The 57,671-nt window shown below is 46.6% G+C and carries 50 protein-coding genes (1 of these 50 cut by a window edge); 28 read left to right on the top strand and 22 right to left on the bottom strand.

Features of this window, described 5'->3' with window-relative positions:
- The first annotated feature begins 79 nt into the window (after positions 1-79).
- From ACYVGO_RS11310 to ACYVGO_RS11285, 6 genes are all read left to right on the top strand, one after another.
- The gene (locus tag ACYVGO_RS11310; protein WP_460969781.1) at positions 80-1,243 is read left to right on the top strand and encodes an acyltransferase family protein; all 1,164 of its coding nucleotides are present in this window, start codon (positions 80-82) and stop codon (positions 1,241-1,243) included.
- Between the two features lie 3 nt (positions 1,244-1,246).
- Entirely contained in the window at positions 1,247-2,947 is a 1,701-nt protein-coding gene (ade, locus tag ACYVGO_RS11305) for an adenine deaminase (RefSeq protein WP_460969354.1), read from the top strand.
- A 95-nt stretch (positions 2,948-3,042) separates the two neighbouring features.
- Positions 3,043-3,642, top strand: coding sequence for an RNA polymerase sigma factor (locus ACYVGO_RS11300; protein ID WP_142771472.1), 600 nt, complete (start codon positions 3,043-3,045; stop codon positions 3,640-3,642).
- 125 nt (positions 3,643-3,767) lie between these two features.
- Positions 3,768-5,039 carry a replication-associated recombination protein A gene (locus ACYVGO_RS11295; protein WP_460969353.1) on the top strand — a complete coding sequence of 424 codons (1,272 nt, stop codon included), beginning with the start codon at positions 3,768-3,770 and terminating at the stop codon, positions 5,037-5,039.
- A 22-nt stretch (positions 5,040-5,061) separates the two neighbouring features.
- Positions 5,062-5,397 carry a DUF6883 domain-containing protein gene (locus ACYVGO_RS11290; protein WP_460969352.1) on the top strand — a complete coding sequence of 112 codons (336 nt, stop codon included), beginning with the start codon at positions 5,062-5,064 and terminating at the stop codon, positions 5,395-5,397.
- Positions 5,398-5,408: 11 nt separating this feature from the next.
- Positions 5,409-5,621, top strand: a complete 213-nt coding sequence (locus ACYVGO_RS11285) for a DUF4926 domain-containing protein (RefSeq protein ID WP_460969351.1) — start codon at positions 5,409-5,411, stop codon at positions 5,619-5,621.
- Positions 5,622-5,917: 296 nt separating this feature from the next.
- Here ACYVGO_RS11285 and ACYVGO_RS11280 read toward each other — a convergent pair whose 3' ends face one another.
- From ACYVGO_RS11280 to aat, 6 genes are all read right to left on the bottom strand, one after another.
- Positions 5,918-6,307 carry a hypothetical protein gene (locus tag ACYVGO_RS11280; protein WP_460969350.1) on the bottom strand — a complete coding sequence of 130 codons (390 nt, stop codon included), beginning with the start codon at positions 6,305-6,307 and terminating at the stop codon, positions 5,918-5,920.
- 336 nt (positions 6,308-6,643) lie between these two features.
- Positions 6,644-7,894, bottom strand: coding sequence for a glutamate-5-semialdehyde dehydrogenase (locus ACYVGO_RS11275; protein ID WP_460969349.1), 1,251 nt, complete (start codon positions 7,892-7,894; stop codon positions 6,644-6,646).
- Entirely contained in the window at positions 7,891-8,277 is a 387-nt protein-coding gene (locus ACYVGO_RS11270; RefSeq protein ID WP_460969348.1) for a toxin-antitoxin system TumE family protein, read from the bottom strand. Before ACYVGO_RS11270 ends, ACYVGO_RS11275 begins: the two co-directional genes overlap by 4 nt.
- Positions 8,274-8,543 (bottom strand): hypothetical protein, encoded by a 270-nt coding sequence (locus tag ACYVGO_RS11265; protein ID WP_142771476.1) that lies wholly within the window; start codon positions 8,541-8,543, stop codon positions 8,274-8,276. The genes ACYVGO_RS11270 and ACYVGO_RS11265 overlap by 4 nt, the downstream gene beginning before the upstream one ends.
- Positions 8,544-8,585: 42 nt before the next feature.
- A complete protein-coding gene (gene proB, locus ACYVGO_RS11260) occupies positions 8,586-9,620 on the bottom strand; it encodes a glutamate 5-kinase (RefSeq protein WP_460969347.1) in 1,035 nt (344 codons plus the stop codon).
- A gap of 119 nt (positions 9,621-9,739) precedes the next feature.
- Positions 9,740-10,348, bottom strand: coding sequence for a leucyl/phenylalanyl-tRNA--protein transferase (gene aat, locus ACYVGO_RS11255; RefSeq protein ID WP_460969346.1), 609 nt, complete (start codon positions 10,346-10,348; stop codon positions 9,740-9,742).
- A gap of 135 nt (positions 10,349-10,483) precedes the next feature.
- Here aat and ACYVGO_RS11250 point away from each other — a divergent pair, with 135 nt between their 5' ends.
- The 11 genes from ACYVGO_RS11250 (at position 10,484) to ACYVGO_RS11200 (ending at position 25,683) form a co-directional block, all read left to right on the top strand.
- The gene (locus ACYVGO_RS11250) at positions 10,484-11,392 is read left to right on the top strand and encodes a dihydrodipicolinate synthase family protein (protein WP_460969344.1); all 909 of its coding nucleotides are present in this window, start codon (positions 10,484-10,486) and stop codon (positions 11,390-11,392) included.
- 90 nt (positions 11,393-11,482) lie between these two features.
- Entirely contained in the window at positions 11,483-12,487 is a 1,005-nt protein-coding gene (locus ACYVGO_RS11245) for a 4-hydroxyproline epimerase (RefSeq protein WP_142771480.1), read from the top strand.
- Between the two features lie 116 nt (positions 12,488-12,603).
- Positions 12,604-13,851 (top strand): NAD(P)/FAD-dependent oxidoreductase, encoded by a 1,248-nt coding sequence (locus ACYVGO_RS11240; RefSeq protein ID WP_460969343.1) that lies wholly within the window; start codon positions 12,604-12,606, stop codon positions 13,849-13,851.
- Positions 13,852-13,917: 66 nt separating this feature from the next.
- A complete protein-coding gene (locus ACYVGO_RS11235; RefSeq protein ID WP_460969342.1) occupies positions 13,918-15,474 on the top strand; it encodes an aldehyde dehydrogenase (NADP(+)) in 1,557 nt (518 codons plus the stop codon).
- Between the two features lie 89 nt (positions 15,475-15,563).
- Positions 15,564-16,412 carry a glycoside hydrolase family 16 protein gene (locus tag ACYVGO_RS11230; protein ID WP_460969341.1) on the top strand — a complete coding sequence of 283 codons (849 nt, stop codon included), beginning with the start codon at positions 15,564-15,566 and terminating at the stop codon, positions 16,410-16,412.
- Between the two features lie 30 nt (positions 16,413-16,442).
- The gene (locus ACYVGO_RS11225; RefSeq protein WP_460969340.1) at positions 16,443-18,146 is read left to right on the top strand and encodes a GH39 family glycosyl hydrolase; all 1,704 of its coding nucleotides are present in this window, start codon (positions 16,443-16,445) and stop codon (positions 18,144-18,146) included.
- Positions 18,147-18,245: 99 nt separating this feature from the next.
- Positions 18,246-20,279 carry a transglutaminase domain-containing protein gene (locus ACYVGO_RS11220; protein WP_460969339.1) on the top strand — a complete coding sequence of 678 codons (2,034 nt, stop codon included), beginning with the start codon at positions 18,246-18,248 and terminating at the stop codon, positions 20,277-20,279.
- A gap of 2 nt (positions 20,280-20,281) precedes the next feature.
- A complete protein-coding gene (locus ACYVGO_RS11215) occupies positions 20,282-22,192 on the top strand; it encodes a DUF3857 domain-containing protein (protein ID WP_460969338.1) in 1,911 nt (636 codons plus the stop codon).
- Positions 22,193-22,246: 54 nt separating this feature from the next.
- A complete protein-coding gene (locus ACYVGO_RS11210) occupies positions 22,247-22,864 on the top strand; it encodes an LEA/WHy family protein (protein ID WP_142771487.1) in 618 nt (205 codons plus the stop codon).
- A 125-nt stretch (positions 22,865-22,989) separates the two neighbouring features.
- The gene (locus ACYVGO_RS11205) at positions 22,990-24,015 is read left to right on the top strand and encodes a DUF6807 domain-containing protein (protein ID WP_460969337.1); all 1,026 of its coding nucleotides are present in this window, start codon (positions 22,990-22,992) and stop codon (positions 24,013-24,015) included.
- Positions 24,016-24,114: 99 nt separating this feature from the next.
- Positions 24,115-25,683, top strand: coding sequence for a hypothetical protein (locus ACYVGO_RS11200; protein ID WP_460969336.1), 1,569 nt, complete (start codon positions 24,115-24,117; stop codon positions 25,681-25,683).
- A gap of 210 nt (positions 25,684-25,893) precedes the next feature.
- On the opposite strand, the gene ACYVGO_RS11195 is transcribed toward ACYVGO_RS11200, so the two are convergent.
- Complete coding sequence (locus ACYVGO_RS11195) at positions 25,894-26,289, bottom strand: hypothetical protein (RefSeq protein ID WP_142771490.1); 396 nt, start codon at positions 26,287-26,289, stop codon at positions 25,894-25,896.
- Between the two features lie 290 nt (positions 26,290-26,579).
- On the opposite strand from ACYVGO_RS11195, the gene ACYVGO_RS11190 reads away from it, so the two are divergent.
- Positions 26,580-27,272: a type 1 glutamine amidotransferase domain-containing protein gene (locus ACYVGO_RS11190; protein WP_460969335.1), complete on the top strand. Its 693-nt coding sequence runs from the start codon at positions 26,580-26,582 to the stop codon at positions 27,270-27,272.
- Positions 27,273-27,334: 62 nt separating this feature from the next.
- Here the strand turns inward: ACYVGO_RS11190 and rfbC are convergent, their stop codons facing one another.
- On the bottom strand, positions 27,335-27,880 hold the full coding sequence (rfbC, locus tag ACYVGO_RS11185) for a dTDP-4-dehydrorhamnose 3,5-epimerase (protein WP_460969334.1): 546 nt from the start codon (positions 27,878-27,880) through the stop codon (positions 27,335-27,337).
- A 110-nt stretch (positions 27,881-27,990) separates the two neighbouring features.
- On the opposite strand from rfbC, the gene pyrF reads away from it, so the two are divergent.
- The gene (gene pyrF, locus ACYVGO_RS11180; RefSeq protein WP_460969333.1) at positions 27,991-28,821 is read left to right on the top strand and encodes an orotidine-5'-phosphate decarboxylase; all 831 of its coding nucleotides are present in this window, start codon (positions 27,991-27,993) and stop codon (positions 28,819-28,821) included.
- A 104-nt stretch (positions 28,822-28,925) separates the two neighbouring features.
- On the top strand, positions 28,926-30,218 hold the full coding sequence (locus ACYVGO_RS11175; RefSeq protein ID WP_460969331.1) for a DUF2851 family protein: 1,293 nt from the start codon (positions 28,926-28,928) through the stop codon (positions 30,216-30,218).
- A 94-nt stretch (positions 30,219-30,312) separates the two neighbouring features.
- Here the strand turns inward: ACYVGO_RS11175 and ACYVGO_RS11170 are convergent, their stop codons facing one another.
- The 6 genes from ACYVGO_RS11170 to ACYVGO_RS11145 form a co-directional block, all read right to left on the bottom strand.
- A complete protein-coding gene (locus tag ACYVGO_RS11170; RefSeq protein ID WP_460969330.1) occupies positions 30,313-31,638 on the bottom strand; it encodes a Gfo/Idh/MocA family protein in 1,326 nt (441 codons plus the stop codon).
- Between the two features lie 69 nt (positions 31,639-31,707).
- A complete protein-coding gene (locus tag ACYVGO_RS11165) occupies positions 31,708-32,451 on the bottom strand; it encodes a 3-keto-disaccharide hydrolase (protein ID WP_142771496.1) in 744 nt (247 codons plus the stop codon).
- A 53-nt stretch (positions 32,452-32,504) separates the two neighbouring features.
- Positions 32,505-33,431 (bottom strand): sugar phosphate isomerase/epimerase family protein, encoded by a 927-nt coding sequence (locus tag ACYVGO_RS11160; protein ID WP_460969328.1) that lies wholly within the window; start codon positions 33,429-33,431, stop codon positions 32,505-32,507.
- Between the two features lie 175 nt (positions 33,432-33,606).
- The gene (locus tag ACYVGO_RS11155; protein WP_460969327.1) at positions 33,607-35,304 is read right to left on the bottom strand and encodes a RagB/SusD family nutrient uptake outer membrane protein; all 1,698 of its coding nucleotides are present in this window, start codon (positions 35,302-35,304) and stop codon (positions 33,607-33,609) included.
- Between the two features lie 50 nt (positions 35,305-35,354).
- Positions 35,355-38,465, bottom strand: a complete 3,111-nt coding sequence (locus ACYVGO_RS11150) for a SusC/RagA family TonB-linked outer membrane protein (RefSeq protein WP_460969326.1) — start codon at positions 38,463-38,465, stop codon at positions 35,355-35,357.
- 25 nt (positions 38,466-38,490) lie between these two features.
- On the bottom strand, positions 38,491-39,279 hold the full coding sequence (locus ACYVGO_RS11145; protein ID WP_142771500.1) for a FecR family protein: 789 nt from the start codon (positions 39,277-39,279) through the stop codon (positions 38,491-38,493).
- Positions 39,280-39,889: 610 nt separating this feature from the next.
- On the opposite strand from ACYVGO_RS11145, the gene ACYVGO_RS11140 reads away from it, so the two are divergent.
- Positions 39,890-40,684 carry a hypothetical protein gene (locus ACYVGO_RS11140; RefSeq protein WP_460969325.1) on the top strand — a complete coding sequence of 265 codons (795 nt, stop codon included), beginning with the start codon at positions 39,890-39,892 and terminating at the stop codon, positions 40,682-40,684.
- A gap of 86 nt (positions 40,685-40,770) precedes the next feature.
- On the opposite strand, the gene ACYVGO_RS11135 is transcribed toward ACYVGO_RS11140, so the two are convergent.
- Positions 40,771-41,199 carry an OsmC family protein gene (locus ACYVGO_RS11135; protein ID WP_460969324.1) on the bottom strand — a complete coding sequence of 143 codons (429 nt, stop codon included), beginning with the start codon at positions 41,197-41,199 and terminating at the stop codon, positions 40,771-40,773.
- A gap of 218 nt (positions 41,200-41,417) precedes the next feature.
- Here ACYVGO_RS11135 and ACYVGO_RS11130 point away from each other — a divergent pair, with 218 nt between their 5' ends.
- From ACYVGO_RS11130 to metK, 4 genes are all read left to right on the top strand, one after another.
- The gene (locus tag ACYVGO_RS11130; protein WP_460969323.1) at positions 41,418-42,203 is read left to right on the top strand and encodes a hypothetical protein; all 786 of its coding nucleotides are present in this window, start codon (positions 41,418-41,420) and stop codon (positions 42,201-42,203) included.
- Positions 42,204-42,344: 141 nt separating this feature from the next.
- Positions 42,345-43,223, top strand: a complete 879-nt coding sequence (lipA, locus tag ACYVGO_RS11125; RefSeq protein WP_460969322.1) for a lipoyl synthase — start codon at positions 42,345-42,347, stop codon at positions 43,221-43,223.
- A 159-nt stretch (positions 43,224-43,382) separates the two neighbouring features.
- Positions 43,383-44,579, top strand: a complete 1,197-nt coding sequence (locus tag ACYVGO_RS11120) for a lycopene cyclase family protein (RefSeq protein WP_460969321.1) — start codon at positions 43,383-43,385, stop codon at positions 44,577-44,579.
- A gap of 88 nt (positions 44,580-44,667) precedes the next feature.
- Positions 44,668-45,945, top strand: a complete 1,278-nt coding sequence (metK, locus tag ACYVGO_RS11115; protein ID WP_460969320.1) for a methionine adenosyltransferase — start codon at positions 44,668-44,670, stop codon at positions 45,943-45,945.
- An 88-nt stretch (positions 45,946-46,033) separates the two neighbouring features.
- Here metK and ACYVGO_RS11110 read toward each other — a convergent pair whose 3' ends face one another.
- From ACYVGO_RS11110 to ACYVGO_RS11085, 6 genes are all read right to left on the bottom strand, one after another.
- Entirely contained in the window at positions 46,034-46,411 is a 378-nt protein-coding gene (locus tag ACYVGO_RS11110; protein ID WP_142771506.1) for an HPF/RaiA family ribosome-associated protein, read from the bottom strand.
- A gap of 212 nt (positions 46,412-46,623) precedes the next feature.
- Positions 46,624-47,982, bottom strand: coding sequence for a cytochrome P450 (locus ACYVGO_RS11105; protein ID WP_460969319.1), 1,359 nt, complete (start codon positions 47,980-47,982; stop codon positions 46,624-46,626).
- A 67-nt stretch (positions 47,983-48,049) separates the two neighbouring features.
- The gene (locus tag ACYVGO_RS11100; RefSeq protein ID WP_460969780.1) at positions 48,050-48,913 is read right to left on the bottom strand and encodes an SDR family oxidoreductase; all 864 of its coding nucleotides are present in this window, start codon (positions 48,911-48,913) and stop codon (positions 48,050-48,052) included.
- 97 nt (positions 48,914-49,010) lie between these two features.
- The gene (locus ACYVGO_RS11095; protein ID WP_460969318.1) at positions 49,011-49,901 is read right to left on the bottom strand and encodes an SDR family oxidoreductase; all 891 of its coding nucleotides are present in this window, start codon (positions 49,899-49,901) and stop codon (positions 49,011-49,013) included.
- 59 nt (positions 49,902-49,960) lie between these two features.
- On the bottom strand, positions 49,961-52,231 hold the full coding sequence (locus ACYVGO_RS11090) for an ATP-binding protein (protein WP_460969317.1): 2,271 nt from the start codon (positions 52,229-52,231) through the stop codon (positions 49,961-49,963).
- A complete protein-coding gene (locus ACYVGO_RS11085; RefSeq protein ID WP_460969779.1) occupies positions 52,164-53,336 on the bottom strand; it encodes an ATP-binding protein in 1,173 nt (390 codons plus the stop codon). Before ACYVGO_RS11085 ends, ACYVGO_RS11090 begins: the two co-directional genes overlap by 68 nt.
- A gap of 155 nt (positions 53,337-53,491) precedes the next feature.
- Here ACYVGO_RS11085 and ACYVGO_RS11080 point away from each other — a divergent pair, with 155 nt between their 5' ends.
- Entirely contained in the window at positions 53,492-55,204 is a 1,713-nt protein-coding gene (locus ACYVGO_RS11080) for a GMC oxidoreductase (protein ID WP_460969316.1), read from the top strand.
- Position 55,205: 1 nt separating this feature from the next.
- Positions 55,206-55,670, top strand: coding sequence for a 3-oxoacyl-ACP synthase (locus ACYVGO_RS11075; protein ID WP_246859456.1), 465 nt, complete (start codon positions 55,206-55,208; stop codon positions 55,668-55,670).
- Between the two features lie 86 nt (positions 55,671-55,756).
- Here the strand turns inward: ACYVGO_RS11075 and ACYVGO_RS11070 are convergent, their stop codons facing one another.
- Positions 55,757-57,388, bottom strand: coding sequence for an amidohydrolase (locus tag ACYVGO_RS11070; RefSeq protein WP_460969315.1), 1,632 nt, complete (start codon positions 57,386-57,388; stop codon positions 55,757-55,759).
- 107 nt (positions 57,389-57,495) lie between these two features.
- Here ACYVGO_RS11070 and ACYVGO_RS11065 point away from each other — a divergent pair, with 107 nt between their 5' ends.
- A protein-coding gene (locus tag ACYVGO_RS11065; protein ID WP_142771514.1) for a TolC family protein crosses the window boundary here: on the top strand, positions 57,496-57,671 show its 5' portion. 1,213 nt of this gene lie beyond the right edge of the window; the window shows 176 of its 1,389 coding nt (coding positions 1-176); its start codon is at positions 57,496-57,498; its stop codon lies beyond the right edge, outside the window.

Here is a 57,671-nt window from a genome sequence, read left to right as displayed (position 1 = left end):
ACTTAATTCCTACCCGTTACCGATGCCTCCACTTTCTTCTGTAAACCAAACCGGCTTTCTGGCTGGTCGACTGATGTCTATGGACGTCTATCGAGGCTTTGTTATGACCTTGATGGCTGCCGAAATCCTGCAATTCGATCACCTTCATGAAGCCTTCCCCGATAGTAGTTTCTGGGCGTTTCTGGCCCATCATCAGAGCCACGTTGCCTGGGCGGGCTGCTCATTACACGATCTGATTCAACCGTCGTTTTCATTCCTGGTTGGGGTGGCTTTGCCCTATTCAATTGCCAGTCGGGTCAAGCAGGGGCAATCATTCCCGGTACAGGTGGGTCATGCGTTCCGGCGGTCATTGATTTTAATTTTGCTCGGCATTTTTCTACGCTCCACCCATGCTGATCAAACGCGGTTTACGTTTGAGGATACGCTCACGCAAATAGGCCTTGGTTACCCATTTCTATTTTTAATCGGTAGCGCCCCCAAGCCCCGAACTGCCTGGATAGCCTTCGGCGTAATTCTAGTTGGCTACTGGTTAGCGTTTATCCTTTATCCGGCTCCTGGGGTGTCTCCCGGCACAGTTTTTGATTTTAATGCGGTTGGTGTCCCGGCAGACTGGCCGGAGCATTATACTGGATTAATGGCCCATTTTGATAAGAATAGTAATCTGGCTTGGGCTTTTGATACCTGGTTCCTGAACCTGTTTCCGCGCGAAAGCCCATTTTTATTCAATGGGGGAGGGTATGCCACCCTTAGTTTTATTCCTACCCTTGGCACTATGTTGCTGGGTTTACAAGCTGGTCGGTGGTTACGGTCGGGGATGACAGAGCGTGAAATTCTAAAACATTTCCTGATTGCGGGGGCTATTGGCCTGGTTAGTGGCGTTCTGCTCCATGTTGCCGGTATTTGTCCCATTGTCAAACGAATCTGGACGCCCGCCTGGGTACTCTTCAGTGGTGGCTGGTGCTTTTGGTTACTGGCGCTTTTCTACGGCGTTATCGATGTGGCTGGTAAACGAAAATGGGCGTTTCCGCTGGTTGTTGTGGGAATGAACTCCATTGCTATTTACTGTCTGGTGCACCTAATCGACAAATTTATTATCACATCCTTATATACACACCTGGGTCACGGGCCTTTTCAGGTGTTTGGCACCACGTATGAGCCACTGTTAATCGGCCTTGTTACGCTGGCTATTTTTTACCTTATTCTTCGGTGGATGTACCGCCGTAACTTATTTATCCGAATCTAATGTATGATCACGGCTAATATCCTGAATCTCTTCGATCAAACGATTTTTTATGGCACGCTCACCGTCGAAAATGGGCGGATCAACGAGATTCATCGTCTTGGGCCCGAACGTCCCAACGAGCCTTATGTACTGCCCGGTTTTGTCGATGCCCACGTCCATGTGGAAAGTTCTTTGCTAACGCCCCCGCAGTTTGCCCGGTTGGCTGTTGTGCACGGAACGGTGGCCACGGTGTCGGACCCGCATGAGATCGGGAATGTGCTTGGTGTAGCCGGTGTGCACTACATGATTGATGAGGCTCGCCGGGTTCCCTTTAAATTTATGTTTGGCGCACCCTCCTGCGTTCCGGCCACAACGTTTGAGACGGCTGGCGCTACCATCAGTGTGAAAGATGTTCGGAACTTACTGGCACTGAAAGAAATAGGCTACCTGGCCGAAATGATGAATTTTCCGGGTGTGTTACATCAGGACCCCGACGTGATAGCCAAAATCGCCCTGGCCAATGCATTCAATAAGCCTGTTGATGGCCACGCTCCTGGCTTAACTGGCGACGATGCCCAGCGCTACATGGATGCTGGTATCACCACCGATCATGAATGTTTTACCTACGAAGAGGGTCTGGATAAGGCGAAACGAGGTATGAATATTCTCATTCGTGAAGGAAGTGCCGCCCGTAACTTCGAAGCTCTGATTCCACTGCTGGCTGAGTTCCCACAGCAAATTATGTTTTGTTCCGACGATAAACACCCCGATACACTCGCAGAAGGACATATTAATCAACTGGTAGTGCGGGCCCTGGAGAAAGGCCATTCTCTTTGGAATGTACTCCGGGCGGCCTGTTTAAATCCAGTCTTACATTATCGACTACCCGTTGGTTTGTTGCGCGAGGGTGACCCTGCTGATTATATCGTGATTGATAATCTGCGGGAATTTCATATCCAGCAAACCGTAATCAATGGTGAGATCGTAGCTGAAAATGGCCAATCGAACATACCCGATTTGCGGAGTGAACACGTCAATCAGTTTAGCTGCTCACCTAAAAAGCCGGAGGATTTTGTGGTGAAAATGGAGTCCGCGGGATTAATCCGGGTCATCGAAGCACTCGATGGGCAGCTCATCACCAACGAACTTCACCTGGAACCCAAACTGGAGAACAACCAAATTCTACCGGATGCGGAGCGGGATATTCTGAAAATGGTTGTCGTTAATCGGTATCAGGACGCTCCTCCAGCTATTGCTTTCATTAAAAACTTTGGGTTGAAACACGGGGCTATTGCCTCGTCGGTTGGTCATGATTCGCATAATATTACGGCGGTTGGTTGCGATGATGAAAGTATCTGCAAAGCCGTCAATCTGGTGATCGAGTCCCGGGGAGGGTTATCGGCGGTGGGGAGTGAGCATGGGGCATGGGGCATGGGGCATGGGCTTTCCTCTCCTCAATCCTCCCTGCTCTCTGCCCCTCGCCCCCTGCTACTCCCGTTGCCGGTGGCAGGCCTAATGACCGATACCGACGGGTATGATGTAGCTACACAATATACATTACTCGATCAGTTCGCAAAGCAGGAATTAGGGAGTACGCTGGCAGCGCCATTTATGACTTTATCCTTTATGGCTCTATTGGTTATTCCCAACCTGAAATTAAGTGATAAAGGATTGTTTGATGGAAAAAGGTTCACTTTTGTGTCGATGCAAACGGAAAATGCGTGACCATAAAAAAAAAATTTAAGTACTTTTTTTAATTCTATTTTTTATGGGTAAGTTTACACACCCCAAGGCTATTCCTAACCTTTACCCTCTCTATCATGGCTCGCTCCCGTACTCAAATCGGACCCGACGACGAAACACTGTGGAATCTGTTTCGTAGTGGTGATGAAAATGCGTTTGCCCGACTGTATCAAAATTATGTTCAAACCCTTTACCATTATTGCGCCCATTTTGCCACCGACCGGGCGTTGATTAAAGATTGCATTCACGATTTGTTCGTTGAACTCTGGAAACACCGCACAACCATCGGACCAACCACTTCGGTACGGTTCTATCTGATGGCTTCAATTAAACGTAAGCTGGTTCGACACCTAACCGCCGAGCAGAAATTAGTTAGTCAGGACGACATGATCAATGGTCGGCGTGTTGGCGATACGCTTCCGGGTGCTGATCCATCCCATGAAAACCTGTTAATTGCCCACGAGGAAGATTCGTTTATGAATGACTGCCTGCATCAGGCCCTCGAAAAATTACCCCGTCGTCAGCGCGAAGCTGTTCATTTACGGTATTTTCAGAACATGAGTAATGAAGAGATTTCGGCTCTCATGCACATTAACATTCAGTCTGTTTACAATTTGATTTTTGGTGCTATGAGCAACCTCAAGCGTTATGTTACGCTCGAAAATGTGTCGCTCTGACGCTGACTATTCCTAACCTATTCTCCAACCCGGTAACTAATTTACAGTTACCGGGTTTTTGTTTTAGAACCAGCAATTCCTGACGACACTTGGCAATTTTTATATCATTGGGGTAACTTCGTTGAATGAATACAGACTCAACGCCTTTACCCGAGCGGGTACGTCCCCGCACACTCAATGATGTTATTGGTCAGCGGAAGCTTATTGGTCCTACTGGTGCCCTTCGGCGGGCTGTAGAATCGGGCCGACTGCCGTCCATGATTTTATGGGGGCCACCGGGTGTTGGGAAAACGACCCTGGCTTTATTACTGGCCGAAGCCGTCAAACGACCATTTATAGCCCTGAGTGCGATCAATTCGGGAGTAAAGGAAATTCGCGATGTGCTAAGCCGCCCAAGTGGAATATTCCCGCCGGTGGTGTTTATCGACGAAATCCACCGCTTCAACAAAAGCCAGCAGGATGCTTTGCTGGGAGCCGTTGAGAAAGGGCAGATCACATTGATCGGTGCCACGACAGAAAACCCATCCTTTGAAGTAAACAGCGCCTTGCTGTCGCGCTGTCAGGTCTATATTCTGGAAGGACTCAACCGCGAGGAGTTGATCCAGGTGGTCGATCGGGCCATTGCGCAGGATATGTTTTTGCAATCAAAAAAAATTACGGTTGACTCATACGATGCGCTGCTCCGCTTATCGGGTGGCGATGGCCGTAAACTGCTGAATTTATTGGAACTGGTTGCTTCTGCCCACGTATCAGTTGACCCGCTAGTTATCACGGATGAAGGCGTGACGACCGTAGCGCAACAGAACATTGCCCGATACGATAAATCGGGTGAGCAGCATTATGATATCATCTCGGCCTTTATCAAATCGTTGCGTGGTTCCGATCCGAACGCGGCTTTATATTGGATGGCCCGGATGATTGTAGCGGGCGAAGACCCGATTTTTATTGCCCGACGCATGTTAATTATGGCCTCGGAAGATATCGGAAATGCCAACCCAACTGCAATGATTATGGCATCGGAAGCCGTGCAGGCAATTCGGGCGATCGGTATGCCCGAAGGTCGGATTATTCTTTCGCAAGTGGCTGTATACTTAGCAACCTCGCCTAAAAGTAACGCGAGTTATGTGGCTATCGATGAGGCTATTGCGCTGGCCGAACAAACAGCTCACTTACCTGTGCCTCTACATCTGCGTAACGCACCAACCAAATTGATGAAGCAGATTGGCTATGGAAAAGATTACCAATATTCACATGCGCACGAAGGCAACTTTGCCCAGCAAAACTTCCTGCCCGACGACCTGAAAGGCCACAAACTCTACGAACCTGGCCACAACGCCCGCGAAGCTGAAATTCGGAGGAGCCTACAGAAGTGGTGGGGAGACTGGTACGGGTATTAGGGCTACTTGGCTATATTTGTTAATGCTACTACCTTATGCTGAAAAGGCATACATTGATGACCAAAAACTGTTTGGGTATTGTTTGTCAGAAACGCATATAACTGGCAAGCATAAAGCTTGTGTGTTTAAAGCGGCATTAGGATTAACTGCAATTGATTATTTATTTCTGAAGGACGCAATTTCAACTGCGGTTTTATTAAATGAGGCTCAAGCGGCCGGTTCAAATCAGCAAGGAGATTTATATTCAGTTGATTTTGTTATGACTAACAAGGATAGAACAGCCAAAGTCAGAACAGCATGGATTATTCTCTTCGGTGAATCGTTTCCTCGTTTAGTGAGTTGTTATGTAAACGATTAAACTGATAAATCATGGATTTATTGAATTTATTAGATGTGGTTGTATTGGCCGCAGATTTACCTGCTGAAAAGCTTAAAAAAGGCAGTTTAGGAACAATTGTTGAAGTGTTTACGAATGGTAATTTCCTCGTTGAATTTGCCGATATAAACGGGGTTACTTACGCCATGCCCGTATTGACTGCCGCCCAATTGATAAAAGTTTACCAGGAACCGATTGAAGCTTAACTGGACTTACATCTTGGTACTCATCTACCTATTTGTGAAGCTGAAATTCGGCTGAGTTTACAGAAGGGGTGGGGAGGTCAGTACGGGTATTGAGAGTGGATTGCCAGTGCGTTGCTGAAAATGTATAATGCTTCGGAGGGTATGAACTGTTTTAAGTTTAGTACAAATTGCTCAGGTTTTGTCTTAATGTGAACATAGCGGTATTTACCCAATAAGTCTTGGGTAAATACCGCTATGTAAAAAGACTATTTATAGAGTAGTCTTGAATGATTCCATTATGTATTCTGAGTAAGATGTCAATTGACTTTATTTTTTAAGTGATTTACTCTCACTTCTAAAAAACTAATACCTGAAGTTTTGGGCGTCTCGACTAGAAAATCTTCCTGCAGTAAAAAAGATACTTTTCTTAAATTCTTTTTATTGATGATGCCTTTATCTGCTCTAAGTGTTAGGGTGTCAGATTTGAATGTGTAGTAGCCTTCACAGTTAGCATCTCCTCGCGAGTTACCCATTTCAAAGCGTTTGTCATCATATAGCCCTAACCAAATTCCTCCTGGTGAGGATTCTCTGTGTGCTTCGAATACCAAGCCTGACCTAGGTAGTGGTGGTTCAAACATTGCCAGAATTGAGAAGAACAGGATTATGATAACAGCTAGTATTAATACTATTTTAGAGACCGTTTTCATACCTATTTCCCAGTTGTATAAGTGGCTTTAATACTAGCCTGATTCTATTCAAGGTGGCAAAGGACCCCAATTTGTAAAAACGCTCTGAGAGCACTTGGGGAATCTTTAAGGTTCTCTGTAGATAAAGCAAAAACTTTTCCTTCTAACAAATCGTCCGTTTTCTCTTTAGCCTTTTTGAGGCCTAACCCAAAATGTTCTTGAAATAGTTTGGTAGAAGACACCTTAAGGAAGCCCTCTTTCCATCCATCAAATACCATTCTTGTCATGGTTCTTCGTTATTGTATTTTCTGCCTATATGCTAACCTAAAAGCATTTTGCTGATCAATAGCCATCAACCTACCACCTCACCTGTCCATCGCCCACAACAATCCACTTCTCGGTTACTAACTTCTCAAGTGCGAATGGGCCGCGAGCGTGGAGTTTCTGGGTTGAAATACCGATTTCGGCACCTAAGCCAAAGACACCGCCATCCGTAAAACGGGTAGACGCATTCGCATACACCGCAGCGGCATCGACCTCACGAAGGAATTGGTCGATAAGCGGCTGATTTTGAGAGATAATTGCCTCGGAGTGGCGCGATGAATAAGCCTGGATATGTGACAAGGCTTCGTCCAAATCAGCGACTACTTTGACGGCGCATTTGTAATCCAGAAACTCCCGGCCAAAATCTTCTGGTTGAGCATGTTGCAGGTTTATGTAGCCCGCTTTCTCGAAAATGTCGTAAGCAATTTCGTCGGCGAAAACTTCCACATTCCATTTGTTGAAGTCGGCGGTCAGCATGGGCAGAAAGCGCTCGGCGATGGTTTCGTCAACCAGCACGCAGTCGAGGGAATTACAGACCGATGGGCGCGAGACGCGGGCATTTACGACAATGGCGGCAGCTTTGTCTAGATCAGCGGTTTGCTCTATATAGGCATGGCAAACACCAGCACCCGTTTCAATCGTGGGCACAAGTGAGTTTTTGCGAACAAATTGAATCAACGACTCCGAACCACGCGGAATGATAATGTCCACGTAGCGTGTGGCGGTGAGCAATTCATTCACAACGGCCCGGTCGGGAGGGAGCAGGGTAACGGCAGCTTTGGGTACCCCGAACTCAATGAGTACACCCTGAATCAGGCTAATTAAATACCGATTTGAGAAATCGGCTTCTTTACCACCTTTAAGTACGCAAGCATTTCCCGAACGTAAACACAACGAGGCTACATCGACCGTTACGTTTGGACGAGCTTCGTAAATAACACCAACAACGCCCAGCGGTACGGTAATTTTTTTGAGTTTTAACCCCTGCTCGATGGTTCGCTCCAGAATGACTTCTCCGGCCGGATCGGGCAATACGGCCACTTCGCGCAAACTTTTGGAAAGGTCGGCTACGCGACTTTCGGTCAGTTTAAGCCGATCATATTTGGGGTCGGCGGTCGACATCCGGTCGAGATCCTTTTGATTCTCGGCTACGATATCGGCAGTGTGAACAGCCAGAACATCGGCCAGCCGATTGAGTAAATCAGTTTTTTCAGCAGGGCTAAGCCGCCGAACGGCTGCTGCAGCTTGCTGAGTGGCCTGGAGAAGTGGCGTAATAGGAGTCATATTTTTGAATTCGTTAACTGGTCATGAATGTAGACTAATACTTCTGCCAGCGAAATGTCAAAGCTATCGGTTACAACTTCCGATCCACTTCGATAATCGTGTTTGTGATGTGGAAAGGAGGCAAGTTTAGGAAAATGCGGTACGTTGTCCCAACGAACAAGCCAACTAGTGTTGCCTGTTTGCCATTGAAAAGCGTATTTACGAACAAGGTTTCCTATGTATTCATTCGTATAAAGAACCGACAGGTCGGTAAATTCTATTCGCAATTTCAATTGAAATTTATCGGCAGTATGCTCATGAACAAGGACGTCGTATTTACTGACGATTGGATTTTCATTCAGAGTAAATAGGGCATTGGTTATAAGCGATATATACCTATTCATTCAATTATTTCAATCGACCCTTTCTTTATTTCTTCGATGCCTTTAAGCACATCGGGCAACATACCAACAGCCGCCGACCAGTCGATGTTGTCATCCCACTCTTCAAATACTTCTTTTTCAGTACTTTCGATGTGTTTTTCGAACTCGTCCAGTGTCATGCCGTATTTCCGCTCCATTCGGGTAATTGTTTCCTCAAAGCGGTGTTTTCGAGCCAGATAATCGATCATGACCCACTGTTGCACTGCTTGCTTCGTTACCTGTACCATACCAGATTGCGTTTAAGAACAAAATTGGCTAAAAACATTGGTCTACAAAAGTACAATATCATTCGCATTGGCGACCTCAACATTTTGCTGATTAAGCTGTTGCGTTAACGTTTTCGACGAAATCCGCGTTCGGGCAACGGCTATGGTTTCCTGTTCTTCATCTAGAATTTCGACCAGTTCACCGGCGGCAAAATCATCCAATACGGCCCGAACACCCACAGCCAGCAAACTCCGGCGTTGTTTCAGCGCACGCACGGCACCCGCATCGATCTGCACGCGTCCTACGGCTAAACTGCCACTGGCCAGCCACCGATTTCGGGCAGAGAGGGTAATTGGGTGGGGTGTGAACTCGGTGCCTGTTTCGCCCCGCAAAGCCCGTCCGATACTGTCGGGTTCGTTTAATCCGAAAATAACGACCCGAATGCCCATGCGGGTTGCCAGCTTTGCAAAGGTTAGTTTGGAAGCCATTCCGCCCAAACCCAGCGATGATTTATCGGTTCGAACAACGCCAAATACGCGTTCATCGAACTCGACAACCTGTCGAATTATCTGCCCATTCGCATCCAATAAGCCACTGACCGATGTGCATAACATCAGGGCTTCTGCCCCAAAGCCTACGGCAATGAGGGTGGCCAATTCGTCATTATCAGAAAACTTCAGTTCACGATTGCTCACCACATCGTTTTCGTTGGCAATTGGGATCAGGTCATTTTCCCACAGTTCTTCGTAGGTCTGCTTGAGTTGCAGAAACTGGTCGCGGCTGGCAAAATGATGCCGCTCGCAAAGGCTTTGGGCAATTGAAATTCCGTAAATAGAAAAGAAGCGCGAATACTGGTTGAGCAGCAGCAAATTACCTACAGCCGCAGCCGCTTTACGTTGGGTAATATCGCCTTTATAATCACGAATCAGGGCTTTCCCGGCACCCACTGCCCCCGACGATACCAACACAATACGGTAGTGTGGATGCAGGGCGGCTACCTGTCGGGCAATATCGACCATAACAGGCTCATTGGGTTCGCCGGTAGGTTTTGTAATGGAAGCAGTACCAAACTTTAGTACTAAAACTGGCTTAGACATGCGGGCAAAGATAGGGATTTACCGTTTTAGGTATATGGTTTTTGGTTTTCGGTAAGCTGGGTAAGTTCAACTTGCAACAACCGTAAACCATATACTGAAAACTGTAAACCGGTCACTATCTACACCTTTTCGGGCATTAGACCCGTGAATCGGGCTTTTTGTTTAAGGGCTGTTTTAAGTTGCTTGAGGTAGTCTGCTTTGGGAATTTCGATGGCACCGTAGCGCCGAACGTTATCGTTAATGAACTGCGTATCGAGCAGCGAGAAATGCTGCTGGCGGAGAATCAGGATTAAATTGTGGAATGCCACTTTCGAGGAATTGCTAACCTCGCTAAACATCGATTCGCCGAAAAAAGCCGAGCCCAGCGCAACCCCGTATAAGCCGCCGACCAGCCGATTGTCTATATACGTCTCAACACTGTGGGCCAATCCCATATGATGTAATTCGGTATAGGCGTTAATAATTTCGTCGGAAATCCAGACGCTATCGTCTTCAGAACGGGGTTTCGAACAGGCACGCATGACCTCAGGAAAGGCCGTATTGATGCGGATTTCGAACTGATTGCGGTTCAGAATCGGGCGAAGAGATTTGGCAGGTTTATAACTATGAATGGGAATAATGGCGCGCGGATCGGGAGCGTACCAATAAAGCGTACCGTCGGCATCGGCCATTGGGAAAATCCCGTTTATGTACCCGTAAATCAGGTCATCAGCGGTTAGCTTATTCATGAAAACAGTAAAAGTGTCGTATGACAAAGATAGAAAAGGTGAAAATAGTACCACAATATACTAATTACCAGTGCTATTATTTTTAGTGAACTAACGAACTTTGACCGACTCAATTTAATCAACCAACTATACCCCATGAACGTTTCTGTAAACTGGGAAGGTGTTTATCCCGCGCTACTGACTCCATTTACGGCTGATGATCAACTCGATCTGCCACTTTTTGAGAAAAATCTCCAGGCTCAGCTCGATGCCGGTGTGCACGGATTTATCATTGGGGGCTCTCTTGGCGAAGCCAGTACGCTACTGAACGATGAGAAAATCGAACTTCTGAAATCAGGGCTGGCGGTTAGCGATGGAAAAGTGCCCGTTCTGATCAATATTGCTGAACAGGCTACTAAACAGGCCATTGCGCGCGCTCAGGAAGCAGAAGCCAATGGCGCTGATGGGCTCATGCTGCTGCCTCCTATGCGCTACCCTGCCGATGCCCGCGAAACGGTTACGTACTTTAAATCGGTGGCTCAGGAAACATCATTGCCAATCATGATCTATAATAATCCGTACGATTACAAGATCATGACTACCGTTGCCATGTTTCACGAACTAGCCGAATTGCCCAATATTCAGGCCGTAAAAGAATCAACGCGTGATCTGACTAATGTAACCCGTATGCGGAATGCCTTTGGCGACCGCTATAAGCTGCTGGGTGGAGTCGATACGCTGGCCCTGGAAGCATTGCTGTTGGGGTGCGATGGCTGGGTTGGCGGTCTGGTTGACGCATTTCCACAGGAAACTGTTGCGATTTATGAATTAGCTAAAGCGGGTCAGGTAGCCGAAGCGCTGGAAATCTACCGCTGGTTTATGCCCCTGCTCGAACTGGATATTCACCCGAAATTAGTTCAATACATCAAGCTGGCCGCTACAGCAACTGGCATTGGTTCTGAGTACGTACGAGCACCCCGCCTGCCGCTAATCGGTGCGGAACGGGAACAGGTTCTGGAAGTTATTCAAACGGCTTTAGCAAAGCGACCGGTTGTTAATGTATAATGAACAATGGATAATGCATAATGTGACACCCCGAGTGAGACTAGGCATTATCCGTTATTCATTGTTCATTAACCATTATTCATTAAATAAATGTCCGAGTTTCATTTTTTTTGCATTGATGCGCATACCTGTGGAAACCCGGTGCGGGTTGTTACGGGGGGAAGTATTCCGTTTTTGCAGGGCGGGACTATGAGTGAAAAACGGCAGCATTTCCTGCGTGACTACGACTGGATTCGGAAAGGACTTATGTTCGAACCGCGTGGCCACGACATGATGTCGGGGAGTATTCTGTATCCGCCCACCGATCCCGCTAATGATGCGGGTGTGCTATTTATCGAGACTTCTGGGTGTTTGCCGATGTGCGGTCATGGTACGATTGGTACGGTAACGGTCGCCATTGAGCAGAATCTGATTAGGCCCCAAACACCGGGCGTCCTCAACCTCGAAGTGCCCGCCGGATTGGTTCGGGCCGAATACCAGCAGGAGGGAAGGAAGGTAACGTCGGTGAAGATTACGAATATCAAATCGTACCTGGCAGCCGAGAAATTGACGGTCGAATGCCCTGACTTGGGAACGCTTACCGTCGATGTTGCCTATGGGGGTAATTTCTACGCCATTGTTGATCCGCAACCCAATTTCCCCGGCCTGGAGCACTATAAAGCGGAGCAGCTTATTGGCTGGGCGCGGGTGATGCGTGAGCGGATGAACGAGCAATATACCTTCGTCCATCCCGAAAACCCGACCATTAACGGCCTGAGTCATATTCTCTGGACAGGAAAGCCACTGCAAGAAACCTCTACCGCCCGAAATGCTGTTTTCTACGGCGACAAAGCCATTGACCGATCTCCTTGCGGAACGGGAACATCGGCCCGAATGGCGCAGTGGTACGCACAGGGAAGACTTAAGCCGGGTGACACGTTTGTTCATGAGAGCATCATTGGGTCTATTTTCAACGGGCGTATCGAAGCAGAAACCGAATTAGCTGGTAATCCGGCTATTGTGCCAAGTATCGAAGGTTGGGCCCGGATTCACGGCTACAATCACATCATTCTCGACGAAGACGACCCATATGTGTTTGGGTTTCAGGTCATATAAAAATGAGCGAAAGAGTGAATGAGTGAAAGACTGGGCCGCCTGAATGGTGAATGAGCGGCTTTGCTGATACCAGCTTTTCGCGCAATTCACTCTTTCGCACTTTCACTCTTTGTAAAATGTCACACGTTGGTATTGTGGGCGGGGGTATTGTTGGACTTTGTTCGGCGTATTACCTGCACAAAGCGGGGCACCGCGTAACGCTGTTCGATCAGGGACCTATTGCCGATGGCTGTTCGTTTGGTAATGCGGGTATGATTGTACCTAGCCATATTATCCCGCTGGCGCAACCGGGCATGATGGCCAAAGGCATGCGCTGGATGCTGAAATCGACCAGCCCGTTTTATGTAAAACCACGCCTAAACGCCGATTTACTGCGTTGGGGCTGGCTTTTCTATCGCCATTCGACACCCGAGCACGTTGAGCGTTCCATTCCGGTGCTGCGCGATCTTAGTCTGCTCAGTAAAACGTTGTATCAGGAGTTGGCCGCTAACGGCGATTTAACTTTTGAGTGGCAGGAGCGGGGACTACTGATGCTCTACAAAACCGCATCTGCCGAACACGAAATGGCCGAAGAAGCCGAGGTGGCTAACCACGCGGGTATCGAAGCGCAGGTATTCAATGGCCAGCAAGTGCAGGACTTGGAACCCGACACGCGGGTTGACGTTCGCGGTGGTATTTTTTATCCCGGCGATGCGCACCTGAATCCAAATGAATTGATCAAGTCGCTGGTTGCCTATCTGCGTCGGGAGGGGGTTACCATTCTGGAAAATCATACCGTTACAGGATTCGGCAAAACGGGCTCAACGATTAAATCGGTGCAGACTGCGCAGGGCGATTATCCCGTTGATGCGGTTGTTATAGCGGGTGGTGCCTGGTCGCCTGTTGTTGCAAAGCAGCTGGATTTGAGTCTATCCTTGCAGGGTGGTAAAGGCTATAGCTTTATGCTTCGGAATGTAGCCAACAACATTCGTGTACCCGCCATCATGCTCGAAGCCCGCGCTACGGCCACGCCGATGGGAGCGGATCTTCGCTTTGCGGGAACACTCGAAGTAGCCGGTACCGATATGACCGTGAACATGAATCGAGTGCGGGGTATTGTACAGTCGATAAACAACTATTATCCAGATATGCCGGTCGAGATGCCTGCCGTGGAAACGGTTTGGCGGGGATTGCGCCCCTGTTCGCCTGACGGGTTGCCCTACATTGGCCGTACCGAACGCTACGATAACGTCGTGCTGGCTACAGGGCACGGCATGATGGGACTAAGCCTGGGACCAGCTACCGGCAAACTAGTTAGTGAACTTATGGACGATTCGGTTAGAAGCATGGATGTTGCTGCTTTTAAACCGGAACGTTTCGCTTGATAAGGTGTTCCTCAAAAACGGGCTACTGTTGCCCAATCTATTTATAACAATCTCCTGCCTGTCGTTATGACAAACTCCCTTGCAAATCCTGTTGCCGATTCATTTCAGGGCATTAACCCAGCTACCGGACAGCCATTGCCGGGCCTATTTCAAGAAGCTACGGTTAGCGAAGTTGCTCAGGCCTGTGAGCGGGCAGCCGAAGCATTTTCTGAATACCGCAAAAAATCAGGTGCCGAGAAAGCTCGTTTCCTGGAACAAATTGCCAGTGAGATAGAAGCCTTAGGCGATGAATTATTGACGCGTGCGCAAGCTGAATCGGGCTTACCATTAGCTCGCCTGACAGGCGAACGTGGCCGTACGACTGGTCAACTACGTTTATTTGCCGATTATTTACGAGAAGGTTCCTGGGTAGATGCGCGCATCGACACCGCCCTGCCCGATCGCCAGCCTTTACCCCGACCTGATTTGCGGCAGATGCTGCGTCCATTGGGACCAGTAGGTGTGTTTGGTGCTAGTAACTTTCCGCTGGCTTTTTCCGTGGCGGGTGGCGATACCGCTTCTGCACTGGCTGCTGGTTGCCCAGTTGTTGTAAAAGGACATCCGGCACACCCCGGCACATCGCAATTGGTGGGGGATGCTATCAGTCGGGCTGTTACGGCTTGCGGTTTGCCTGCCGGGACATTTTCGTTGGTTCAAGGTCGAACGACGTCTGTTGGTATGGCCATTGTTGAGCATCCGGCTATCAAAGCGGTTGGATTTACAGGGTCGTGGCGAGGGGGAAAAGCGTTGTTCGATGCGGCTGCCCGTCGTCCGGAACCGATTCCGGTTTATGCCGAAATGGGTAGTACCAATCCCGTTTTCTTTTTGCCTCAACTCCTTAAGGAAAAAGGGAGTGCGCTGGCACAAAGTTTTGTCGGCTCAATTACGCTGGGTGTTGGGCAATTCTGTACAAATCCAGGTATGGCCGTGGTCCAACAATCGACTGACGCCGACACGTTTATGCAGGCAGCGGCTCAGGGCATAACGAATAGTCAGCCAGCTACCATGCTCACACAGGGTATTCAGCGAGCCTTTACAGCCGGTATTGATAAATTAACAGCTGCCGAAGGTGTAGATGTGCTTGGACAGGCTACGGCAGCCGACAGTTTTGCTAATGGCACGCCAACACTTTTGAAAACATCTGCCGAAGCGCTTCTGGCTAATCCGATCCTTGCCGAAGAAGTATTTGGCCCGAGTAGCGTATTAGTTGAAGCCAGTGGCCGTGAGCAACTACTGGCCGTTGCGCGTAGACTGGAAGGACACTTAACTGCCACGGTTTGGGGCACTGATGCTGAACTATTGGAATACGCCGATCTGCTCGAAATTCTGGAACAGAAAGTAGGTCGGTTATTAATTAATGGCTTCCCGACCGGCGTAGAAGTTAGTCATGCTATGCAACATGGCGGTCCATACCCTGCCACGACCGATTCGCGCTCAACATCTGTTGGTACCAACGCGATTCTACGTTTTGCCCGCCCCGTTTGCTATCAGAATTTCCCCGACGCGTTGTTGCCCGACGAACTGAAAGCAGCTAATCCGCTTCACATCTGGCGACTAGTGGATGGAAAACGTGTGAATGCGTAATGATATAAACACAGAGTCACAGAGAGCACAGAGTTTTACATTAACTCTGTGCTCTCTGTGACTCTGTGTTTAAAACTAATCAGGTACTTATGAGCCGATTATTGTTTCTTTTGACTTTTCTGGTAGTAGTCAGTTCTACCAGCTTTAGCCAACCTATCAGCTCATCAGTTAGGTCAGATGATGGCTGGAAGTTAGTCTGGGCCGATGAGTTTGAGGTAGCTGGTCCGCCGAATCCGAAGAACTGGAAATTTGAAACGGGTTTTGCCCGGAATCATGAACTCCAGTGGTATCAGCCTGATAATGCCCGCTGCGAAAATGGCTTGCTCATTATTGAAGCGCGTCGCGAACAAAAGGTGAATCCAATGTATCAGGCCAATAGTTCGAACTGGCAAACCAACCGGCCTACCATTGAGTATACGGCTTCCAGTTTGCATACGAATGGGTTGCATAGTTGGCAGTATGGCCGGTTTGAGATGCGGGGACGTATTGATACCAGTCCCGGTTTATGGCCCGCTTTCTGGACATTGGGCGTGAAAGGCGAATGGCCAGCCAACGGTGAAATCGATATTATGGAGTATTATCGGAACATGCTATTGGCCAATGTTGCCTGGGCAACCGGTAAACGCTATACGGCTGAATGGCGGAGCACTAAAAAGCCGATGGCCTCGTTCAACGATCCCGATTGGTCGAAGAAATTCCACGTATGGCGCATGGATTGGGACGAAACCGCGATTCGGCTTTATGTGGATGATGAGCTATTAAATGCAGTTTTATTAACCGATACCATTAATAAAGATGGAACGGGTAGTAATCCGTTTCGTCAGCCGCATTATGTACTAGTTAATCTGGCTATTGGCGGAGACAATGGGGGCGACCCATCGGCAACTTCGTTTCCCCGTCGGTTTGAAGTCGACTATGTGCGGGTTTATCAGAAGTAATAATTCCTTTATTGAGTACCTACTTTTTTTATGAAGCAGCAAAAACAACTTGTACGTTTACTGTCCACATTGCTCAGCTTTTGGGTGATCAATACTGGTCTGGCGCAGGTTAAACCGCAGCCTGTTAGGATAGAGGTTGATTTAGGCGCTGATAAAGGGCCCATCAAACCCATCTGGGCGTGGTTTGGCTACGATGAGCCGAACTATACCTATATGAAAGACGGTAAGAAATTGCTTACCGAAATCTCGCAGTTGAGCAAGGTACCCGTAAACGTGCGGGCACATAGTCTGCTGGTTACCGGCGATGGAAAAGCGGCTCTGAAATGGGGGTCGACAAATGCCTATACTGAAGATAAAAAAGGGAATCCAATCTACGACTGGACTATCGTCGATAAAATTTTTGATACGTATATAGAGCGGGGTATGAAGCCCATTGCCCAGATCGGTTTTATGCCCGAAGCGCTCTCAACGCATCCGCAACCCTACCGGCACAACTGGAAACCCGGAGATAACTACAACGATATTTACACCGGTTGGGCCTATCCGCCAAAAGACTATACAAAATGGAGCGAACTGGTTTATCAGTGGGTAAAACATTCCGTTAGTCGGTATGGCCAAAAGGAAGTGGAAAGCTGGTATTGGGAGTTATGGAATGAACCCAACATTAGCTACTGGAAAGGCACCACCGACGAATACATTAAGCTATATGATTACACCGCCGATGCGGTGAAACGGGCACTGCCGACGGCTAAAGTGGGTGGCCCCGAGGTGACGGGCCCTAACTGGGATGTATCGGCCAAATTTTTCAAAGCCTTTATGGATCACGTGGTTAGCGGCAAGAACTATGTGACAGGGAAAACAGGCACCCCCATCGATTTCATTACGTTTCATGCCAAAGGTGCGCCTAAACTGGTGAATGGAGCGGTGCAAATGAATATGGGTACCCAACTACGGGATATTGACAAAGGCTTTGAAATCGTAGCATCTTATCCGACGCTGAAACACCTGCCCATTATTATTGGAGAGTCTGATCCTGAAGGATGCGCGGCTTGTTCGGAGGATTTACACCCGCAGAATGCCTATCGCAACGGCACGATGTACTCAAGTTACACGGCGGCTTCCTTTGCCCGCAAATACGATCTGGCTCAGGCTCGGGGTGTAAATCTGGAAGGAGCCGTAACCTGGGCGTTTGAATTTGAAGACCAGGCCTGGTTCCGGGGCTTTCGCGATCTGGCAACCAATGGCGTCGATAAGCCGGTGCTGAATGTGTTCCGTATGTTCGGCATGATGCAGGGCAATCGGGTGGGGGTGAAAGGCGGCCTCGCCTATGATTACGCCCGTATTCGGGACCAGAGTGTGCGGGCCGAAGACGACATCAATGCCTTTGCCACAAAAGATGCTAAAACGGCTGCGGTGATGGTCTGGAATTACCACGATGATAATCTGCCTGCACCCGATGCTCCAGTAACCATTCAGGTGAAAGGTGTTCCTGGGCAGAAAGTCCTGCTTCAGCATTACCGCATCGATAAGCAGTTTAGTAACTCCTACGAAGCCTGGAAAAAGATGGGCTCGCCCAAAAGTCCAACGCCCGAGCAAATTGCCGAACTGGAAAAGGCAGGTCAGCTTCAATTGCTCACCTCACCCGAATGGATTAACGTGAAAGAGGGTATCGTGAATCTACCGATGGAACTTCCTCGTCAGGGCGTATCGCTGCTGAAGTTTTCCTGGGAGTAAAATCAGCTTAGTCATCTTTACCTAAAGTCACGTATTGCCTTATGTCACTAAACCGCTATATTGGCGGGCTAATTAGTGATCTAATTTTCCCCACCGTTCATGTTCGCTTCCATAGTTGGTCAGCGCGTTTTGCTGCTGACGGTTTGTATCCTGCTTGGGATTACTGTAGGATTTTCTCAGAAATCAGCTGATCCAGCACCTACTATTAAATTCGGCATAGTCAATTCCGATCATTTTGTTAATTCTCCTACCGACTCCACAGCCGAAGCGGTTGTGTTATATGATTATGGTGAGGTTTGGTTCGATAAAAGCGACAATGACATATGGTTAAATACGACCTATCATGTCCGGCTAAAAATCCGAAAAAAATCGGCTTATGACCGGGCTACCATTCAGCAGGTAACTCGCCGGGGCACAATGGGCCAGCACGAGCTTGTGTCTGACTTTGAGGGCTACACCTACAATCTTACCAATGGCGATGTGTCGATCAGCCAGTTGAAAAAGGAAGGCCATTTTACCGAAAAAGCATCGGATCAGTTTTGGGTCGAGAAATATACACTGCCCAACGTTCGGGAAGGATCAATTATCGAGTATAAATACACTGTTCGGACTCCATTTGGTGTTACGTATAATCCGCGCACCTGGCGATTTCAACAGGACATCCCCGTTCGCTGGAGCGAGTACCGGATTACAATTCCCGATTATTTCTATTATAAGATGCTGATGAGCGGCTACTTAGCCATGCTTGTCAATGATCGCAAATCGACTACAGTGGGTCTGTTTTCCGGTCAGCCAGATGTAACGGCATCCGCTTATCGATTTGCCATGAAAGACATTCCGGCTTTTCGGGATGAAGCTTACATAACTACTGACGACGACTATATGGCCAAGATTGAATTTGAACTGGCCAGTTACCAGATTCCGGGTTCGACGGGCATTGTTCGTAAGGATATTGCCGTCAGTTGGGAAACGCTGGATAAAACCTTGCTTACCGATATTGATTTTGGCGGTCAAATTAAACGGACTGGTTTCCTGCGCGAAACGGCTAAATCATTGCTCGCTTCACAGGCTGATACGTTGGGCCGGGTAAAAGCAGCATACGACTATGTTCGACAAACCATCAAATGGAACGATGATGCTGGCATCTGGTCGTCGACTGGAATTAAAAAGGTACTTGAGAATAAAAAAGGGAACGCGGCTGATATTAACCTGATGTTGATAGCCTTGCTTCGGGAGATGGATATTGACGCCAATCCGGTTATTTTAAGCACTCGCTCACATGGTCGAATCAATGAGTTATACCCCTTAATTAAAAAATTCAACTACGTCGTTGCGCAGGTTTCGGTGGGAGGTAAGGATTTATTATTAGATGCTACCGATGCATTTCTGCCTGTGGGCATGTTGCCACTCCATTGCCTGAATGGAAAAGGGCGGCTTGTTCATCCAACCAAATCTCGTTTTGTCTCGCTGAATCCATACGAACGCGACGTTGAGGTTCATATGGGAACATTTACGCTCACGGAAGACGGGGAAGTCTCTGGCAAACTCGCGCATTCTCATGGAGGTTATAGCGCCTGGAGTGCCCGTAAGCAATTTGCCACGGATGGGAAGGCCAAATACCTGGAAAGTATTCAGAAAAAGCGCCCGGCCTGGCAAATCGACAAAGTTGACTTTTCGGGAGCAGATGAAAAAAGTAATGCTTTCAATACGGATTATACGATTACCATTCCAGAGGCCTGCGGGCGGGCAGGTGACCGGTATTATTTTCACCCCATGCTAACCGAAGCCCATACCGTTAACCCATTTAAGGAAACGGATCGACTCTATCCTGTCGATTTTGGAATACCTATTGAGGAGACCTTCTCGGCTACCTACACCTTACCTAAAAACTTTAAAGTAGAGGAGCTACCCAAGCCCGTGTCAATGGTTCTGCCCGAAAATGGAGGGCGATTTATGTATCAGGTAGGCGTTGTCAGCGAAAATCAGATTCAGATTATCAGCCGCATTTCCCTCCGTAAGCCGATGTATTTTGCCGAGGAGTATGGCTCATTACGGGAACTGTTTAGCCGAATCGTGGCCAAACATGCCGAACAAATTGTACTCAAACGGGAAGTAGTGGCCGATTCGAAATAATCATGAAAAATTTGTTATTCCTGGCTCTGCTAATGAGCCATCTGGCCTGGGCACAGACCGATTATAAAGCTACATCTGTACCCGATGGATTAAAAGAAAATGCGCATGCGGTGGTTCGTCAGTATGACATGGTATTCACTGTGAAGTCGGCAGGTGAGGCCTCGCAACGCGTACATAGCGTTATAACTGTGCTGGATAAACAGGGGGATGATTTTGCGTCGATGGTGGTTGGGTACGATAAATTATCGAAAATAAACGACCTGGAAGGGGCGCTCTATGATGCAGACGGAAAGCTGATCAAAAAACTTAAGAAAGCAGATGTTGAGGACTATAGTACGTACACCGACTATAATCTTTTTGATGATCAACGGGTAAAATCGGCGAGCTTTCCCAAGCAGCCAACTTATCCATATACTGTAGAATTTCTGGTGGAGACAACGGAGCGAAATCTGATGTTTTACCCAACCTGGATGCCCCAGCGCAAGGAGCACCTGGCCCTTCAGCAAGCTACGTTTACAGTCAATATGCCAGTAGGGCTGTCATTACGCTACAAGGAAATGAATTTGCCCGTACCTGGGACAGCTATAGCTACACCCGATGGAGGGAAAACCTATGTATGGAAACTCGCCAACCGTCCAGCACTGGAATTTGAACCCCTGTCGCCACCAGCCCGTGAGCAGATACCTATGGTTTATGCTGCGCCTACTGATTTCGATGTTCAGGGGTACAAAGGAAAAGTGACAAGCTGGCGAGATATCGGGAAGTTTTATTATACGCTGAATAGTGGTCGCGATCGTATTCCTGATGAGTTACGCCAACGCATACTCGAATTAACAAAAACGGAGACTACTACCAGTGGGAAAGTACGGAAGGTCTATCAATTCTTGCAGGATCATACCCGCTATGTCAGCGTTCAGTTGGGAATTGGTGGATGGCAGACTATCGAAGCGGATAAAGTAGCCGCCAGTAAGTATGGCGATTGCAAAGCACTCACTAATTATACCCAGGCTTTACTAAAAGCTGCTGGCGTTGTAGCCCACCCACTGTTAGTAAAAGCCGGTGATGATGAGTCAGATCTATTGGCTGATTTTCCCAGTTTTCAGTTTAATCACATTATTCTGTGTGTGCCCGATAAGCGGGATACGCTCTTTCTGGAGTGTACAAGTGGGTACGGGCCGGCAGGCTATATGGGTGATTTTACGGGAAATCGTCATGCTCTCCTGATTTTACCCGAAGGCGGACACCTAATAAAGACGCCGTTCTATGAAGCCAAAGATAATCGTCAGCAACGGCGTATTATGGTTAACCTCACCGAGAAAGGAGACGCCACGGCAGAGGTTCAAACCCGTTATACTGGTCTTCAGCAGGACGATTATACTAATGCAATTCATAGCCTGAATCGTGAAGATCAACGTAGCTGGTTACTCAAACGCATTGCGATTCCGGCCTTTGAGTTGACTAAATTTTCCTTTAATGAACACCCTGGCCTTATTCCCGCTGTTACAGAAAATCTAACCCTGGCGGTTCGTCAATTAGCTACGATCAGTGGAACAAGGTTGTTTCTGCCACTCAATCTACTGTCGGCACTACCGGCGGTAAGTCCGTTAATACAGCCTCGTAAGGCCTCTCTTGAATTAGGTGTAGACTGCGATTTTGAGGACAGTGATTCGATTACTTATCAACTGCCTAAAGGCTATGCACCCGAATATAAGATTGATCCCGTAACGATAGCGTCGAAATTTGGAAACTATACAGCCCAACTGACTACAGATGGTGACCGTATCCAGTATGTTCGTCATATTGCCATGCATGGGGGCAGGTATCCGGCAACGGCCTATCCAGAGTGGATAGACTTTCGGAAAAAGATTGCTAAAGCCGACCGAGTTCAATTGGTATTCGTTAAAAGTAATTAAACCAAACCCTTTTCTGCCTGTCGAACGTTTATACAAAAAGGACTACAATCACTTATGAAAAAAGCACTTGTTTTAATAGTAGCAGCTTTGCCACTGTTGTTCAGCCAATGCAGTGTCAACAACCAGATTTCGCAGGCAAAAACACTTGGCGATTGTCGCTATACCATTGCCTCTGCTGATAGTATTTACCTGGCCGGAATTGACGTCAGGAAGTTGCGTAAGGTAGAAGATATTAATCCAGCTCAATACCCCCGGCTGGCGACTGGTTTGCTAACGCGGAATGTACCGTTGGATGCCCGGCTAAATATTGATATTACCAATCCAACCAACAAAGTGGCAGGTATCAACCAACTGGAATATAAGATTTTATTAGCCGGACAGGAATTGTTTAACGGATTCCTAAATCAGCGCATTGAAGTTCAACCCGGTGGTGGGCGGACACGCGTTCCGGTTCGGTTGAATACCAACGCTTACCAATTGCTCACGGATAGTAAAACGCGGGATGCGTTTACGCAATTGGTACAGAACCTATCAGGAGCATCGGGAACCCAACCCTCTAAGCTTACTATCAAGATTAAACCAACGCTTGATTTGCTGGGCAAGCAGGTGAATTACCCTGGTTATATCACGATTGACCAGGACGTAACGAATAAAATACTATTGGGCAATTAAGAAGCGTTGGCTTTTATCCCTATTTATTCAGTAGCATTTTGTTTACCCTGGCTTTTTTAGGTCAGGGTAATTTTTTTTGCCTATTTTACTGATCTAATGTCTAATCCGGATTAACGAACTAGCTGATGCGTCTGTTTCTGATTGCCTTCCTGTTTTCGATTTCGATACTACCAAACCTGGCTCAATCGAACAAAATTCAACTCACCCACGATGAAGCGCAGAAGCGTGTTTCAGTTACCGTCGATGGGAAACCATTCACGGCTTATATTTATCCAGGCCCAACCGTCCTGAAAAAGCCAGTTTTATATCCAATTCTATCGGCTGGAGGTAATTTTATCACACGAGGCTGGCCACTCGACCCTCGGCCCGACGAACGAATTGACCACCCGCACCATGTGGGTATGTGGTTCAACTACGGTGATGTAAATGGTCATGATTTCTGGAATAATTCGATTCAGGTTGGACCCGAGCATAAGGGGCCATTCGGTACAATCGTGCACACAGGTGTTAAGTCGATGAAGAGCGGGAATGGCAAGGCTACACTAGTCGTTACAGCCGATTGGCTCGATAAAGATAACAAAGTGATGCTTCAGGAAACAACAACTTATGAATTTGGTGCTAGTGCTGCCAATCGTACAATTGAACGAATTACAACACTTAAGGCCGCTGATAAAGAAGTCGTTTTTAAAGATAATAAGGAAGGTATGATTGCCCTGCGAGTTGCGCGTCAACTTGAACAGCCTTCAACGAAACCTGAAATCTTCACTGACGCGCAAGGGGTACAGACAAAGGTGCCGGTATTAAATAACACAGGTGTAACGGGTTTATATCATAGTAGCGAAGGCGTAGAAGGCGATGCCGTCTGGGGGACGCGTGCCCAATGGATGAAATTAACGGGTACTGTTAACGGGGAAGCCTTATCAGTCGTTTTAGTAGACCATGCCAAAAATATAGGCTACCCAACGTACTGGCATGCCCGAGGTTATGGTCTGTTTGCTGCTAATCCATTAGGACCCTCTGTAATGAGCAGTGGTAAGGCCCCGGCATTAAATTATACATTGCCAGCAAATCAGGCTGTTACGTTCCGGCATAGACTATTAATACAATCAGGTACTTTGTCGGATGCTGATTTGGTACGATTATCTAAATAGTTAATGAATATTTAAAATCGTTAACTTGTAGGAGAAGAAAATCATTTGGCATATTATTTGTGGGTCATGAAAATTAGTACATCAAATCGTACTGGTTTTATGACCCACATCTTTTCTAGTAAGTACCCGCATTGGAGTCGTGTGTTTTTTGTTGCCTTACTTTGGGCGCCAACACTGCTAACTGCTCAAATTCGAAATTCTGCTCCTCTACCACTTCCGAAGCCATCGCTTCGTGTTGGGGCCGATGGATTAATGACAATTGAGAATTCGCAGATTAAAGTAGGTATTAATACAAATGCTGGTGGTGCTATTACATACCTCACCTTCCAGAATGACCAGGGGGGAAAGGTTAATACCCGCAATATGGTCAGTAATCCACTTATTGGAGGGCGTACTGATCTCGGGCGGCAGATACAAATAGGGCTTTATGGCGGTCCATACGAATATTCACAAAATGGAAACCCTGCCTGGGTTGGTCTCGGCTGGAACCCCATTCAGGCAGGTGACGTCTACTTTAATTCAGCTCAGGTATTATTGGCTGAAAAGCAGGATAATTTACTGCATACGAAAACCATTCCTAAGCAATTTGCTTTTTATAACGAGCCAGGAGAGGCTACAATAGAGCACTGGATTCGATTAGATGGGAATGTAGTAAAGGTGCACGTAAAAGTAGTTCTGTCACGATCAGATAAAACTCAGTATGAGGCTCGCCAGCAGGAGTTTCCTTGTATGTATTTGACCGGCGATTATCACAATATGTGGCTTTATAAAGGTAGTAGCCCCTATACAAATGGATCTCTTGCACTAGAACGGATACAGCCACCTCAAACGACCATATTTGGTGATGTATTTCCAACAGAGCCCTGGATGGCATCGACGAACGATAATGGTTACGGAGTTGGGTTATATGCAAAGGGTAACTACGAATGGAAAAGAGGTTATTTTGGGGCCGATCTGGGTGGCGATGAAACTAGTACTGTGGCCTCCTATATTGCAGCTGCGAATAAAGTCGTGTTTGACCATAATTTAGTCCATGAATGGGATTATGAGCTGATCTTAGGACATTTGAGCGAAATACGATCCTATGTTTATAATAAACAGCATTCACCGCCTGGACCTAATTATTTGTTCGATACATCGCGTAAGGGCTGGTTATACTATCACGCAACAGATACGGGCTGGCCTATTTCCGGTAAATTACATGTTCATCTAGATGATGCGACAAATGCTCGAATTTTATCGCCATTTGTTTTTTGGAAAGGCCGTAGTAATCCGAAGATTTATTTGCGGGCAGCATTTAACACGCAAAGTGACAAGTTCCGAATTAAATGGCGCCGTAGTGACGATATAACGATATACGGTACTGGGGATCGAATAATGGAATTTCCAGTTATCAACGATGGGCAATTTCATACGTATACAATTGATCTAAGCTCAAACGATTACTGGCTCGAAGCCGACATTGGACAAATAGCGTTTGAGCCCGTTACTGATAAGCCCCAGCCTAATGCCTGGGCTGAATTTGCCTGGGTTGCCACTAGTCCAGATGGGCCTACTCCTGAGATAGTTGATCCATTTGTGCCACCTATTGATAATCCTTGTGTACCCGGTTGTGCTCTGGTAAGTGTAAAGAAGATTCAGTACATTAAATCGAATCGGAAGCGATAAGGAAAATTTCCAGAAGGAAACTACACTGGTCAGACCTTATTTGGCTAGTCTGACCAGGATTTTTTGCCGTAGCTTCTATGGTTGCTCTTTGGCTTACTAAAGAGCAGGAAGTAAAGGGCTAATTTTACTGAAAAGCGATAAACCAGTTGGGGGTTAAGTAACAAGTGATAACCACCTGTTACTTAACCCCAACTGGTTTATTGTACCTGATTAGTTCAAATGTACTAATGCTGAACGATACACACGTCCGTCAAGCGATTTCATCCATGAACGTAGTGTTTGACTTTCTGTAGTAGCCCGGCCAAGTTCGTTGTCAATCTGGCGAAGCAAAAAAAACAGTTGATGAATATGTTGCCATTGCTCCGCTAACCGATTGATGTTTGGAGATTCAGGTTTTTGCTGACGAGCGGTCTGTGTTAGCTGGCGCAAGCTCATTTTGAGATGATAGCGAAGAATAATCAGTCGACTTGCCATGGGCAACTCTTTTGGATTACGCTCCATATGTGATATGCTTTTAGCTAACACATTATTACGTTGCTGAAGCTGATCAGATACAAGCATCCAGGCGTACTCCGCCTGGAGAGATTCATAAGTAACGTTTTGCATGATACCTAGCACAGTACGGTTTATCAACAAATATAACGAAACATCAACATAATTAATTGGTATAAGGTCTTGTTTGTAAAATTTTTATCTGGTTAATAGGGTTTGCGCAGAATATTTTTAAAAGTTAAACGTGTACGTTAGTTGAAGCTGGAAACTTGGGACCTAAAAGGCGGAAGATTTGACAAGCAGTTCAGAGTAAGTAAGAGGCAGTAAGCTGTTTTAGTATAAACCCTTTATCTTCGTCCTGAAGTGTCGGTTATTTACCGCAAACAGCTATTGTCTACTTGCTCATGGATCCTATTTACCGCGCACTGATCGTCTGCACGAACCATATGGATTATCCTACTAAGTCCCAAAAAACAGGTTTGTGGCTTAGCGAAGCTACCCATTTTTATGATGAATTAGCTGGACGGAATCTACCCTACGATATTGCAAGCCCTGTGGGAGGCTCCATTCCCATTGATGAGAAGAGTATTGACCGACGCGATGCGATCAATGAAAAATGGTATCATAATCCAACATTCCGCTCCAAATTGGATAACTCATTGAAGTTAGATGAAATTGACGCTTCTAACTACCAAATCCTCTATTTTACTGGCGGACACGGCACTATGTGGGATTTTCCTGACAATCTGGCTGTGCAGCGTATAACCCGGCAGATTTATGAAAGTGGTGGTATGGTAGCAGCTGTTTGCCACGGTGTTGGTGCACTACTCAATGTTACCTTGTCTGATGGTTCTCTACTCATTGATAACCGGCAGGTAACTGGCTTCTCGAACATGGAGGAAAAACTCGTTCGACTCGATGAGGAAGTTCCGTTCCTACTCGAAGATGCGTTGAGGCAGAAAAATGCCCTTTACAGTAAAGGCTTGATCCCATTTCTGCCGTTCATTGAAGTCGATGAACGTTTAGTGACCGGGCAAAATCCATTGTCGGCGCGGAAAGTAGGGCGGAAGGTGCTGGAAGAAATGTATGAGAAATAGTATAATGGATAATGAATAATGGCCTGCTAGCTCATTGTCCATTATTTATTATCCATTTTCCATTATACTACAGCCTCTGGTAATACCTCCCGTAATGTCTTCAGCTCCTGATCTTTCTCTGAAACGATTGGATTCGTTACACCCCAATTAATATTTAGATCTGGATCATTCCAGATAATGCCAGATTCAGAGGTTTTATTATAAATGTTTGTGCATTTATAGCTGAAGATACTGTCTTCCAGTGCTACAAATCCGTGAGCGAAACCTTCCGGTATATAAGCCATGTTGGCTAGCTTGGCGTCAAGCAAAAAAGTTTCGTATTGCCCAAACGTTGGCGAGTCCGGTCGTAAGTCAACGGCTACATCCAATACTTGGCCCATGATAACCCGCACTAATTTTCCCTGAGCAAAGGGTGCGTTCTGCATATGCAATCCACGCAGAACACCTTTTACTGAGAACGATTGATTGTCCTGTACAAACTCCATTGGCAAGCCCAGCGATACGAAAAGCGGTTTATTATAGGACTCAAAGAAATGTCCACGCTCGTCTTCAAATACGCGTGGAATTAATTCAATTAGGCCATCAATGGCTGTTTGCCGAACTTGCATAATAGGATGGTGTTTCTTAAACGAAGGTCTCTTATGGGCAAATTTATGAAACCGACACGGTAAGTCGTACTTTTGAGCGGAATCTTTTAGTCTGTGATCCCCGTTTCAGCATGACCTATTCAGAGTTAAGCAATCTGATTTTTCAAAAACAGTCCTATTTATGCGTTGGGTTAGATACGGATCCTCGTAAACTTCCCCAACATCTATTGACCGAACCCGACCCGGTCTTTGCATTCAACAAAGCAATTATCGACGCTACTGCCAACTTCGCCGTAGCCTATAAACCTAATATTGCTTTCTATGAAGCGCAGGGGCCACGAGGTTGGGAAAGCCTACAGAAAACCCTTGACTATATTCCCGCCGATTGCTTCACCATTGCTGATGCTAAACGGGGGGACATTGGGAATACCTCTGATTTGTATGCCCGCACCTTTTTCGACCCCGCAGCAGCTGGATTATCGTTTGATTCTGTTACGGTAGCTCCTTACATGGGTCATGATTCAGTACTACCTTTTCTGGCTTACGAAGGTAAATGGGTAATTCTTCTAGCGCTGACATCCAACACCGGCAGTGCTGATTTCCAGCGACACCAAGTTGGCGAACAGGAACTGTTTGAGATTGTGATTGAAACTGCACAGACCTGGGCCGGGACGGATAAACTTATGTTTGTTGTAGGCGCAACCCAGGCTGACGAACTAAGTCGGATCAGAGAATTAGCTCCCGATAACTTTTTGCTTGTGCCCGGTGTGGGCGCACAAGGGGGGAGTCTTCAAGATGTTTCCAGACGAGGCTTAACGGCTTCGGGTGGTTTATTAGTAAACGCGTCAAGAAGTATTTTATATGCGTCTGATGGCGTTGACTTTGCTGATCGAGCACGAGATGAAGCCAGGGCTTTACAAAAGGAAATGGCCACCTATTTAGCTGCTCTGCAAAGGAACTAGACGATTGGGCGAAAGTAGGTATATTATTTTAGTAAATGTGTTTATATTCAACTCGCCTTAGGGTTGCTATTGGCATCAACTAACTGATAATTATCGACTAAACTGTGCCCGAAATTTTTCTGTATTTTATCTGGCAATACCAGTATTTTACGAATAACAATTTAATTACAACCGATGGTGAATCCGTACAGGTGCTCCACACGGGTTTTCGGAATCACGAAGCCGGGCCTGATTTTACCAACGCCCGGCTACTGATCAATGAAGTAGAGTGGGTGGGTACGGTTGAGATGCATACCCGAACATCGGATTGGCTTGTGCATCGTCATCAGCATGATCGGGCGTATGACAATGTCATTCTACATGTTGTTTGGCAGGACGATAGATTGGCCAACGGGCGGCGGGTTGATCGGGCTAATGGAACACCACTGCCTACGCTTGAACTTCAGCCACTCATCGATTCGACATTACTGGATCGTTACCAGGTATTAAGTGATTCAGTAGATGCTATTCCCTGTGCAGGGCAATTTCGTAGCGTAGCACCTTTGCGAATAACATCAATGCTTGACAAAGCTATGCTTCAACGGTTGGAACGGAAAGCAGAAGGGGTCCGGCAGCTAGTTGAGCAGGCAGGTGGCGATTGGGAGGAGACCGCCTATCGGCTACTAGCTATGAACATGGGTTTTAAAATCAATGCCGACCCTATGGCTCAACTCAGTCGGGCTGTACCCTTGAAAGCAATTTTGAAACACCGGGATGTATTGGTACAAGTTGAAGCTATGTTGTATGGTACAGCCGGATTATTAGATACGGATGAGTCTGACGACTACATTAAAACGCTTCAACGCGAATATCGATTTCTCGCATCTAAATATTCACTTACTGATAAACAGGTAGCTGCTCATACCTGGAAATGGGGGCGATTACGGCCCGCTAATTTCCCAACTCTACGATTGGCCCAGTTAGCCCGTCTGGTGACGTATCATGCCAGTTTATTTTCACTATTTGCCGGTACACGAGATAGTGAAACATTGCTCAACGCCTTACAGATAACACCTTCTAACTACTGGCAATCGCACTATCGGTTTGGAAAACAAACCGATAAAAGTGCTTCGGCGTTGGGGCTAAACTCGGCCGAGAATATTGTGATTAACACAGTTGTGCCGTTACTTGCCGCGTATGCCCACCATAGAGGCCAGCCAGCTTATATTGACCGGGCTATTGAGTTACTAGAGCAACTGCCTGCCGAAAAAAACCGCCTGACCGCTACCTGGGACACTCTAGGATTGGGTGTTCGTACAGCATTCGATTCGCAGGCGGCAATTGAACTCTATAATGAGTTTTGTTCCGTAAAAAAATGCTTGAGTTGCCAGATTGGTGCAGCGCTGTTGAAAAATTGATAAGGGAGGAAAGGGAAGAAGGGGAGTAGAGGGAGGAAGGAACGATTGATATCCTTTTCTCCCTCTACTCCCCTTCTTCCCTTTCCTCCTTTTTTTAACTCACTACCACATCCTGTTTAGTCGAATCCCAGGTTACGCGCTTACCGGTATGCAGGGCCATAGTCGCCATGATATTGGCAACAGAGTGGTTGAAACCTACTCGGGCAGGAGCATTGGGCTCTTTGCGGCTGCGAACGCATTCCATCCAGTTCAGCATGTGTAAAGAGGTCATTGGATCACCACCTGTGTTGGCAGAGGTTTCCATTTTTGCAGCTTCTCCCAGTGACATTGTTGGCAGTAGGTTCGCCTGCATATTCATGTCTTTGGCGTATTTTGCTTCCAGACCTCCCTCGGGCGAAATCTTGTTCGTGTCGAGGTTAATCATGCCGCCGTTCGAGAAGTAGTATTCTTTTACACCACCGGCTTCGTTGTTCATGCGCGAAGAGTACAATACCTGGAAGCCTTTGGTTTTGTCGTTGTCCGGGCCGTAATCGAACACAGCCGTAAAGGTGTCGGCATTAACACGACCATCTTTCCAACTGTAAACGCCCCCATTAGCAACTACACTACGTGGGTGATCTAAACCACTGAACCAGTGGACTGTATCGATCTGGTGCGACATCCACTGACCCGGAATGCCCGATGAGTAAGGGTAGAACAAGCGGAATTCAAGATATTTACGTGGGTCCCAGGCCGTTTTAGGCCGGTTCATCTGGTAGCGATCCCAGTCGGTATCTTCTTTGCGAATTTCAGACACCAACTTAGGCCGGCGCCAGCGACCGGGCTGGTTGACGTTCCAGGTCATTTCAACCATGGTAATGTCGCCAAATTTGCCTGATTTGATAAACTCATTGGCTGAGTGGTAGTTTGGGGCAGAGCGTCGCTGCGAACCAACCTGCACAATTTTCTTCGAGCTTTCAACGGCTTTAACTGCTTTCCGGGCATCGTCGAGCGATTCGGCGAATGGCTTTTCGCAATACACATCCCGGCCCGATTCAACGGCTGCGGCACAGTGGAGGGCATGCTGGAAATCGGCGGTGCTGATGATAACGGCGTCAACATCTTTGCGGTCGAGGAGTTCGTCGTTGTTGCGGGCTTTGAAAAAGGTACTATCGTTCAACCCTTTCCCCTTTAAATAAGCTTCTGCTTCGTCGCGACGACGATTCCAGAGGTCAGAAACCCCTACAAAAGCAAAATTCTGGGCTTTCGCATGTTCAGCAAAAGCGGGGGCAAGCGACTGTCGGAAGCGGTCCGAAAAGCCAATAATACCAACCCGAACCCGGTCGTTAGCTCCCAGAATTCGGGCGTAGCTACTGGCTGAGAAACTCATCCCAAGTCCAGCTAGTGCCGATTTTTTTATAAAATCACGACGATTTTCCATAGAATTTAATCTGTTTAAAAAGATACGATAAACGATGATAGAAAAACTATTCGCTATAGGGCCTAAGGCTTAAAGTGTTTTGATCTTCATATTTCGGAAGTATACCCGATTACCATGATCCTGAAGCAGGATATGGCCTTTAGGAGCTTCGCCGAAACGACCGTTGGCATTATAGTCGGGAGCTTTGTATTTACTCATGGCAACCAATTCCCGGAATTGCTCGCTGCCCCGTTCGTATTCAACTACTTTTTTGCCGTTCAGCCAGTGTTCAACGTGTTTGCCTTTCGAAATAACACGTCCTGTGTTCCACTCGCCAATTGGATTGGCTTTTTTGCCACTTGCCGGAATCAGATCATACAACGAACCAACCGTGCGGTTACCATTACGTCCTAGTTTGGCATCGGGGTGTTTATCATCATCCAGCACCTGAAATTCCAGGCCAAATGCTGACCCCTTCGGCTTCGGGCTTTGTTCAGCCACAAAATATTTCACACCACTGTTGGCTCCTTCCGTAAGTTTGAAATCGAAGACAAGATCGAAATCACTGTATTCGCCATCTGTAACAATATCACCAAAGCTTTCAGACTCAGACCCATTCGATTGTTGGATCGTTAGCATGCCATCAGTAACGTCCCAGCCTTTTTCGGGGAATTTATCTTTGTAAGCCCCACGCCAGCCTTTGGTTGTCTTGCCATCAAAGAGCAACTTCCAACCGTCCTTTTTCTCCTGGGCTGTTAATGTATTAGGCGCTTGTGAATCTTTAGCTGCGATTAAGCTTAAGACTAAAAAGCCAGATAAGATTAGTTGTTTCATAATAGTAGTACGTGAAAAAACGGAAATGGACCTCAGCTTCCAGTATTCTTTTTTCACAATGGAACGTGAAGCGTTTTAGTGATATAGTCTTTATTGATCTGAGCGCACTGAATGGGAGTCTTATCTTTTTCCGGGACACCATCTAATTCAACGATTCCCCAACCTTTAAACTTAATCTCGTCCAAGGCTTTGAATACCGCGGGGACGTCCACATTTCCCCGGCCTAACTCCACAAATTTATACGCTTTAGCATCACCTGGTTTTTCGGCCAAGGGCGACATTGTGTCTTTCAGGTGAAGGGCGTAAATAATGTCTTTATATTGCTTGACAGCCTTTTCGGGTTGGCCACCCCCTTGTTTATAGTGGGCAATGTCAAGTTCTAATTTCATGTACTTAGGATTCATGGCCTGCACAATAATCTCTACCTCTTCGGGCGTTTCGCCGAGCTGGTGCATGTGATTGTGATAGGTAGCCTGAACACCTAGGTCGGCCGTTTGCTTGCCGATTTCGTTCATAACGAATGCCAGTCGTTTCAGTTCTTCCGTTGTTGGAAGCCGATCTTTGGGTCGGGCCGAGTTGGTCAACTGAATGGCTGAGCCACCGAGGGCTTTCACAAAACTCGCGTGGGCCACGTGCATATCGATGGTACTCTGTTCTTTAGCCGGATCGATCTCTACATTGCCACTCGAAAACATAGCCAGGGTTAGGTGATTCTGATCGAGCAACGCTTTCAATTCGGAGGGCTTGGCTTTATAGGGCCCAAAGGCGTTGGCCCGGAGTTGAATACCATGATAGCCAAGCGAAGCCAGGTCCGTAATTGCCTGAGCGTCGTTCCCGCCCCAGGTAATGGCCGAGTAGGCGATTTTCAGACCAGATGGTTTACTGAATCGGGCAAATAACGGTTCCGTTGCAGCGGTAAGTGCCAAAGCTGATAAACCAGCCGTGGTGAGAAACTGTCGTCGGTTTACAGTCTCTTGCATAGTTTGGGGAGGGATAATCAGTATAGGGCGGTTCGCCTGACTACTAATGGTGAAACAGAATAATTAGAACGCTAAGTACGGAATTGATAAGCGTGAATAGACTCAGTTATACTAAAAATAAAAAGCGAAAGAGTGAAACACGATAGACGGCTTCACTCTTTCGCCCTTTTACTCATTAGAACCCTGGGTTTTGGCCGAATCCTGCATTTTCTGTCCGGTCAATTTGGGTTTGCGGAATTGGACGCAAATTGTGGGTTTCTTTTACGTTGGCAGCTCCATCCGGGTTATATAACTTAACTCGTTCAACCAGGTTTCCCCAACGTTTTAGGTCAAACCAACGCATTTGCTCACCAGCCAGTTCACGAGCGCGTTCCTGCATGATCATCTCCATGTCTAATTGAGCAGGTGTTATCTCCATGGCGGTCTCTTTGCCTGGGTAGGCAGCCCGACGGCGAACTGCGTTAATAGCAGCTACCGCTTCTGTTGTTTTACCCGATTTGAATTGGGCTTCAGCCAAAATCAGATACGTTTCGGCCAGACGGAACGCCAGATAATCGCGGCTACCGGCTTCGTAGGTAAGATCAGGGCGAGTCGGGTCCAGGAATTTTTGCAGCGTTGGAAATAAGGCTGCCGTATAAGCGCTAGGCACGAGTACCTGGTAAGGCTTGGCTGCCCGTTGTGCTACAGTCCACTCAACACCCGGAATGTAAATGGCAGTATCTCCTGCTTTTAAGGTCATCTTAGCCTTACTGTTGTCAAAAGAGGTATTTAGATTCGTGCCAGGGTTGTTAGACAGCCAAGTGTCCTTGAACGTTTTCTTGTAGCGGGAATCATTTACTCGATCTTTGAAAACAGTTTCAAGCAGATAGGTAGTTGGACGTAGCCGCTTAAATGGTCGGTCATTGGCAATGTCGCGCTTCATACCTGGCTGCACATCGTACTGCATCCCAAAATATAAATGCAGCTTATTCCCTTCACCATTATTCAAGTTTGCGGTGTTGATGTTGGTCAGTGGATCGGTGGTATACTGCACCGAAAAGATCACTTCATCGTTGATTTCACCACCGCCCTGCGCAAATACGCTGGCAAAATCGGGTAATAGCTTCAGGCTATAGTTGCTAATTACGTTCTGTGCGTAGGTTGCGGCTTTCGTGTAATCATCAGCGGCTTTTGCCGATGAAGTGGCTTTGGTAAGGTACACCCGAGCCAGCAAATGTTCGGCAGCCGATTTGGTCGCGCGCCCGTAATCACTGGCTCCCTGCGAAGATGCTTTAATGGCAGGCAGGTCGGGTAGGGCTGCTTCAAGGTCACTCGTGATGGATTTATAGATGTCGGCTTCTGTTGCCCGACTGGTTTTTTTCGTAGGAAGTATCGTTTCTGTTAGTCGTAAGTCAACCCCACCGAACTGTTGCACCAGAATAAAGTAGTAGTGCGCTCTCAGGAACTTCATCTCGGCTACTCGAAGTTTTTTTGTAGCATCCGAAACAGTAGCTGCCGGGGCACGCTCAATAACCGCATTACAGGTATTGATGCCCCTATACAGTTCTTCCCATACCTGCTGGATAATGTCAACGAAACTGTTCATCTGGGTGTCGTAAAAATGAAACCCTTTGTAGCTTCCATCCGCTCCGGCCTGGTAAATATCCGTACCATATTCGGTCATGGTCAGACCGCGCTCCGATGCATAGAAATTTCGCAGCGACGAGTAAGCGGCTTTGCTGGCATCTTCAAAGCCTTTTGGGGTATTGATGTAAGCGTTTGGAATGGCCGAGATTACGGTTTCCTTCAGTACATCCTTACACGCCTGCCCGCTGAGCAATAGAGTGGCAAGAGCCAGGATGCGGAATGATTTATATGAAAAATTTGATTTCATGTTTTTGAATCTTAAGATGTTTATAAACACATCATTTACTGGCTACGTGCTTAGAATTTGACGTTCAAACCAAAAGTCGTTACCCGGGTAGCTGGCACAACACCGTTGCTGACGACACCATCACTCGCACTTGTTTCAGGGTCAACACCATTATACTTCGACCGGTAAGATGAGAAGATAAAAGGCTGCTGAATGCTGGTGAATATGCGCAACGACTGTAGCCGGAGTTTCGAGGCAATACTTGCTGGGAACGTATAGCCAAAGTTGATATTCCGCACCTTCACGAACGAACCGTCGAAATAAATAATAGCCGAGTTGTAGACCGGAAATTCCTGGCTTGAGTTAGGCCGGGGGAACTCATTTGTTGGATTGTTAGGTGTCCAGTAATCTACTTTAATCTGCTCATAACGACCCGCCAGTTGGTTGTTGTCACGGTGGAAACCACTCAGGATGGTCTGACCAATCCGGGCATAAATAAAGAAGTTCAGGTCAAACCCTTTGTAGCTGAAGCGGTTGGTAATACCACCACTCCAGGTTGGAATATCGGATCCTAGGAACACCCGGTCATCAGCTGTAATTTTTCCATCGTTATTCGTATCCTGAACTTTAATCTGACCAACGGCACTCTGATAAGACTTGGCCGCGTCAGCTTCGTTGGTCTGCCAGATACCGGCTTTCTTATAATCGTAGAACTCGGTCAGGGGTTTACCGATAAAGCGTTTGTTGCCCACATCATCAATAGGTCCGTTGAACAGGGAGATAATGGCTTCCGTATTTTTGGAGAATACAATGTCGGATGTCCACTTAAAGCCACCTTTCGTATTCACATTCACTGTAGATAAACTGACTTCTATCCCTTTGTTCTGGGTTTCGCCAATGTTCCGGGTAACAGCATTGAAACCAATTGATGTAGGTAGTTGGTCAGACAACAGAAGGTCTGTTGTGCGGGTTTTATACAATTCGATAGCACCCGTTAACCGACCGCGCCAGAGACTGAAATCGACACCTATATTTGTTGTGGTTGAGGTTTCCCACCGCAAATCGGGGTTCCCAATGGTATTTGGGCGATACCCGTAAGCAGGAGTGGTACCGAAGGCATACACCGTGCGATCGAGTAATCCCTGCGTTTGATAAGGAGCTACACCTTGGTTACCCACTGACCCACGACTAACCCGTAATTTCAGTAGATCAACCCAGGAAGAACCTTTCATAAACTCTTCGTTGCTGATATTCCAGCCTAAGGCTATACCGGGGAAGTTACCGTACTTGGTGTTCTCTCCAAATCGGCTCGATCCATCCCGACGTATGGTTGCTGTAACTAAGTACTTATCTTTGTAGTCATAGTTAATACGTCCCATATAGGAGTTAATGGTCCACTGAATCAGACCACTGCCCACACCCAGCACCGAACTGGCATTACCTACGTTGTAGAACGACTGCGATTCAGCAGGAACGCCCTGCACATTGATGTTATTAAACTCAGAATTATCGCGCTGAATGGATTGCAGGGCCGTGATACCAAAATTGTGATCGCCAATTTTTTTGTTGTACGTTAGGAAGTTCTCCAGCGTATAGTCGAAATTAAAAGTGGCAGAGTTAGAAGCTTGAGGATCACCAAATTTCCGGGCGTTCGTTTGAGCACCAATGAAGCGACCATACCGATTGATAGTAAAATCAGGACCGAAGTTAACCCGGTACTTTAAACCGTCGAGAATGTTTACTTCCGCATAGACACTATTGAAAATACGGTATTTCTTCCGTTCTTCTATTTGGGCACCTGGTATAACCTCGGCGAGTGGATTGGTGAGTAAGGCGTCATTCGTAGGCGAGAAAATTAGGTTGCCATTATCGTCGTAAGGCCGACCAAGCGGGTTTTGCTGAAGCGTAAAATTATAGGGATTCAGGTTCTCTCCATTGCGTAGATAATACATCATGTAGGAGGCAAGACCTACCTTAAGAACCTTATTAATCTGGTGATCAATATTGGCACGCAATGAATAACGAGTGAAATCCAGTCCCGGCATGATCCCTTTATCCTGAAAATAGCCTGCCGAAAGATAGAACTGCGTTTTTTCATTACCGCCCTGAATCCCAATCGTATGGCTCTGCTGAATACCCTGTTTCAGAATCAATGATTGCCAATCTGTATTCCGATTGGCGGCAAGACCAGCCGCTACGTTTGGGTCACCACCTAGAACAGCTACCTTGGAGTCTGCATAGGCATCGGCCACGCCCGTAGGAACTGGATTACCGTTCGCGTCTTTGTAGTTGCCCGTAGTCCGGTAAGCTTCCCGAACGAATTCGGCGAATTCGGAACCGCTGAACAGTTTGACTTTGTCAAGCGCATCAGTAAAACCTACATAGTTATCGTAGCTAATTGTCGTTTTGCCAGTCGGATTACCCCGCTTGGTCGTAATCAGTACAACCCCGTTAGCACCTCTGGCGCCATAGATTGCCGTTGCGGTAGCATCCTTCAGGATTTCCATCGAACCCACATCATTTGGGTTAATGTCTTCGTATTCTCGCGCCAGTGGAATCCCATCAACTACATATAATGGGTCGTTTCCAGCGTTAAACGAACGACGTCCCCGAATCCGAATAGTTGGTACAGAACCAGGTCGGCTACCCGACTGAGCCACATCCACACCCGCTACCCGACCCTGCATGGCCTGTCCAATGTTGGTAACAGGTTGTTCGGTGATTTGCTTGGGTGTAATCGACGAGATAGCGCCTGTGGTCTGGCTCTTCTTCTGCGTACCATATCCAATAACGACAACCTCGTTCAGCGATCGGTTGTCGGTAGTGAGTGTTAGATTGATTGCTGACTTGTTGCCAACGCTAACCTCTTGGCTAACAAAGCCGACTGCTGAGAAAACCAGCACAGACTGGTTGTTGGGTACGCCAATGCGGTAATCGCCATTGGCGTCGGAAGTCGTTCCACGCGTGGTACCTTTCACTGCCACACTAACACCTGGCAAGGCTTTATTGTCGTCACCCGAAAGAATCCGGCCCGTAACGGTGCGTTCCTGCGCCGGGTTTTCTACGAGTGGTCGGTTTGTGGGTGGCGCGCTGAACGCCGGTTGGCTAACCAGCGTGAGTGCTGTTAGGCCAAGCAAAGGAAGCCACGCAAGCCGTGGCGGTTGGGTAATTGTTGTCTGCATTGTAGGTTCAAGTAAGAGTTAATTGTTAAGGTAAAGTCTTGGCTAAACCAGCGGCCACTTCGATCGAGTCGCCGGGTTGTAGCCGAATGGGCTGTTGTTCTTTCAGAAGTAAATTCACATTTCCGGAGGTCAGGGCTACATAGGTTCCCTGCGGATGCTGCCGTACTCGAAAAATAGTACCGACTGCTTCTATAGTAAAGTCGGCCATATGGACCCGAAACAATCGGGCTGAGGATGTATCATTACGATGCGTAACTGAAAAATCTGCTTCTCCTTTTAGCCAGACTGCCCTTGGCGTTTCGTCAGTCCATTGGCGTGCATATCGGACTGTGCTATTGGGCTGCAGGGTCATAGTTGAGTTATCAGGCAGTCGAATCAAACGTGTTTGATTCGATGGAGTACTGATCGTCGATACGCATTGATTTGGGCCATACTGCATCCAGAGTGCCCACCCAATTAATAGCATAACACCCATTAGTGCAGCCACCGTCCTAAAGAAATACCACCAGCCAATAACAGCCCGAACATCTGGTTGTAGTGGGCGGAGGTCTTCCATTGTCTGGAGCGATTCCCGGATTCGCCCCCATACGGAAGATATCTCATCGGTCGATAAGGCTGGTAACCTTGATTGACTGGCTTCCTTAATAAGTGCACGGGCCGCTTCGACCGTTTCGTAACAGTCTGGGTTTTGCGCAAGCCAGTTTTGCCAATAAGCCTCTACCTCATCGTCGTTAGGATGTTGCACCCAACGCACAAACAGGTCATCAAGGGCGAGCTCCTCAACGGTATAAGCAGAGTATGGCTTATGGGACACGGTGTATAACTGTTTCGTGTAGGCCAAAGCGTCAGATATAAGGGTTTCTACTTATTAAAAACATCAGCTGAAGGTGTATACACCACCTAATGGGCTAAGGGTAATTGTGGATTATTTCTTTATGAAGCTTTATTATGTACTATTATTCTTTGGAAAAATTCTAGTATGATGTTCTGAAAAAAAACAGACATAAAGAACATTTTATCTCATTTTATTTATGCAAGCGTTACCGGGAACGTTCCCGGATTGGAAAACGGTAAGATTTTTTTGTCGATACGGAAGAAATTTGAGATAACTCGTCAATTCCTGTAGGGTCAATTATGAACTAAGCTGATTGGTTTTTTTTGTATTTATCCAATAGTAGACTAAGGTAGGCCGTGAAATATAGAGAGTTTGAGGACAAACTAAATAGCCCATAAAAAGCGTAGAGTTATTATAAGATATGGTATAGAGTCGTTTGGAAGACGCTTACCCAACGATTCATCTGGAAATTATTGGCAAATTGAAAGCGGGTTTTGGCTCGTGAATTGGTGATATAATAGCCGATCATAAATCCAGTAGAACCATTAGCCCGATCCATCGTTATTAGTTTATCAACGGTGTGAAAACTATGCGATTACGATGGATTTTAAGTTTACCTTTTATTCTTTGGTTTTATACGGGTACAATAGCCTGGGCGCAGCCCGAAGCCTCTATCGAGGCAAAAACCAGGAAAACTCTTCATTCGGATACTGCAAGTAGTAGCAGCCCAAAATCCCTTACGTTTACTGCCTCAACAGATCAACGATTCTTCTTCTTTGGTGATACCCGAAATGATAATAATCGACGAGTGCCGGTTAGTGTGTATGGGGTAAGAGCTGGTTTTTTATTCCCTAGCCAGCATGAGCGGCCTAACCTGCGAGGTGGGCGTTTGGCTAGTTTTAAGGCAGGAGCCGGATTTTATTTTATTAATCAGCATCTCGACGAACCCGGTTTGCTGCCCAATACATCAGAATCTGTAACCCGTCATTTACGTATAGCTACCGTATACTACGAGCGTTACCTATTGCGCCGGAAAGCTTTTGAAGTGAGTATGCCGATAGAATTGGGGTATGGGCACTCACGTTATGAACGAGACGAGGGCCAATCAAACAAGCATGAAGTCGCACGGGGTGTTTTTCTGCCACTTGGCGTCGGTGTTTCTGCCGCCTATCAGTTTCCAACTGTACGCTGGCTACGGCCTTTACACTGGTTTGGTTTGAATATGTTGACTGGGTATCGTTTTATTCTAAAAAAGGATATTCCCGACAGCCAAATCAACTATAGTGGGTTTTATATATCGGTCGGCCCCTCATTTTTCCTCGAAAATCTGACCGCCGATATTAAATACTGGCGGCAGAAACGAAAAAGAAATAAGTTAAATTAAAGGAATCTTGCCTTGTGATGTATGATATAGGATGTACTTCTCCTGCGTCAGTTAAATCATATACCATACATCCTATATCAGTTCCCCTATTCCCACTGCATACTTACGGCCTGCTCAACATCAGGGTGGAGGCTAATGGCTACCGGGCAGGTGTGTGCAATTTTCTCTAGTCGGGCGCGAGTTTCATCGTCGGGTAGAAATGAATTTCCTTCCCGATTGGCGCGGAGAATCAGACTAATTTCTATACGAGCAATGCGCCGGGGAGGCTGGCTGGTCATCACTTTCGTAACGTCGAGTTCGCTACTTTGTAGGTCAATACCTTCGCGTCGGGCAAAAATAGCCATCGTTGTAATGATGCAGGAGCCAAGGGCATTGGCAACCAGATCGGTAGGAGAGAATGCTTCGCCAAGGCCTTGGTTATCCGTAGGGGCATCGGTATTTATGTGGGTACCCGATTGAAGGTGTTCACAATCGGTACGTAGTCCACCGAGGTAATCAATGTGAATGGTTGCCATGAAAAGTTGAAAGTTAACGAGTTAAATAACGGGGTTGCCCGTGCGGTCGGCAAGTTAGTAAGGAAAAAACTGGCGTCAGCACTTACTGACTTATTCGACTTACCAACTCACCTTTTCTAATTAAACATATAAAGAATGATGTAGTTACCCTAATTGTAGCGTCGGGGTTTTGTGAATAATAATAATAATGAGTAGCTTTAATTCAGGATTTTACGGAAATGCGAACACTATACAACTTATTTGGACTTGCGCTAAGTGGCCTGCTCTTGTCAGGTCAGGTTTCTAAAGCGCAAAATACGGACACCGAAGACGATAATTACCCAACTATAACGACGTTTGGCCTGACAACCAACACGAATTCTGGTATAATTGGGGGCTTTTCGTTTCGGCAGTCAAAGCTACTATCGAGCAAACTGTTGGGTATGTCTCAATATCGCTATATAAGCGTTGAACTTGTTAATGTAAAGCATCCGAAAGAGATACAGTCATCCATCAATTCGATTGGCTCGCGCTATATTGATGGAAAAGAAAATTATTTGTTTGTTTTGCGCCCTCAATATGGCCGGGAAGTAAAACTGTTTCAGCGGAGTAGTGATGAAGGTATTGCAGTAAGCGGAATTTTAGCTGGCGGACCATCAATAGGTATTATTAAGCCGTACTATGTGGAAGTAACTTCCGGTAACTCCTCCCGAACCGTGCCAGCTTCACAGGTGAATGGGTCTACTACACCAACAGGCGAGGTAATTACCGGCGCTGGGGGTTTCTTTCAGGGCCTGGATCAGTCGAAACTTACGATTGGCCTTCATGTGAAAGCGGCTTTAAGTTTTGAACTAAGTGCTTTCAGAGCCAATACAACCGGCGTTGAAATCGGTTTCTTAGCGGAAGCATTTCCCAATAAAATTGTGATTATTCCCAACCAAAGCCAGACCGGTAATCGGGAAGATGGAAATCGTAGCTTTTTCACATCGGCCTATCTTACGTTGTTTTTTGGCAGTAAGAAATAAAAAAGGAGGAAAGGGAGGAAGGAGGACAGGGAAGAATAGGATGCGAAAAAACCTTTCTCCCTTTCCTCCTTCTTCCCTTTCCTCCTTTTTACTGAACTTTACGCCCAGAAAACGAATTTTGCTGGAAAGGATTGAGGAGCCATGATCGAACTACCTGTAATACCCTCTGAACAACAACGGAAAAAAAGACCCGATTGGCTGCGTGTAAAACTGCCTATTGGACCCGAATATGCCAAAGTTCGTAAGTTAGTCGACGAACATAAGCTCCATACCATTTGCGAGAGTGGTAACTGCCCGAATATGGGTGAATGCTGGGGAGCAGGCACCGCTACATTTATGATTCTGGGCAATGTTTGTACAAGAAGCTGCACGTTTTGTGCCGTAGCAACCGGACGCCCTACTGAATATGATACGGATGAGCCTCGGCGCGTGGCTGAAGCTATTGTATTGATGAAGGTTAAACACGCTGTGCTTACATCGGTTAATCGCGATGAACTGAAAGACCGGGGAGCCGAAATCTGGTATCAGACCGTACGACTTATTAAAGAGGAATCGCCATCAACGACTATTGAAACGCTTATTCCTGATACAAAGGGAAACTGGGAAGCGCTGGAACGGATGATTTCGGCAGGCCAGGAAGTAGTTTCGCATAATATGGAAACCGTAGAGCGGCTTTATCGGCGAGTTCGGCCGCAGGCTCGCTATGAGCGTAGTCTCGAACAGATTCGTCGGACAAAAGAGTATGGTCAGCGGACAAAATCTGGTATTATGCTTGGCTTAGGTGAAACACACGATGAGGTGTTTAAGGCGATGGATGACCTGGCCACAAACGGGCTGGATATTCTCACGCTGGGCCAGTACCTGCAACCCACCAAAATGCACCACGAAGTTATTGAGTGGATTCACCCTGATACCTTTGCTATGTATCGAGAAGAAGGGCTGAAGCGTGGGCTGAAGTACGTTGAGTCAGGTCCACTGGTTCGGTCGAGTTATCATGCGGAAAAACACGTGAATGTCTAATCAGTCAGTAAGTGGCTAATACTAGGTTGTTGGTGCGTCAAACACTTACTGACTTACCCACTTTTTTAACTTACCGACTCATTTATTAAACAATTAAGGTTATTCCCCATTTTATAAGGACAGAGTCCGGACCAACGGCCCGGACTTTTTCTTTGCTGCATGAAAAAATACGATTTCATTATCGCAGGGGGAGGCATGGCCGGCTTGAGCTTGGCGTATTATCTGCTTCAATCTCCATTACGCGACCGAAGTATTCTAATCCTGGACCGTGAACCGAAAAGCCAGAACGACCGGACCTGGTGCTTTTGGGAGCGTGGGCCACTAACAACTCAGACCGACCAGTCTGAGGGCCTACTGACTCGATCACAACCCTTTGAGTCTATTTTGTTTCGTACCTGGAAATCAATCTCCTTTCATGGTACCACCTATTCGGGTATGCTCGACATGGGCCCTTATCAATATAAAATGCTGCGGAGTATCGACTTCTATGCGTTTATGGAAGCTGAACTAGCTAAGTGGCCTACTATTGAGCGAAAACAGGCAACAATTCAACGCATAAAAGATACTCCCCAAGGCGGCTTCGTTATTGCTGATGACGAACCTTACATCGCAAATTACGTATTTGATAGTACGTTTGCCCTTAAGTTAGATCAGCCCGAAAATCATAATCTCCTACAGCATTTTAAAGGCTGGGTAATTACAACATCAACGCCATGTTTTGACCCAAAACGCCCTGAAATTATGGACTTTCGGGTGGATCAGCAGGGAGATTGCCGATTTATGTACGTGTTGCCTTTCGATGAAAAGACCGCCCTGATTGAGTATACATTGTTTAACTCAACACTTTTGTCCGATCAAGAATATGATGAAGAACTTCGTAAGTATATCGACCAGTTTATAGAAACGGGTGGGTATCAAATTCGCGAAACTGAGTATGGCGTTATTCCAATGTCAGACGAGCCAACGCAGGAAAATCCTTCGGAACATATTGTCAGAATTGGTACGTCGGGGGGATTTACCAAGCCGTCTACCGGGTACACCTTTCACCGCACGCAGCGTTGCTTGCAGGACATAGTTCAATGTCTGGTTGAAACCGGTAAGCCACAACGAACCGTACCCTGGTTTAAGCGAAGATTTAAACTTTACGACAGCATCTTTCTAAATGTGCTGGAGAAGCACCGGCATCCGGCCGACGATATTTTTACACGAGTATATACCGAGAACCCACGGCGTGTCTTTACATTTTTAGACGAGGATACTCGTTTTTCTGAAGAGATTCAATTATTTGCTACCATGCCGTTCTGGCCGTTTTTAAAGGCATTCTTTGCCGTGCTACGGCGTAAAATAGCTGGATAACAAAGAAGCTGTCTTGTAATTACTTGCCCCCTGCCCAGAAACTTGTAGATTTGTGACTTTAACTAAGTCATACCATCCGGATAGCGCAATGCCGTATCTTTTCACTTCTGAGTCTGTTTCCGAGGGACACCCCGACAAAGTCGCCGACCAAATCTCCGACGCACTGATTGATAATTTCCTTGCGTTTGATCCATCCAGCAAGGTAGCCTGCGAAACGCTTGTTACAACGGGTCAGGTTGTGCTGGCTGGCGAAATCAAAACTGATACTTATTTAGACGTTCAAAAAATCACACGGGAGGTGATCCGTAAAATCGGTTACACCAAGAGTGAATATATGTTCGAGGCTAATTCGTGCGGTATTTTCTCTGCTTTGCATGATCAATCTGCCGATATCAATCAGGGCGTTGACCGTGAGGTTGCCAATGATGATTTCGAGACACGTGCTAATGCACAAGGTGCTGGTGACCAGGGTATGATGTTCGGGTATGCCACCAATGAAACCGATAACTACATGCCATTGCCGTTGGATCTGGCCCATGCCATCCTGCGTGAAATGTCAGTGATTCGAAATAATGAGATCGAGTTAATGCCTTATCTGCGGCCGGATGCCAAGTCGCAGGTGACGATTGAGTATTCGGATGATGATCAACCTATCCGGATTGATACCATTGTGGTTTCGACTCAGCACGACGATTTTGCTGACGACGCAACGATGCTGGCCCAAATCAAGGAAGATATCATCAATATTGTGATTCCACGGGTTAAAGCCGCTCAGAAAGCTGAACTGCACAGCCTGTTTACGGATAACATCACGTATTACATCAACCCAACCGGTAAGTTCGTAATTGGTGGTCCTCACGGCGATACGGGTTTAACAGGCCGTAAGATCATTGTTGATACCTATGGTGGTAAAGGTGCCCACGGTGGTGGTGCTTTCTCAGGTAAAGATCCGTCGAAAGTAGACCGTTCGGCTGCTTATGCAACCCGTCATATTGCCAAAAACTTAGTAGCGTCAGGTCTTTGCACACAGGTTCTTGTTCAAGTGTCGTATGCCATTGGGGTTGCTAAACCTTGTGGTTTATATGTGAATACCTATGGTACTGCCAAGGTGGATATGCATGATGGTGCTATTGCTGAAAAAGTAAGCGAGATCTTCGACATGCGTCCATATGCAATTGAGCAACGGTTAAAGCTACGCAACCCGATCTATTCGGAAACGGCTGCCTATGGACATATGGGTCGTAAAAACGAGATCGTTAAAAAGACCTTTGGGTCGAACGGGAATATTAAAGAAGTTGAAGTTGAGTTATTTACCTGGGAAAAACTCGATTTTGTCGATCAGGTTAAAGCCGCTTTTGGGCTGTAAAAAGCTACGAAGGTTTCCACCTAAGCTACTAAAATCAGAAAGCCACTCCGTTGGGGGTGGCTTTCTGATTTATAAAGAAATTAGTTAGTTATAACTCATCGGGCTCAAAAACTTCGTCTTCAGCTTCTACCCGGGATGTGGCCTCTGCAATGGCAGGACTGGAAATATCGTTTCGTTTTTGTTTAAATCGAACGAGTTTATCTTTTAGGACATCCATTACCCGGTCGGTTGCGCTTTCGAAACTTTTATCGTGTTCCTTCACGAAAATTTCCTTGCCTGGAATCATCAGTCGTACTTCGACGATTTTCTCTTTGACTTTGTTGGAGTCTGCCCCCTCTAGCCTTAAGAACACTTCTCCGCTGATAATACGATCATGAAAAGTGTCTAGCTTATCAAGCTTAGCCTGGATAAAATCTAACAGGCTCTGATCTGCCGTGAATCTAACGGCGTGCATTTGTAGTCTCATTGTGTCGCATTTAAAGTGAACTGAAATTAGAACATCAATGGACTGTCTAAGTTTGGCTATTAGGACCACAAAGTCAATACTACCTATGAAAGGTGCAACTGTGTTTCACGGTCTTTTTGCCTAATAGAAGGTAACGGCTTGACTGTATAGCTTTTTAGTGGGAGCGTGGAACGGCTGCTTACTAAAGTTCTTTAAAAAGTATAAATGAAAATTCACAATAAATTAATGCGAACGGCTTGGTTTGGACGTAATGTGATTAATGGATTAGGAATGATGCGCTGATTTACGACAGGCGTAAATTCAAACGAACGTACCAGCATGGCTAACAGAATCTGCATTTCCATCAGTGCAAATTGATTTCCAATACATAGTCGGGGTCCTCCGCCAAAGGGCAGATACGCATACGAATGAAGTTGTTCTTTAGGGCCACCCGGTGCGAATCGATCGGGATCAAACCGGTCGGGATCGGGCCAGTTTGCTGGGTCTCTATGGAGCAGATAAGGCGAAATTAATGCCGTATCACCGGCCGGAATCGTGTAGGGGCCAATATGGTCCGGGTTATGCGCCCGCCGACTCATGATCCAGGCAGGAGGGTATAAGCGTAACGACTCCTGAACAACTTGCAATGCATAAGTTAGCGAACGAAAGGCCTCGGGTGCTGGCGTTGTGGCATCGCCCAGTACGGTTCGGCTTTCGGCCTGGAGTCGGGCGAGTATATCGGGATGCTGACTTAAAAGGTAGATTGTCCAGGCCATAGAAACAGCCGTAGTTTCGTGCCCTGCCGAAAAAATGGTTACACACTCATCGCGCAGTTGCTTATCAGACATTTTTTCGCCTGTGTCTTCATCCTCTGCGCTGAGCAGCATACCCAACAAATCATCTTTGTCTTCGTCACGCTGGCGTCGTTGGTCAATAACGCCATAAATAAATGAGTCGACCTGCATCCGCGCTCGTTTTGACCGTACATTATCGGGCGTTGGCCAGCTATACGGAAACCGGATTGGAGACAACATCTTCTTATTCGCCAGATAGTTGAGGGTATCGAGGGCGCTAGAGAGTCCATCCAGTTTGCCTGTCGTATCTGACCCGAACAGCGTTTTGCAGACGATGCGCATCGTTATGTCCATAAACGCCTGCGATATATTGACTGGCTGCTTCGTGTTGTGCTGTTTCAGTTCGGCAATCCAGCTGGCCGTCTCAGCAATCATGGTTGTTGTCAGGGCAGCTAATCTCTGCCGGTGAAAAGCAGGTTGGGCCAGCCGTCGTTGCCGTCGCCAGAAATCGCCGTCGCTGGTAAGCAAGCCATTTCCCAGAAAAACCTTCAGTATCTCAAAGGCTGGTGAGCGCCCGTAGTTGCGGTGGTTTTCCTGCATAACGTATTTCACATCCTCGGGTCGAAGAACCAGATACTGATTCCGTCCGCCAATACGCAGATGGACAAGACGATCGTGCTGGCGCTGCAACGTATGTAGTGTGCTGAGCGGATTTCGCAGAAAGGCAAGGGTATTGCCTAGTATGGGCAGACCGGGGTGTAGGGGTACGGGAAGAGGAGAATGGGCAGTTGTTTCCATCAATGAAAAGCCATTCCGAAACAACGTTCAGAATGGCTATAAAGATAATATTGGCTTGGTAGAATCGCTATGAATTAACGACCTCTCCGCCGTTTACATGGATAACCTGACCTGCAAAATAAGACGCATCCTCCGAAGCCAGAAATACGTAAGCTGGGGCTAATTCGGCAGGTTGACCAGCGCGTTTCATAGGGGTGTCTTTGCCAAACTCTTCCACTTCTTTAAGCGTTTTCGTCGCCACAATGAGGGGAGTCCAGATAGGGCCGGGCGCTACGGCATTGACCCGAATGTTACGTTCCAATAAATTCTGCGATAACGAGCGGGTGAAGGACGTAACAGCGCCTTTCGTCGATGCATAGTCGATCAATGATTCAGTGCCTCGGTAGGATACAACCGAGGTTGTATTGATGATGCAATCGCCCGCTGTCATATACGGCAACAGGATTTTTGTGAATCGAAACATGGCCAGAATATTTAGCTCGAACGTTTCACGCATCTGTTGATCTGAGATTCCCGTAAACTCCGTTTGCTCGACATGGTTGGCGGCATTATTGACCAGAATATTGACGTGATCATACGTATCGACAATCAAATCGACAGCATCCTGAATAAAAGTCAGTTCTTTCAGATCGCCCGAAACCAGCAGGCAACGACGCCCTTCCGCTTCAACCAGGTCTTTTGTTTTCTGTGCATCCTCTTCTTCACGAGGATGATAGAGTAAGGCTAAATCGGCTCCTTCGCGGGCGAAGTGGATGGCTACTGCCCGGCCAATTCCCGAATCGCCACCGGTAATGACCGCGATTTTATGTTTCAATTTATCCGAACCCTGATAATCATCCCGAATGTAGATCGGTTGTGGGTCCATTTTATATTCCAGGCCCGGCTGTGCATTCTGATGCTGGGGCTTGGTTTCGATTTCCATTTGGTCCATGATAGTTGATTTTTTGTAGAGACGCATAACTTGCGTCTCCATATCCGGATGGTTTTGGCTGACGCGTGTGAGTGAGACGCAAGTATGCGTCCCTACATTATGCATTTATAATTGTTCCGCCGTTAGGGTGCATGACCTGCCCAGTAATGTAAGACGCATCTTCAGAAGCCAGAAATACGTAAGTAGGGGCTACTTCGCTGGGTTGACCAGGGCGTTTCATCGGTACATCTTTGCCAAACTCAGCTACTTCTTCTGCACTAACCGACGCAGGATTGAGCGGAGTCCAGATGGGTCCTGGTGCAACTGCGTTCACACGAATGCCTTTGGCAATTAAGTTACTAGACAAGGCTCTTGTGAAGGTCATAATAGCTCCTTTTGTGGAGGAATATTCCAGCAAATCGGCCCGGCCCTGATAGGCCGTAACGGAGGTCGTATTGATAACGGTATCGCCCTTATGTAAGTGAGATACCGCGGCTTTTGTTACCCGGAAAAACGAATAGATATTGGTTTCGAACGTAGCTAACAAATCCTCGTCGGTTTCCTCTTCGAGCGTCTGGTGTTGCAACTGCAACCCCGCATTATTGACCAGAATGTTGAGCTTCCCGAATTGGTTAACCGTATCTTCTACGAGTTGCGTACAGTACGCTTCCTGTCGAATATCGCCCGGCAACAACAGGCATTTGCGCCCTTCGGCTTCAACTAACTGTTTGGTTTTTTGCGCATCTACGTCCTCTCGGGGGGTATACGAAATGGCAACATCGGCCCCTTCGCGGGCAAAGTGAACAGCTACTGCCCGGCCGATTCCCGAGTCGCCACCCGTAATAAGCGCGACTTTACCTTTTAGTTTGTTAGCGCCTTTGTAAGAAGGCCGAATTACCTGCGGCTGTGGGTCCAGTGCGGCTTCAATACCCGGCTGGACATCCTGATGCTGGGGAGGAATGTCAAGTGTCATAACGTTGCTTTGGTTGTACTTCTTGGATAATCCCAAAGCAATAAGGGTTGTTTACAAAATCTATTGAACTGGTGGATTTTGTTAGGGAAGTGGGCTTAAGCGTAGTCGATAGCCATTTGTGCCACTTCGGCCAGGATATCGTCAACGGTTTCTTTCAGTTCGGGTCCCATGCGCAGGTACTCAGTTGGGTATTCGTCTTTTAAGAAAAACAACGTAGCATAATAGAGCGGCTTAAAACGATCTTTTAGCTGCCATTCTTCCTGCTGGAAATAGTTGTAGGCAGTGTGGTATTGTTTTTTTGCTAGGAGGAGTTTGAGATAGGTTTCTTCTATCTTGTTTACAACAAAGTCAGAAAAAATCCCAGTAATTTCTTGATTTGTTAATTCCTTTCCTGAAAAAGCTATTGTGTATGGTATTTTCTTGAAATTGTCATTCCATAAATTTATTATTAACCATATCAAATACTGTTTATAATTGTGCAAATTATCTATAATGTCACTTATAGTTGGTAAGGAGTGTGCTAGTTTTAATGCAATTAATTTTCTTGAATTTACTCTATTGATAAAATATCTCATAGCTATCTCAAATTTAAATTCTTCCTCTCTATTAGATGTTAATACTACCTTTGTAATTTTCTCATTTTTAGAATATATTATCACTAAACATATACAAAATCCTACTATTATTGTCGTTAGTTTTTTGTCAGATTTTTTTGAATAGCTTTCGCCGTGTTCATGATTAATGTCTATCAAAAGGTAACCTTTTAAGAGATTATCAACCTCATCATATTCATTTAAAACAGAATGACACATCATTAAGTCTAATTCAGTAGTTTCAGTTTTATTTTTTAATTGCTTTAGTAATAATAAAGCCTCGTTGAACTTTTCTAAGTTGATTAGTTTCTCTATTCTTTCATACGTTGAATAAGATAGTTCTGTCGCTAGGGCATGTCTTCCTAACTTTGCTAAATAAATTCTTGTCTTCTTTTTAAGGAAATCTTCAAATTCTTCATCCTTTACTAATCTTGAAAATGCATCCGCCAAATATAGAGCGGCTTTTGGATCAAGGGTTTCAAGTTCAATAGCATTTAAATGACCTATAATACGTTCCTGCATCCATTCTACATCTCCTTCAAACATTGTTTCAAAAAAGCGCACTAACCATAGTACCCGCTGATCAGTTTTGCGACCAAAACGCATAAGATACCATATATTGAAAAATCGTTCTTCGAGCCGATAGAGGTGATTCTTTGAGTTTGTTTCTACTTTTTCGACAATCCCGCTATTAATTAATTGCTTCAATTGGGCAGAAACGACTTTGCTTTCAAGACGTACAACTTGGGCCAACTCCTTTGTATTTGCGGCATCCCAAGCCGTAGCTAGTGCGGCCACAATTTTTTGTTGCTGGGCTGGTAAGTCGTCCATGCGGTGTTTGTAAAGGGGCGTCACGCGGTCAAGTAGAACTTCTAAATCGCGGAAAACGGAACCGGAATCATTTTCAACCAAAATTTCAAATAACAATACCATTGTTCGAATTACTCCGCCTGTTAATCGGCGGATTGCTTCAATACGGCCCGGCTGGCGTTCAATTAACTTTTGTACTGCTTCTGAGTGATAGGTTTCGCCAAGTTTTAAAAACAACTCGATGGATTCATGTTTGGATAGGCCTTCTAAATGAATGATTTTGAAAAACTCATAGAATGGTTTGGTGTAATCATGTACTTGTTCGATAGCTACTGATGTAGCGCCGATTAGTCGAAGCTCTGGTGTCGTAAGTAATATTTCACGTAAGCGTTTTTCTTCCTGCGTATCTAACTTTTTTAGTAGATCGCCGATATTGTCAATGAGTAGTAGTAATTTTTTATTCTGTTGCTGGAGTGCCGCAATAAGCTTTTGAAAAGCTTGTTGTTCATACTCTGCCTGGCCGTATTGTTTTGTTATGGTTTCATATAAGTCAACAAACGATGCGTCAGTTTCGCCGAGGTATTGGGCTGTACGTTCCCAGACATCAGCCAGTGAGCTAATGCCATATTCTTCCTCATTGAATACGATCGGTATTAGGCGCTGGCGTAATTCAGGTAGGTTGTCAATTTCATAGGCAATCCGTAATAGCAATGTTGTTTTTCCCATTCCCCGAATCCCCTGAATAAGGTAATGCTGCTCAGGTTTTATCATGGGCGCGTCACGAATATCCCGGAAAATCCGCTCGAATTTTTGCTTGCGGGCAATGAACCCGGCAATCAACGCTTCTTTACTCTGATTGTGAGGATTGTAGATGGTAGCAATTAGCGGTTGTGGATTAGCAGACATATTTTTTCCACCAGAATTTGAGAATGGATGAATTGAATCGGTACGCGTTGGTATCATCGGTTTGGTGTAAGTAACCGTCATATTCCAGCGACTCAACCGTGGCTTTGTAATTATCGGCAAGCCCATGCTTAACGGCTAGATCGTGAACTACGGATTTTTCTACTGGTAATTCTTCGGTAGCTCGGTTCAATACGTCATGCACAAACAGATATTCTGCACCAGGTTCGAGCCGTTTTTTCAGGCGCTCGTAATACTGTTCAAAGTAGATTTTGTTTCGCTGATGAAACACCTGCTGAAAGGCTTTATCAGCCTTTGTATGGTCAATTGGGTTGCCGGTGCTTTCATAGACATCAATAACTTCCTGTACCAATAATTGTACATGAAACGGCATTAGCCAATCAATCTTTTGCAGGATAAAGCGAACAGTCTCATCGTCAATTTGAATACCTTCCCGTTCAGTGAGTTTTCGGAAGAGTGTACAAGCTTCTTCTTCAGTAAGTGGTGGAATATCAATGTATTGGAGTTGATTAACCAGATCACTAGCTTCGAGTTTCTTAACCAGGGGTTGCAAACCAATAGAGCCTGTCAGGAGAAATTGTACTTTGTTCGTCAACTTGCGGTTGTGCATCAGTTCACGGAATGTTTGCAGAAACCGCCGGGCTTCCTGCTTACTATGCTTTAACAGGATATTGTCGATTGTCTCGGTGAATTCATCGACCATAATAATGAGTTTTCCGCCGTCCAGGTCTAACTCTTCCAGTAGTTTCTCAAAATCTGTTTGAAAATTTACAGCTTCTCCTTTGTCGAGTGAAACGTCCAGGAACGGAATGGAAACTTTTAGGTTGATCCGTTGCAATAGTCCGCCCGCTACTTTTTTTAGCGTGTCTGTAATTTTCGACATTGTGCGGAAAGCTGGACTATCAATGACCTGCTTCGCTAATTCCTTGTAGAAATTATCTACCGAATCAATGGATTGCGTAATAACATATACATAGTGATGGTCAGCCTCAGGATTATCCTGAAGAAAGTTCATTACGGATGTTTTGCCTACTCGTCGTGGGGCAGATAGATACACCGAGCTACCATTACGAATGGCCCGGCGTATTTTGTTGATTACCTGTGGGCGCTCAAAGAAATCGCTCCCAGCTACAGCTTGGCCGATGATATTTCACATTTGACAATAATTTTATTGTCAAATGTGATAACAATAAAATTATTGTCAAATATTTTAACAGTAATTTTATTGTTAAAAGATCATGCTTTCGTGTATGGTATGGATAGCTGGGCTTAGTACTTTTATAACTTAAAGACCTGCTTATGAACATCAACATCGATGCTACCAAACAAAATACGTACGATGCCATCGTTATCGGTTCAGGCATCAGTGGAGGTTGGGCAGCTAAAGAGCTGTGTGAGAAGGGCCTGAAAACGCTTGTATTGGAGCGCGGGCGTGATGTTCGGCACATTGTGGATTATCCGACGGCAACGCTCAATCCCTGGGAGTTTTCGCACCGAATCCGCATGCCTGAATCCTTTGAACAGGCCAATCCGATTGCGACAAAATGCTATGCGCTCGATGAGGGGACGCAGCAGTTTTTTGTGAAAGATGCCGAGCACCCGTACGTCCAGGAAAAGCCCTTCGACTGGATTCGAGGTTACCAGGTAGGTGGAAAATCACTGATTTGGGCGCGCCAGACCCAACGCTGGAGCAAATTCGATTTTGAAGCAAACGCCCGCGATGGAGCCGCCGTCGATTGGCCCATTCGCTATGAGGATATTGCTCCCTGGTACAGTCATGTTGAGAAATTTGTGGGTATCAGTGGCAATAAAGATGGGTTGGAAACCCTGCCTGATGGCGAATTTCTTAAACCCTGGGAGCTGAACTGTGTGGAAAAACACATTCAAAAACGGGTTGCCGAACACTACAAAGACCGTCATGTTATTATTGGCCGGTGTGCGCATCTGACCGAACCAAAGCAAGTTCATTTTGATCAGGGGAGGGCGCAATGTCAGGCACGGCATCTATGTTATCGCGGCTGCCCGTATGGCGGCTATTTTAGTTCAAATTCGTCAACGATCCCCTGGGCAGCTAAAACAGGAAAATTGACCCTCCGGCCTGATTCGGTCGTTCACTCCATTATCTATGATGAGGGTAAACAAAAGGCTACGGGCGTTCGGGTCATTGATGCCCATACGAAACAAATGACCGAGTATTTTGCCCGGATCATTTTTGTCAATGCGGCTTGCCTGAACACCAATCTACTACTACTCAATTCAACATCCCGCCGTTTCCCGAATGGTTTGGGAAATGATAGTGGCGTGCTTGGGCATTATGTAGCTTTTCACAATTACCGGGGTAATATTGTGGCCGATTATGAAGGATTCGACGATGGTTATTATTATGGTCGTCGGCCAACAACGGCATTTATGCCTAACTTTCGAAATGTCAGAAAGCAGGAAACTGACTTTCAGCGGGGCTATATGGTAGCCTTCAGTGCGGCACGATCGGGTTGGCAACGCGGCAACGGACAAGAAGGTTTTGGGGCTGATTTCAAAGATAAATTAAGTGCCCCTGGAGCCTGGCATGTGTTTATGATGATGCAGGCCGAAACCGTTCCGCGTTTCGAAAACCATGTTCGGCTCAGTCCTGATCAAAAAGATCCGTGGGGGATTCCGCAACTTGTGACGGCTATTGGCTACACGGAGAATGATGTAAAAGTGATGAAGGACTTTCTGGAACAGGGGGCCGATATGCTGGAAAAATCGGGATGTAAGCATATTCATCCGTATGATGACCATCGCAATCCTGGCCTTGATATTCACGAAATGGGGGGAGTACGCATGGGACGCGATCCGAAAACCTCCCTGCTAAATGCTCATAACCAGCTTCACAGCGTTAAAAATGTATTTGTAACAGATGGGGCTGCCATGACATCGACCGGCTCGCAGAATCCCTCTATCACCTTTATGGCCTTAACGGCCCGGGCCGCAAATTTTGCAGTAGGGGAGATGAAGAAACGAAATTTATAAGGTGCTAAATCAACAACAGGAAATTAAATCGGCTCTTTTCGCCCTATGCGAAGCCTATGTGCAACAGCGAATCAGCACCGCCCGACAGGCGATGGAAGACGCTCAGGAGGCTGCTAACTCAGAATCAAAAAGTAGCGCAGGCGACAAATACGAAACCGGGCGAGCTATGGCCCAACTTGAACGCGACCGAAACGCGCAACTTTTAGCAGAAGCCCAGAAACTTGGTCAGGAACTATCCCGGTTGAACATCGATAAAAACTATGAGACTGTTCAGCCCGGTTGCCTGGTTAGTACGAATCGGGGATCGTTTTTTGTCAGTATGAGTGCGGGTAAACTTACCGCCAACGGAAAGGATTATTTCGCCATTTCGGCCGCATCTCCCATTGCAGTGGCTTTGGCAGGGCGAAAGGTAGGTGATGTAGCAACGTTCAATAAAATGACTTATCAGGTGCTGGACGTGTATTGACAGACTTTTCGACAGGATTTACAGGATTCACAAGATTTTTTCTGTGTTGTAATCTTGTGAATCCCGTCAATCCTGTCGAAAAAACGTTAGAATACTCTTTCGCCACCGATCCAGGTTTGTTTCACTTTCGTCTGGCGAATTTTCTGATTCGGAACGGTCATAATGTCCTGATCAAGCACCACGAAGTCAGCCTGTTTGCCTGGCGCGATACAGCCTCGCAGTTGATCTTCAAAGTTGGCATACGCGGCCCAGCGGGTCATGGCCAGCAAGGCCGATTTTCGATCCACAGCATTCTCCATTTGGTAGCCGCCTTCTGGAAAGTTTTTAGCATCCTGGCGAGCCACTGCCGAATGAAACCCAAATAAGGGATTGACCGCTTCTACCGGAAAATCACTACCAAAGGCAATGAGGCTATTCTGTTTCATCAGATCATTAAACGCATACGCCCCTTTTACACGAATCGGCCCCAGCCGGTCGGCAGCCCAGTACATATCTGAGGTGGCATGCGTTGGTTGTACGGATGGAATAATTGAATACTGACCAAACTTCACGACATCTTCGGGCGACACAACCTGGGCGTGTTCGATTCGCCACCGGCGGTCATTCTTGCCTTTTAGAAGCTTGCCATACAAATCGAGCATCAAATGGTTGGCAGAGTCACCAATACAGTGAGTATTCGCCTGAAATTTAGACGCATACAAAAGTTTTGTGACGCGTTCCAGTTCAGAGGGAGCAAGCAAAAGAAACCCTCCAGTTTCGGGGCGGTCGCTGTAGGGCTGACGCAGGCAGGCACCGCGTGAGCCTAAAGCGCCATCGGCATAGAGTTTAAATGAGCGGACGGTTAACCGATCGGTCTGGAATGGTCCCCGTTTTAGGAAATAATCCAGATTCGGTTCCCCTAGGCTGATCATGGCGTAATCCCGAATTTTGAGTTTCCCGCTTCGGTGCAGACTGTCAATCAGATTAATCTCATCGGGGCTGATGCCAGCATCGGATATAGTCGTAAGTCCCAGCGCAAAACAAGCCTTTTGGGCATTCAATAACATCCGGGCTTTATCGGCATTATCGGGCCTTGGAATCACACGCTTGATGAGCTGCATGGCATTATCTACCAATACACCTGTTGGCTGACCATTTTCCATGAGAACTTCGCCCCCCGGTAGTTTCGAACCGGCGGTTACATTGGCTAATCGAAGGGCTTTGGAGTTCACAAACAGCGCATGACCATCTACGCGCATCAATGCGACCGGTATAGTTGGGAACGCAGCATCTAGTTTTTCTTTGGTTGGGAACGCCTGACCAGGCCAGTCATTCTGGTCCCAACCCCGCCCGGTAAGCCACAGTACGTTTGGGTGAGTTTTATAAAATGTTTTTAATCGTTCAATCACTTCATCATACGATTCTGCGCCAACCAGGTCAGCCTGATCTAGTACTTGGCCCAGTCCCAGAAAGTGAGAATGGGGATCGAAAAAGCCAGGGTAAACGGGTTTTCCGGCAAGGTCGACTGTTGTGGTGGCATCATATTGATCGGCAAACGCTTGCCCTTTCCCTACTGCCAGAAATTTTCCATCACTAACCACAAACGCATCGGCAGTTGAAAAACTTGAATCTGCCGTATAAACGAGCGCATTCTTGACGAGTAAATCAGCTTTTTTTTTGAACGAACAGCCTGATAATAGGGCCGAAAGAGTAGAAAATAGCAGTAGAAGACGTTTCATGAGGATTACAAGGAAAGTATGCAAGATAAGGGAAAGGTGAATAAGCTGACGGGCCAATTGAAGATTCTCTTACTTTTGTCTTACTTGTTCTTCTCAACCTCGAATCAATGAAACTCAGCAGTTGGCTTCTTTTTGCTTGTCTTCCTCTTTCTGTCTTTGCTCAACAGCCCCAAAATGCCATCCAACGTGCTCAGCAACGCACTTTTACGCTCGCCACTCTTCCTCAACCGGGAGAGTTACTAACGCTTCCACAGGCGATTGAACAGGCAGTTGGCAAGAACTA

The organism is Spirosoma migulaei (assembly GCF_054776855.1).
Note: the sequence above shows the minus strand (reverse complement) of the source record. Positions and strands in the feature narration are given on the sequence as shown.

Bases quoted from the DNA above. Each gene is read 5' to 3' on its own strand.
- ACYVGO_RS11310 (WP_460969781.1), top strand. From the start codon at position 80: ATGGACGTCTATCGAGGCTTTGTTATGACCTTGATGGCTGCCGAAATC.
- ade (WP_460969354.1), top strand. From the start codon at position 1,247: ATGATCACGGCTAATATCCTGAATCTCTTCGATCAAACGATTTTTTAT.
- ACYVGO_RS11300 (WP_142771472.1), top strand. From the start codon at position 3,043: ATGGCTCGCTCCCGTACTCAAATCGGACCCGACGACGAAACACTGTGG.
- ACYVGO_RS11295 (WP_460969353.1), top strand. From the start codon at position 3,768: ATGAATACAGACTCAACGCCTTTACCCGAGCGGGTACGTCCCCGCACA.
- ACYVGO_RS11290 (WP_460969352.1), top strand. From the start codon at position 5,062: ATGCTACTACCTTATGCTGAAAAGGCATACATTGATGACCAAAAACTG.
- ACYVGO_RS11285 (WP_460969351.1), top strand. From the start codon at position 5,409: ATGGATTTATTGAATTTATTAGATGTGGTTGTATTGGCCGCAGATTTA.
- ACYVGO_RS11280 (WP_460969350.1), bottom strand. From the start codon at position 6,307: ATGAAAACGGTCTCTAAAATAGTATTAATACTAGCTGTTATCATAATC.
- ACYVGO_RS11275 (WP_460969349.1), bottom strand. From the start codon at position 7,894: ATGACTCCTATTACGCCACTTCTCCAGGCCACTCAGCAAGCTGCAGCA.
- ACYVGO_RS11270 (WP_460969348.1), bottom strand. From the start codon at position 8,277: ATGAATAGGTATATATCGCTTATAACCAATGCCCTATTTACTCTGAAT.
- ACYVGO_RS11265 (WP_142771476.1), bottom strand. From the start codon at position 8,543: ATGGTACAGGTAACGAAGCAAGCAGTGCAACAGTGGGTCATGATCGAT.
- proB (WP_460969347.1), bottom strand. From the start codon at position 9,620: ATGTCTAAGCCAGTTTTAGTACTAAAGTTTGGTACTGCTTCCATTACA.
- aat (WP_460969346.1), bottom strand. From the start codon at position 10,348: ATGAATAAGCTAACCGCTGATGACCTGATTTACGGGTACATAAACGGG.
- ACYVGO_RS11250 (WP_460969344.1), top strand. From the start codon at position 10,484: ATGAACGTTTCTGTAAACTGGGAAGGTGTTTATCCCGCGCTACTGACT.
- ACYVGO_RS11245 (WP_142771480.1), top strand. From the start codon at position 11,483: ATGTCCGAGTTTCATTTTTTTTGCATTGATGCGCATACCTGTGGAAAC.
- ACYVGO_RS11240 (WP_460969343.1), top strand. From the start codon at position 12,604: ATGTCACACGTTGGTATTGTGGGCGGGGGTATTGTTGGACTTTGTTCG.
- ACYVGO_RS11235 (WP_460969342.1), top strand. From the start codon at position 13,918: ATGACAAACTCCCTTGCAAATCCTGTTGCCGATTCATTTCAGGGCATT.
- ACYVGO_RS11230 (WP_460969341.1), top strand. From the start codon at position 15,564: ATGAGCCGATTATTGTTTCTTTTGACTTTTCTGGTAGTAGTCAGTTCT.
- ACYVGO_RS11225 (WP_460969340.1), top strand. From the start codon at position 16,443: ATGAAGCAGCAAAAACAACTTGTACGTTTACTGTCCACATTGCTCAGC.
- ACYVGO_RS11220 (WP_460969339.1), top strand. From the start codon at position 18,246: ATGTTCGCTTCCATAGTTGGTCAGCGCGTTTTGCTGCTGACGGTTTGT.
- ACYVGO_RS11215 (WP_460969338.1), top strand. From the start codon at position 20,282: ATGAAAAATTTGTTATTCCTGGCTCTGCTAATGAGCCATCTGGCCTGG.
- ACYVGO_RS11210 (WP_142771487.1), top strand. From the start codon at position 22,247: ATGAAAAAAGCACTTGTTTTAATAGTAGCAGCTTTGCCACTGTTGTTC.
- ACYVGO_RS11205 (WP_460969337.1), top strand. From the start codon at position 22,990: ATGCGTCTGTTTCTGATTGCCTTCCTGTTTTCGATTTCGATACTACCA.
- ACYVGO_RS11200 (WP_460969336.1), top strand. From the start codon at position 24,115: ATGACCCACATCTTTTCTAGTAAGTACCCGCATTGGAGTCGTGTGTTT.
- ACYVGO_RS11195 (WP_142771490.1), bottom strand. From the start codon at position 26,289: ATGCAAAACGTTACTTATGAATCTCTCCAGGCGGAGTACGCCTGGATG.
- ACYVGO_RS11190 (WP_460969335.1), top strand. From the start codon at position 26,580: ATGGATCCTATTTACCGCGCACTGATCGTCTGCACGAACCATATGGAT.
- rfbC (WP_460969334.1), bottom strand. From the start codon at position 27,880: ATGCAAGTTCGGCAAACAGCCATTGATGGCCTAATTGAATTAATTCCA.
- pyrF (WP_460969333.1), top strand. From the start codon at position 27,991: ATGACCTATTCAGAGTTAAGCAATCTGATTTTTCAAAAACAGTCCTAT.
- ACYVGO_RS11170 (WP_460969330.1), bottom strand. From the start codon at position 31,638: ATGGAAAATCGTCGTGATTTTATAAAAAAATCGGCACTAGCTGGACTT.
- ACYVGO_RS11165 (WP_142771496.1), bottom strand. From the start codon at position 32,451: ATGAAACAACTAATCTTATCTGGCTTTTTAGTCTTAAGCTTAATCGCA.
- ACYVGO_RS11160 (WP_460969328.1), bottom strand. From the start codon at position 33,431: ATGCAAGAGACTGTAAACCGACGACAGTTTCTCACCACGGCTGGTTTA.
- ACYVGO_RS11155 (WP_460969327.1), bottom strand. From the start codon at position 35,304: ATGAAATCAAATTTTTCATATAAATCATTCCGCATCCTGGCTCTTGCC.
- ACYVGO_RS11150 (WP_460969326.1), bottom strand. From the start codon at position 38,465: ATGCAGACAACAATTACCCAACCGCCACGGCTTGCGTGGCTTCCTTTG.
- ACYVGO_RS11140 (WP_460969325.1), top strand. From the start codon at position 39,890: ATGCGATTACGATGGATTTTAAGTTTACCTTTTATTCTTTGGTTTTAT.
- ACYVGO_RS11135 (WP_460969324.1), bottom strand. From the start codon at position 41,199: ATGGCAACCATTCACATTGATTACCTCGGTGGACTACGTACCGATTGT.
- ACYVGO_RS11130 (WP_460969323.1), top strand. From the start codon at position 41,418: ATGCGAACACTATACAACTTATTTGGACTTGCGCTAAGTGGCCTGCTC.
- lipA (WP_460969322.1), top strand. From the start codon at position 42,345: ATGATCGAACTACCTGTAATACCCTCTGAACAACAACGGAAAAAAAGA.
- ACYVGO_RS11120 (WP_460969321.1), top strand. From the start codon at position 43,383: ATGAAAAAATACGATTTCATTATCGCAGGGGGAGGCATGGCCGGCTTG.
- metK (WP_460969320.1), top strand. From the start codon at position 44,668: ATGCCGTATCTTTTCACTTCTGAGTCTGTTTCCGAGGGACACCCCGAC.
- ACYVGO_RS11110 (WP_142771506.1), bottom strand. From the start codon at position 46,411: ATGAGACTACAAATGCACGCCGTTAGATTCACGGCAGATCAGAGCCTG.
- ACYVGO_RS11105 (WP_460969319.1), bottom strand. From the start codon at position 47,982: ATGGAAACAACTGCCCATTCTCCTCTTCCCGTACCCCTACACCCCGGT.
- ACYVGO_RS11100 (WP_460969780.1), bottom strand. From the start codon at position 48,913: ATGGACCAAATGGAAATCGAAACCAAGCCCCAGCATCAGAATGCACAG.
- ACYVGO_RS11090 (WP_460969317.1), bottom strand. From the start codon at position 52,231: ATGATACCAACGCGTACCGATTCAATTCATCCATTCTCAAATTCTGGT.
- ACYVGO_RS11080 (WP_460969316.1), top strand. From the start codon at position 53,492: ATGAACATCAACATCGATGCTACCAAACAAAATACGTACGATGCCATC.
- ACYVGO_RS11070 (WP_460969315.1), bottom strand. From the start codon at position 57,388: ATGAAACGTCTTCTACTGCTATTTTCTACTCTTTCGGCCCTATTATCA.